Genomic DNA, 55,337 nt, shown 5'->3' on the forward strand with positions numbered 1-55,337 from the left:
TGCGTGATTCATGGTTAACCTCAACCGTTATATTTATCAGTCCCGGATATATCAGCCGCAAAGAATACCAGATCTGCCCGTTACTGCTCTACTTTCTTTTTTAGTTTCCCGCTATGCTGATAAACAGGGTGTATTCATTTTCCGCTGAAGAAGGCAAAATAATAAGATGAATATTATTGATATCAATGCCATAACCCGTGATTACCCGGTATTAAAAATGCCGGGCCCGGAAGACAGCCATAAAGGTACATTCGGTACGCTCGGGATCACCGGCGGCGCGGCCGGTATGACCGGCGCGGTTATTCTGGCCGGATGCGCCGCACTGAAAACCGGGTGCGGAAAAGTGATCCTGGGGTTTAATCAGCCGCAGTTGCCGGTACCGTTTGTTGAGAATGCACCGGAGCTGATGCTGCGTACTGCCCGCGCGCTCGCGGATGATCCGGCACTGACCGCACAGGTTACCGGCCCCGGACTGGGGCAGAATACAGAGAGCCGTGCCCTTGCGGAAGCGGCGTTTATGCAAACCGGTAAACCGCAGGTGCTGGATGCGGATGCACTGAATATTCTGGCCGCCACACCGGGCATCGCACTGGATGATAAATGTGTGATAACCCCGCATCCGCAGGAAGCCGCCCGTCTGCTGCATACCACCGTGGCGGATATTCAGGCGGATCGCCCTGCGGCGGCACTGGCGCTGGCCGTCCAGTATCACTGCTGGGCGGTGCTGAAAGGGCACCGCAGCCTGATTGCCTCACCGGACGGTGAATTATGGTGTAATCACAGCGGCAACCGCGGACTGGCCACTGCCGGTAGCGGGGATGTGTTATCCGGTATTATAGGCAGTTTGCTGGCGCAGCGGCTGCCGGTACAGGAAGCGGTTTGCGGTGGTGTCTGGCTGCACGGCGCGGCGGCAGATGAATGTGTGGCCGCCGGTATTGGTCCTGCCGGATTAACCGCTCATGAAATTATTGATTATGTGCGGTTAATCCGTAACCGTCTGATAACAGAAACCACAGGTAATAAGAGTTAACGGTATCAATCTCACAGATATTTTCCGCACTGTTTAATATAGTGACAACATCCCGCATGATTTATTCAAGGAGGCAGTATGTATAATACAATTTTGGTTCCTATCGATATTTCAGAAGAAGAACTGACCAGCAAGGCAGTCCGCCATGCGCTTTATCTGGCGAAAGAAACAGGGGCTGAGCTGCATATTGTCCATGTCCTGCCGATCTCATCCGCGATTATTAATGCATATGCGCTGGGTTATATGGAAATAAAAGATAAAGCGACCATTAAGGCGGAAGAAGACATCCATATGCTGATGGATTCTATTGATCTGCCGCCGGAGCGCCTTGCTTATACGATTACCTTCGGTTCCCCGCGTGATGAAATTATCCAGGCGGCGGAAGAGGTTAAAGCCGATATTATCGTTATCGGTTCCCGCCGTCCGAATATCTCCACCCATCTGCTGGGCTCGACCGCCGGTGGTGTTGTCCGTTATGCACCGGTCTCGGTGATGGTTGTCCGCTGAGTTTTGCACGTCTCTGATATTTTTCCGGTGACATACGGTGTCACCGGCTGTTTCCCGGCACGGTGCTTCCCGGTTTATTGCCTATACTTAAATCAAATACACAGTGAACTGACAATGAGGGATGGTATGTATAAAACGATATTAGTTCCTATTGATGTGACAGAAGATGTATTGACGAGTAATGCCCTGAAACACGCGATTTATCTGGCGAAGATGTCACAGGCGAAACTGATGTTGTTTCACTCTGTACCGGATATTTCAAAATTCTCAATAAGCTATAACTACCACTATGAGTTACTGAATTCATTTGCGGAAAAAGCTATTGCCCGCTCAAAAGACGAGTTAAAAGCGATTGCGGAGAAAGTGGATTTACCGGCGGAGCAGGTCAGTTATTTTGTGGATTACGGCACACCGAGAGACAAAGTGCTGGCAAAAGCAAAAGAGATCCATGCTGATTTGATTGTTGTCGGTTCGCGCCTGCCGGGTATCTCAACCCATCTGCTGGGGTCAACCGCCTCCGGGATTGTGGCACATGCACAGGTTTCCGTGCTGGTTGTCCGCTGAATATAACGATAAAAACGAAAAGGTCCGCGTTCGCGGACCTTTTTTATGAAAACAGAATTACTGTTTTGCCATCGATGCTTTGAATTCCTTCAGTGCATCAAGGCCCTGCTGACACGCCATGTCCTGAGTCTCTTCCGGTACAGATTTAATCTGTGTTTTTGCGGTTTCCAGCTGCTGTTTCATGGCCGTGATCTGTGCAGTTGCATCAGCATCACCTTTGGCTTCCTGCTCTGCCACTTTGACCATTTCGTCGATTTCAGTGAAATATTCATCACAGACTTTGCTGGCGTTGGCAGCAACAGAGAACAGGCATCCCAGTGTAATTAGTGTCAGCTTTTTCATTATAAACCTTATGTTGTAGGCAGGAACGGATATAAATAATTAATCAATATGCCCTGAAATATCATGGAATATATATAAGAATAAGATGAATATCAGAAGAACTACTTACTTTTCGCATAAGAATAACGCAATCCGGCACAGAGAGCAGGCAATGAACAATTTGTGCGGATGCAATTGAAACGCATTCTTATTTGTTGACAGGTTTTTGACGGCATCATAATGTACCAAAGAATACAAAAAATAAGGAGTCATTATGTCAGCCGTTAATGTTGTTCATATGGATACCAGTGCTTTCCCGGTGGTGATTATGCAGTCATTCCCGGAAAATAGGGCACAAACAGAACAGTGGGTGAATGAGCTGGATGCACTGCTGGATAAGCAGACACCCTTCGCATTAATTTATCCGCCGAAAGAAGGACCGGAAAAACCGGATACACAGGAAGATATGGATGCGCGTAAGTATGTCCGTCGCTGGCTGAAAACCGGAAAAGAAAAAATGACGGCATACTGCAGTATGATGATCCTGACCGTTAATCAGGAAACCGGGGATAAAGAACAGCTGGAGAAATTCGCGCCGATGGCCGCTGCGGTCTACGGTGTGCCGGTATTTGTTGCTGATGACATGGCAGCGGCGCGGGTAAAGGCGGCAGAGGTGACCGCCTGAAGGCAGCGGTTAATGGTAACCGCGGCTCATTGGGATGTTAATGAGTGGCGGAGGTAACAGGCGGTTATCTCCACGGATAACGGCAGCTGTTTTTCAATAAATTCCGCCGTGGGCTTGTCATGGCGCTGACTGAAAACCGGCAGATAAAGGTCGGCTTTCAGCATTTCCAGAAAACGGGCAGCCACGGCCAGTAATGTTTCCTCAGACGCAGTGATGCCGGGCAGTGCTTTCAGTCCGGTTGCCAGTTGTTGTGCGGCGCGCAGCGGACCGGCGCGGTAAAATTGTTCACTGATTTGCGGGAAGCGCTGTGATTCCGCCAGAATCAGCTGATATAAGCCGAGTGACTGCGGGTGAACGATGCTGTACAGGTAACGTCTGCCGCTGGTATATAACAGCGTTTCTGCATCGGGTGCGGCTTCCGGTTTTTCCTCTTCATTATCCTCAAAAATTCCGCTGATCAGATGGTCAATAACGGCCAGAAACAACGCTTCTTTTCCGCCGAAAGAGGTATACAGCGTGGATCGTGACCCGCCGGATTGTTCAATAATCCTATCCAGAGTTGTACCTTCGTAACCATGACAGATAAAAACATCCGCAGCGGCGGTAAGAATGGCATCACGGCGGCGCTGCCCTTTCGGGGTTAATGGTGACGGGGTGGGTGACATAACAGATAAAGGCTCCGGTGATAGTGACAAGTCCTGATTTAACCACGCTGCGCCGTATTGCTCAATAGGGTGTTTCCCTGACATACTGCAATTACGCATAGTCAGACTATTTATTATCAAACTATTGATCAAACCCAGTGAGTTGTTAATACAAAGAATTAGAATAGCGGGAAAGTCGGACCATCAACGGTTAACGGTAAAACTATGGGACAGGGGAAAGAGATTACACAGGATATGCAGCGGACTATCACCCGTCTGTGTATTGAGTGCGGGCTGCTGCTGTTACAGCACGGCGCGGAAAGCATGCTGGTGGAGGAGCTGGCGGGACGGACAGGAAAGGCGCTCGGGGCTGACCAGGTGGATTGTGCCATTTCAGCGAATGCCATTGTGCTCACCACGATTATTGACGGACACTGTCTGACATCCACCCGCAAAGTGATTGACCGCGGTATTAATATGCATATCGTCACAGAAGTGCAGCATGTGGTGATCCTCGCGGAGCACGGACATCTTGACTGCAAAGGGGTGCAGAAAAAATTCGCCCATATGAAACCGCTGCGCTATCCGCGCTGGGTGATGGTGCTGATGGTGGCGCTGTCCTGCGCCTGTTTCTGCAAACTGAATAACGGCGGCTGGGACGGGGCGGTGATTACCTTTGCCGCCAGCGGCTGTGCGATGTACGTCCGCCAGGTGCTGACCGCCCGGCATATGAACCCGCTGATTAATTTCTGTTTTACGGCGTTTGTTGCCACAATGGTGGCGGGAATGATGCTGAAAATTCCGCTGTTTTCGGCAACGTCCGGTATTGCCATGGCGGCGAGTGTGCTGCTGCTGGTGCCGGGGTTTCCGCTGATCAACGCAGTCGCGGACATGTTCAAAGGGCATGTTAACACCGGCCTGGCCCGCTGGGCGATGGCAAGCCTGCTCACCCTGGCAACCTGTATCGGTATCTTTACCGCGATCACACTCGGCAGCCTGAGGGACTGGATATGATGACGGCACTCTCTTTTCTGGCCGCACTGGCACAGGACATGCTGCTGGCAGCTATTCCGGCGGCCGGGTTTGCCATGGTATTTAACGTGCCGAAGCGGGCACTGAAATACTGTGCGCTGCTGGGGGCGATAGGTCACGGCAGCCGGTTTATGCTGATTGCCGCCGGTTTTGACATCGTTGCTTCCACATTCTGGGCATCGGTGCTGGTGGGGATCATCGGTATTCAGTGGTCCCGCTGGTGGCTGGCACACCCGAAAGTCTTTACCGTCGCCGCCATTATCCCGATGTTTCCCGGTATTAATGCCTATATGGCAATGCTGGCAGTGATTAAACTGTCACAGTCCGGTTTTACCCCGCAACTGCTGGAGATGCTGGTAAGCAATTTCCTGCGCGCGGCTTTTGTGGTCGGCGCATTGTCTATCGGGCTGTCTGTTCCCGGTTTGTGGCTGTACCGCAAACGTCCGCGCGTTTAACTGATACGGGTCAGGTTCAGGATAATATCCATGACCGGTTTATCGGTCACACTAATCTGAATCTGCACCCGGTTACTGCTCTCCTGCACACGGACATCAACCTCATCGTCATCATAGGCACAGGCCGTGCCGACTAGCTCATCTATCATTTCATCGACCAGCGGATGCATGATTATTCTCCGGATTTATGATTAATGTCAGCAGAGTATAAAGTTTCAGATTTAAATCATTCTGTAAAAAAACGCCCGGAAATTGTCTTATCCGGCGGATTGGCTGATGAATAAAAAATCTGAGGCGATAATTCCCGCATGGCGTGGCATAATTGCCCCCCTCTGGCATTCTGTTGGTTTATGATTTATATGCGCATTTTTCAATCATTTCGTTTTTCATTATTTTTATTTTGTATTATTTCGTCCGCTGCATTTGCAGCTGCACCGGAACGGTTCGACGAAGCAAAAATTGTTGCCCGTGAAAAAATCTATTACGACCAGAACCGAAACCCGCAAGGGGAAGGGACACTGTATTGCGGTTGTCAGTGGGAGTGGACCGGGAAATCCGGCGGCCGGATTGATCTGAACAGCTGCGGTTATCGTGTACGCTCTCAGGTGACCCGCGCAGAGCGGATTGAGTGGGAGCATATCGTCCCCGCCTGGGTGTTCGGACACCAGCGTCAGTGCTGGCAGAACGGCGGGCGCAAAAACTGTGTCGGTGAGGATCCGGTATTCCGTGTGATGGAAGCTGACCTCCACAATCTCGCGCCGTCTGTTGGTGAAGTCAATGGCGATCGCAGTAATTTCCGCTACGGGATCGCACGTGGTGCGGGTTCACAAAGCTACGGGCAGTGCACCAGCCGGGTGGATTTCAAACAGAGGGTTTTCGAGCCGCGGGATGAAGTCAAAGGGGAAGTGGCGCGGGTCTGGTTTTATATGCATGACCGCTATGATCTGGCGATGTCAGAGCAGCAGCAAAAATTACTGATGGTGTGGGACAGCGAATTTCCGCCGTCTGCCGCCGAGCGGGAACGGGATCGCCGTATCCGGGCGGTGACCGGGCAGTCAAATCCGTTTGTGACCGGTGAACGCCGCTGGGAGTCGGGGCATATCAACAGTGCTGACGGTATTTTTACCCGTCTGCCGTCCGCGCCGGTGACTCCGGTGAATGTGCCGCCGAAAGCAGAAAAAAAAGCAACGGATCAGCGTATCCGTGGTAACCGCAACAGTAAAATATACCACTTTCCGGATTGCCCGGGTTATAACCGGATCAGCAGTAAAAATGTTGAGATGTTCGCGGATGCTTCTTCTGCACAGGCCGCAGGCTACAGCATGGCGAAGAACTGCAAAGCGCGCTGATGTGCGGCGGATAACAGAAATGTGGCAAAAATGTTAAATATCCGCCGATTTTAATTGCTGAAAAGAAAGTATTGTCATTATACTGTCACAAAGTCAGTTTAGTGTTCGCTTTAGTTTGTCATCTGAGGATAACGAATGCGACATACAGACGAACGACAGTCCCGGCCGGTGATAAATCCCCTGAACAACAGGGCGGATTTATCACCGGCTTTTTTTTATCTGAATGTTCACTCATGGCTTGAAGGGAGCCGCCGGTTGCCAACTCACTGTTTCAGTTATTCCGTCGTCAGAAATCAACAGGATTAAGATTATGGGCAGACAAAAAGCGGTAGTCAGAGCACGCAAAGAGGCAAAACGCATGAGCCGGAAAGAGTCGCGCAGGGCACGTTTTAACGATGATAATGTGGCGGTGTTTATCCCGGCAGGCGGGGTGGAAACTATCGGCATGGCGCGGGAAAAACGCGACAACAGTGCTGTTTTACCGCGAAATGATGCACAGGATAAATACATCAGGTCGATAGCGCATAAACAGCTGATTATTGCCAACGGCGAGGCCGGATGCGGAAAAACCTTTATCAGTACCGCACTGGCGGCAGATGCGTTGATCAATAAGGAAATCGAGCGGATTATTGTCACCCGTCCGGTATTACAGGCGGAAGAGGATCTGGGCTTTCTGCCCGGGGATATCAGTGAAAAATTTGCGCCCTATTTCCGGCCGGTGTATGACGTTCTGGTGAAGCGTATGGGGGCTTCATTTTTACAGTATTGTCTGCGTCCGGAGATAGGTAAGGTGGAAATCGCGCCGTTTGCTTATATGCGCGGACGAACCTTTGAGAACGCGGTGGTGATCCTCGATGAGGCACAGAACGTGACTGTCACACAAATGAAAATGTTCCTGACCAGGATGGGGGAGAATGTGACCGTGATCGTCAACGGGGATGTCAGTCAGTGTGATTTACCGGGTAATGTCCCGTCAGGGCTGGCCGATGTACTGCGCCGTTTCCGGGATGACGATATGGTGTCGGTGGTGTCCTTCACACAGGATGACTGTGTGCGTTCATCACTTTGTCTGCGGGCATTGCAGGCTTATAACTGAGTATCGTGGCTGCGGCGGCAAACACCGCCGCAGCCGGTTTATTATCAGTCGTCAGCATCCATCACATCATGGCGCAGGCGGTGATAACCTTCCTCATCGTAACCGAAACGCCAGTACGGGATCGCATACATCTGGCTGTGTTCCCCGTTCAGCTCACGGCGCACATAGCGGCGCAGATCCCTGACCATTGCGTCCTCGCCGGCAATCCAGAATGTACATTCTGTCACATCGGCGACCGGCCAGCTTTTAAACAGCGCGGTGACCTCACCTGTTTTCTCTGTACCGCCGGTCACCCAGTGCAGGGTGATGCCCGCCGGTTTGTTCAGCATCTGCTGATCATCCGCGTGGTCGATGCGGATCACCACATTGCCCTGCGCCTCTGCGGGCATTTTTTCCAGCAGTGCGGCAACAGCGGGAAGTGCTGTTAAATCGGCAGCCATATAGTAGTGTTTCGCCACCGGCAGCAGCGGATCCGGCCCGCCGGGATTAGTAATACCGATATAATCACCCGGTTTGGCATTTTTGGCGAAATCCACCGCCGGACCGGCATCATCATGCATGGCGAATTCAATATCGATTTCTTTCCGTTCAGGGCGGATCGCACGCACAGTATAGGTACGGGCGATCGGACGCGGCTTATCTTCCGGCCAGACCGGTCCTTTATCGGACAGTACCGGCAGAGCAGGCGGATTCGGTGCATCTTTGGCAATAAACAGCTTCAGGTGACCACCTTCGCAATCTGCCGGATAGGTATCCAGCGACTCTGCCGTAAAGGTGATGCGGCGCAGATTGGGGGTAACGTCGGTAAAGGATTTCACCTGAATCAGATGCGGCGGTGCAGGGCGGTAGATATTTTTTTCCCGGCTCATGCGCAATTCTCCGTTCTATTGTTATCAGTTTAGTTATATCTATTTCGCGGAGTGTATCAGGAATTCAGAAGAATGGTAATCATTATCAATAAAATTATTTAAAAAAGCACACCGTATGGGGGTACGGTGTGCCGGGCAATGCAGCTGTTCAGACAGTGCATGATGTACTGATGAGGTACTTACTGATGAGACATGACGACTATCTTACTTTCATTCCCGCCGCCGTCATTAATAAGCGGAAAAGTGATGAGACGGCAAACAGTGCCAGCACACTGCCTGCCCAGATAGCGACCATCCAGGCGGCTTTTTTCCACCAGGGTGCCGCTGCGGCAGGATCAGTGGTAGCCCTGGTCATGGGTGATTTTTCCTCTGAAGACATAATAACTCCACCAGGTATATACCAGAATCACAGGTATGATGAATAAAGCACCGACCAGCATAAAGCTCAGGCTTTCACCGGGGGCGGCGGCCATCTCATAATCAATCACCGGCGGAATGATCATCGGCCAGATACTGATACCGAGCCCGGTGAAGCCCAGAAAAACCAGACCCAGTGCCGCAAAAAACGGCGTATAGTGCAGATGACGGCTGACACTGCGGAACAGCCCAGCGACACAGACAAGCACCAGCAGTGGCACCGGCAGGAAGAACAGAATGTTCGGGAAACTGAACCAGCGTGCCGCAATGGCGTCATGCGCCAGCGGTGTCCACAGGCTGATCACGGCCAGCACCGCCAGCATCACCAGGGTCAGTGGTTTCAGCACCTTATACATCTGCTGTTGCAAGTGACCTTCTGTTTTCATCACCAGCCAGCCGCAGCCGAGCAGGGCATAGGCGATCACCAGACCGAAACCGCAGAACAGCGGGAACGGCGCGAGCCAGTCAAAGGCACCGCCGGTAAAGGTGCGGTTTGCGACCGGAAAACCTTCAATTACGCTGCCAACGACCACACCCTGCACAAAGGTGGCGATAACAGAGCTGATCAGAAACGCGCGATCCCAGAAATAACGGTGATGTTCATCCGCTTTAAAGCGGAACTCAAAAGCCACGCCACGGAAGATTAACGCCACCAGCATCAGTGTCAGCGGAATGGCGAGCGCATCCAGAATCACAGCATAAGCGAGCGGGAAAGCGCCGAATAGCGCGGCACCGCCCAGCACCAGCCAGGTTTCGTTACCGTCCCAGACCGGCGCAACACTGTTCATCATCAGATCACGGTCAGCATTGCTTTTCACAAAGGGATAGAGGATGCCGATACCGAGGTCAAAGCCGTCCATTACGATATACATCAGCGTACTGAATATAATAATGACGAACCAAATCAGGGGTAAATCAATGCCCATGAGACACCTCCGGCGCGATACCTTTGCGGATCAGTTTCATCATATAGATGTAGCCGATGCCAAACACAGAACCATAAACAGCAAAGAAGATCAGCAGGCTGATACTCATATGTATCTCACCGTGTGCCGAAACGGCATCCGTTGTGCGCTGTAGTCCGTAAACCACCCACGGCTGACGGCCGATTTCAGTCACAAACCAGCCCGCGAGAATCGCGATAAGCCCGGACGGTGCCATCCATAACATAAAGCGCTGGAAAGGACGGGAATCATATAAACGCCCCCGGTAGCGCAGCCACAGACTCAGCGCGGCGGCAAGGAGCATCAGCATGCCGAGGCCGGCCATCACGCGGAATGACCAGAACACGGCGAACACATTGTCCGGCCTGTCTTCCGGCGGGAATTCAGTCAGTGCAGGCACCTGTTTATCAAGGCTGTGTGTCAGGATCAGACTGGCCAGCCCGGGAATTTCCACGGCATAGCGGGTTTTTTCCTGTGCATTATCCGGAATACCAAACAGGATCAGCGGTGTGGCCTCACCGGGTTTGTTCTCCCAGTGACCTTCCATTGCCGCAACCTTAACCGGCTGATGTTTCAGCGTGTTCAGCCCGTGTGCATCACCAATCAGTGCCTGGAGCGGTGCGAGTACCACAATCAGCCACAAAGACATGGAAAACATCTTTTTCATGGCACCGGATTTGTTGCCGCGCAGCAGGTGCCAGGCGGCAGAAGCAGCGATAAAAAAGGCGGATGCCAGAAATGCCGCGGTTGTCATGTGCAGCAGGCGGTACGGGAAGGACGGATTGAAAATCACCGCGAACCAGTCCACCGGCACCACAACACCGTTGATCACCTCATGTCCCTGCGGGGTCTGCATCCAGCTGTTGGACGCCAGGATCCAGAAAGTGGACATCAGTGTACCGAGCGCAACCATGCAGGTGGCGAAATAGTGCAGCTTTTCACCGACACGGTTCCAGCCGAACAGCATCACGCCGAGGAAACCGGCTTCCAGGAAGAAAGCAGTCAGTACTTCATAAGTGAGCAGCGGACCGGTGATTGATCCCGCAAACTCAGAAAAGAAACTCCAGTTGGTGCCGAACTGATAGGCCATCACCAGACCGGAAACCACCCCCATACCGAAATTCACGGCAAAGATGGCTGACCAGAAATGAAAGAGCTTTTTGTAATCCTCATTGCGGGTTTTCAGCCACATCCCCTCAAGCACCGCCAGAAATGACGCCAGACCGATGGTGATCGCAGGAAAAATGATATGAAACGACACAGTGAAGGCGAACTGAATTCGCGCAAGCTCAAGGGCACTTAACCCAAACATAGTGACCTCTCGTTATTATAACTATGCAAATAATAATTACGCAGATGAAATGTGTGGCACAGTACACCATGAGTTGCTAAAGTATAATAGTGACAATTAATAACGAAATGACTATAACAGTTTTGCGGAGAGCACTCCATGACACGCTACGAACAGTTAGCAGAGCAGATAAAACAGCAGATCGAAGATGATATCTGGCAGGTTGGCGACCGGCTGCCGTCATTGCGGGAAAGTGCAAAACAGTCGGGGCTGAGCCTGATGACTGTCGTACAGTCATACCAGTTACTGGAGAGTCAGGGTTGGGTGGTAGCCCGTCCGCAGTCCGGTTACTTTGTTGCCAAACGCGCTCCGGCGTTTGCCCCGGCCAAAGGCGGCCTGGGGATGCACCTGAGTGAAAATGTGGAGATCAACGCCTCGCTGTTTGATGTACTCCAGGCCTGCAAAGACTCGGCTATTATTCCGTTCGGGTCGGCATTCCCCGATCCTTCGCTGCTGGTGCAGCCGAAGCTCTCCAAAGCGCTGGGCGCAGTGGCCCGGCGTATCGCACCACAGAGTGCCGTGGTCAATATGCCGCCGGGGAATGAAAAACTGCGGCGTAATATCTCCCGCCGCTATGCCGCACAGGGTATCCATGTTTCGCCGGATGATATCGTCATCACCGCCGGAGCCATGGAATCCCTGTCGCTGAGCCTGCAGGCGGTCACGGAACCGGGGGACTGGGTGGTGATTGAGTCCCCGGCATTTTACGGTGCATTACAGGCGATTGAGCGTCTGCGCCTGAAAGCGGTGGCGATCAAAACTGATCCGCAAACCGGGATCGACCTTGATGCGCTGGAAGAGGTGGCCGGACGTTATGATATCAAAGCCTGCTGGCTGATGACGCACTTCCAGAACCCGCTCGGCGGTACCATGCCGCCGGAAAATAAGCGGCGGCTGGTGGAGATCCTGACACAGCATGAAATCGCCCTGATTGAAGATGATGTCTACAGTGAGCTCTGGTTTGGCAGCAATGCTCCGCAACCGGCGAAAAGCCTGGACAAGGATAACAATTTCTTCCACTGCTCCTCCTTTTCCAAATGTCTGGCGCCGGGCTTCCGGGTCGGTTGGGTGGCGGCAGGAAAACATGCCCGCAAAGTCCAGCAGTTACAGATGATGAGTACCGTATCCGCCAGTATGCCGACACAACAGGCGATTGCGGAATACCTCGGTCAGGGGGGTTATGATGCACATCTGAAAAAACTGCGCCAGCAGCTGGAGCAGCGCCAGCACCGGATGCTGTATGCCATCAGCGAATATTTCCCGTCAGACGTGAAGGTAAACTGCCCGCAGGGCGGCTATTTCCTCTGGCTGGAATTTGAACCACCGTTTGATGCGGTCAAACTGTATCGCATGGCACTCAATGAACAGATCAGCATTGCACCCGGCTCCATGTTTTCCACCAGCGATCAGTTTAATCATGCCTTCCGCCTGAACTGCTCATTTGAATGGAATGACCGGCTGGATAACGCCATGAAAGTGCTGGGGCAGTTGTGTCATGTGCTGAAGAAAACACAGGGGTGATTTGAACATCTGGTATACATTGCCATAGCTCAGGATCCGGGCTATTATCTGAACATAATTGTGTACATGTACAGGTTATGGTGATGAAAAATGTATCCTATACCATGATGAGAACGGAGCTTTCCGCTATCCTGGATAGCCTCAGAAATGGTGAGAATGTGACAATTACCCAGCGCGGAAAGCCGGATGTAGTGATTTCCGGTACTGTTTTGTCATCATGCAGAGCAGAGGAACCGGCGGCTGAGTATGTTGCCGGTAAACCGGAGATGCTGTTTCCGGCGGATATGATAAATCAGCGCCGGCAAACGGAGGAAGCGGTAACGGCTGTTCTGCCTTCTCCGGATTTTATCGAAACGGTGCGTAAAGCATCGGCTCAGCTTGAAGCTGCGGTGAATTCAGATGCAGTGAAAGAGATGCTGCGTATTACCGGGCAGCTTTCGGATATTGCCGGTAAAAATCTGACCGATTTCCAGAAAGCACTGGCAAGAACGAAAACCAAACACGCTGACATCATCAGAGCGCTGGAAGACAAATAATGACTATCCGATTTCTGACAGTTGATGAAGTGGTTGAAATACAACGTTCAACGCTGCCCAACAGCGGTAAACCGGATATCAGCAAACTGGAAGGGGCATTATCCCGTATTGAGGCATTGCGGGATTATGAAGAGTGTGAGGATATTTTTAAGTTCTCAGCCATGTACCTGATTTCCATTGCCAAAGCGCATGCTTTTAATGATGCAAACAAAAGAACAGCTTTCCAGGCAGCCAGTGTATTTCTGATACTGAATGGTGTTGAACTTAATGTCTCTATGGAGCTGGTCAAGCTGACCATACTGGCAGCCACCGGAGAAGCGGAACGGGATACCGCGGCGTTTGTTCTCAAGGTCTTGTCCGATTATCACAACGATCTGCTTGAAGAGACAACCGGCGGATATTAGAAACGGGCACTTCTCAGTGCCCGTTTTGCCGGAAAAAGGAAGCAGATTAACTGAACGCCAGGCTCATTGCCGCAGTAGCCAGTAATCCCCCGGCAACACCTTCACCGAGACGGCGGCGTTTGTCGTTGTATTCCCCTTTGCTCATCTGACCGAAAATCAGTGCCACACCGCTGTAAACAATGGCGCAGCTGGCGATATACACCCCGGATAACAGCAGGGACTGCATCGCGACACTTTCACTGCCGGAAATAAAGTTCGGCAGGATAGCAAAGTAGACCAGCAAGCCTTTCGGATTCAGAAAACTGGTAAAAAAGCCTTTGGTAATAACCGATTTTGCTGCCGGCTGCATCGGCGGCATTTCGCTCTTGTGCATGGCGGACATCACCATACGGACAGCCAGGTAAGCAATATAGGCCACGCCGAACCAGCGCATGCCGTTAAACAGAACCGGGGATGCCACCACCACAGCTGCCAGCCCGAATGCCGCCAGAATGGAATGCATACCGTAACCCAGCAGCACACCCATGTTGGCTTTCAGTGCCGCGCGGGAACCGCTGGCGAGACCTTGTGATGAAACGAATAAAATATCGGGTCCGGGAGCAAATACAATGGGTAACACGGTTGCGCCAAACACCATCAATGTATTTATGACCATACGACACCCCAAGTTAAAAAATAGATGAATAATTCACAATTTGTTGAATATTAAGAATTTAATTCAGAATTGTGACGTCCTGATTTGTTATGCAAATTATACGGGGCTTCGCGGGAAATTAGGTTGTTAAATTGACCCGAAAAAACTATTCTTAGCAATATTATTGCGCTGAAACTGTCAGGTGGTGATTTTAATGTCAATTGAACTGGATAAGATGGATCGGCGGATCCTGGACCAGCTGCAACGTAACGGCAGAATGCAGAATGTGGAGCTGGCCCGCGAAGTGGGGCTCTCGCCGTCACCCTGCCTGAGACGGGTACGGCGGCTGGAGGAAACTGGCGTTATCAGGCGCTATGCGGCGATTCTGGACGGCAGCAAGATAGGCGCGGGGCTGATGCTCTATGCCCGTATCTGGTTTAAGGGGCAGGACGCACAGACTATCAATGATTTTGTCGCCGCCATTAATGAAATGCCGGAGATTGTTGAGTGTCACCTGATGGCCGGTGAATGTGACGCCATGATCCGCATTGTGACCAAAGACCTGACCTCATACCGGCGCTTCCATGCCGATCACCTGACACAAATACCCAGTATTCAAAGCGTTAAGACGGAAGTACCGATGGAAACCCTGAAGGTGACACACGCGTTACCCCTGTAAACTGTGAGGGTTATCACGAAACGCAACAGAATTGTGCGGTCAGGCAGGTTATAAGCAACAGGATTGCGCAGCGATTTTGTGATGAGAGTCAAATCAGAGGCAAAGAAAAAGGCGCGTTAAAAAACGCGCCTCTGCGGATAAAACCAGCATATTATACTTCTGACATCAGTTGCCGGTAACGTTGATCATCATGATACAGCTGATGGAATACGCGGTATTTGGCATCATAAAACTGTTTGATACTCTCCGTTTGCGGGGTCACGGTTTTGCTGATCCGGCTCATGGCCTGCATCGCTTCCGGAATCGAGGCATAGAAGCCCGCCGCTACCGAGCCGAGCATGGCAGAACCGAGCAGAACCGCTTCGCTCTCTTCCGGCAGCAGCATGGCGCAGCCGGTGGCGTTGGCGTGTTCCTGAATAAAGATCGGGTTTTTGGTGCCGCCGCCGCAACCCATGATGGTATCAATGGCATATCCGGCTTTATTCATTTCTTCAATGATATGTCGGGTGCCCAGCGCAATCGCCTGAATGGTCGCCAGATAAATCAGCGCGAGATCATCAAGGGTCTGGGTCATACGCAGACCGGTCACCACACCGCGCAGATTCGGGTTCGCCCGCGGCGAGCGGTTGCCGTGGAAATACGGCAGCACATGGATATGCCGTGTCAGCAGGGCGATATCCTGTTTTGAACCCGCCAGCGACAGAAGACGGTCGTTGAGGAGCTGATACACCGTCTGTTGGTTCTGTTCAGCCAGCTTTTTCGCGTCATTGTACTGCGGGTGTGACGTGATCATATGGTCGATCAGCGCGCCGGTTGCGGATTGTCCGCCTTCATTGAGCCAGTAACCCGGAATCATGGCGCTGTAATAGGCACCCCAGATCCCGTCGATAAACCGGGCATTTTTGGATACCGCCATATGACAGGATGAGGTACCGCCGATCAGCGCCAGCCGGGTGTTGAAGTCCGGTTGTGCGCCGGTAGCATCCGCAGCACCCAGCACGCCGATCCCGCCGGCATGGGCATCAATAATCGAGGTGGCAACCGGCGTGCCCGGGATCAGCCCCAGATCTGCCGCTGCATTCGGTGTCAGGCCGTTACCGACCGGTTCACCCATCGGACGGATTTCACGGCCGATAATCTGCGCATCGTTTTCCAGCAAATCGTCCAGGCCAATCTGGCGGAAGAAGTGGGTGTCCCAGCGATCTTCATGGCCGAGATAGGTCCATTTACACACGGTGGAGCAGAGTGACCGGCTGTTGGTATAGGTTGCTTTCCAGGTCAGAAAATCCGGCAGATCAAAGAAATAGCCCGCTTTCGCCCAGGTGGTCGGCATGTTCTGCTTCAGCCATAACAGTTTCGGCGTTTCCATCTCCGGCGAGATGCGGTTACCGACATACGCCAGCACCGGATGTTTGGTGTCATTGATCCGCTGCGCCTGGCTGATAGCCCGGTGATCCATCCACATAATAATGTTCTGCTCGCTGCGGCCGGTCGGGCTGACCGTCAGCGGCTGACCCTGTTTATCCAGCACCACCAGGGAGCAGGTGGCGTCAAAACCGAGACCTTTGACCTGAATCGGGTCGATACGTGCCTGTGCCACGGCATCTTTTACCGCGAGACACACACTGCGCCAGATATCATCAGAGGATTGTTCCACATAATCCGCCTGTGGTTTGAACTGACGGATATCCCGCTTTGCTTCGCCTTTCTTGCGTCCGGCTGCATCAAAAACCCCGGCCCGGGCGCTGCCGCTCCCGACATCCACACCAATAAAATAGACACTCATAATCCGCTCCCTTATGACCGGGCTTTCTGCAATGCAATAAATAAGATAAGAATACCGCCCCACAGCGCCATGATGAGGTAACTGCTGACACCCAGCAGGTTAAGGCCGCTTTCCAGCATCTGTAAGACAAACAGGGCCAGCACAATACCGATAATGCGCCCGAAACCACCGTCCGGGTTCACACCGCCGAGCACGGAAGCCAGAATGGCGATCAGCAGATAAGATTCTCCGTATCCCGCTTTGGCGGAGTTAAACTTAGCCATCATAATAATCGCAGCCACCCAGCACAGGACGGACGAAATCACATACACCGCCATAATCGTTTTCTGCGTGTTCAGGCCGGAAAAGCGCGTTGCTTTCTCATTAGAACCCATCAGATAAACGGTACGCCCAAGCGGTGTATATTCCAGTAATCCCCACAGCAGGAACGCAAACAGCAGGAACAGGATCAGCGGCATCGGGATGCCGAGAAGGGTGCCGTTACCCAGCCACAGTAATGACGGCGGGAAGCCGGAGATTACCGTACCGCCGGAAATCAGTACATTCAGGCCGTTGATTAAGGTCATCATCCCGAGGGTGGCGAGGATCGGAGACACACCGACAAAGGCAATCAGAAAACCATTAATCAGCCCGATAATTACGGCGGTGACCAGCCCGGCCAGCAGGGCAGGCAGTAACATTGCGCCATCGCCCGGGCTCATCGCCATCACGCTTGCCATCACCAGCCCGCAGGCGTTGGTGGTCGCGATAATGGACAGGTTGATTCCGCCGGTCAGCATACAGACAGACATCGCCAGTGCCAGCATACCGAGCAGCGGCATCTGGGAGGTCATGGACTGGAAGTTGGAGACAGAGAAAAACGCGCCTGCATTAAACATCCCCTGTAACAGCAGGATAGCAGCCATGATCACCAGCAGGTAAATAATATTGCGGTCACTCCGCAGATTCAGCATTGACATCATGACAGATGACCTCCCGCAGCGGCACGGCGTTTTTCGTTATACGCGGTGAAACTGATACTGATAACAATGATAAGCCCGGTCAGCACGGTGTGCCAGTAAGACGGTACACCGGCCAGAGTCAGGCCGTTTTTGACAATCGCCAGCAGCGCAACCCCGAGGATAACCCCGGTAAGAGAGCCTTTGCCGCCGGTCATACTGACACCGCCTAATACCACGGCGGCCAGCACCGTCAGTTCAAAGCCCATCAGGGCATTCGGTGCAACGGACTGGGTGATTTGTGTCTGTACCACAGAAGCAATCCCCGCCAGTGCGCCCATATAGCCGTATACAAACAGCATCACGCCGAGAATACTGATACCGACACGCTTTGCGGCATCCGCATTACCGCCGACCGCATAAATCTGACGGCCGACACGGGTTTTGCTCATCAGAAAACCGGTGAAAATAACCACCGCAATCAGAGTCAGAATCGGCAGAGACAAACCGTAGTCATAACCGTCACTGCCGGTAAATGACATCACCTCGACACCATCCATAAACCACTCCGGGAAACCGTACAGCCATTCGCCGTTGGTGAAATAGATCAGCAGGCCGAAAAAGACGTTCAGAGTGGAAATGGTGATAATAATAGACGGCACTTTCAGGCGGTAGATCAGCAGGGCGTTGATCAGCCCCAGCAGCAGACCCACCACCGCCGCGATAGCAAAGGCGATAAAGAAGTTACCACCCTGTGACAGCACATACGTTGCCATCACATACTGTGCGGTGGCCGCTGTGGCCGGGAAGGAGATGTCAATCCCGCCGGAGACCAGCACCACAAACAGACCACAGGCCATAATCGCCAGGATAGCGGTGCTGGTGGTCATATCAAACACATTGCCCAATGTCATAAAATCTTCATTGGTGATGCTGAGAAACACACTGAGCAGCACAATTAATACCGCCAGCCAGAACTCATGATGTGCAAACAGATGACGACATGACTTAAGCATTAACCGCCTCCGTAATTGCCTGCTCTGTTGTGGTTAACGGATTGAACTCATGGGTAAAACGACCTTCTTTCATCACAATGACCCGGTGACTGTTATAGAATACTTCAGGAATTTCATCACTGATCATCAGAATCGCCATGCCTTCGGCAGCCAGCATTCTGATGATCTGATAAATACTCTCTTTATTGGCGACATCCACACCGACCGTCGGGGAATCGAGGATCAGAATATCCGGTTTCGCCGCTATCCATTTGGCAATCGCAATACGCTGGGCGTTTCCGCCGGACAGGCTGGTGACCGGCAGCGCCGGATCGGACACTTTTATCTGCAGTGCCTCAATCAGTCCGCTGACCAGTTCATGTGCCCGGGTGTGATCGAGCAGTCCGCCTTTGCGGGTCAGACGCGGCAGCACCACCGAGGTGGTGTTGTCGTGAATAGACTGCGCCATCACCAGTCCCGTACTCATGCGGTCTTCCGACACATAGCCGATGCCGTGATTAATCGCATCCCGGTTGGAGTGCAGCTGAACCGGTGAACCGTTGATCAGCAGTGTGCCGCTGTCAGGTTTCGTCATGCCGAACAGTGACAGACACAACTCTGTGCGTCCGGAACCGAGCAGCCCGGTAATGCTGACCACTTCACCGGCATGCAGCTTCAGGTCAATATCATAAAATTGATGTTGCTTTGTCAGTTTCTCTGCGCTGAGACGTAAGAGTCCCCCGGTGTTGTACGCAGAAAGTGGTGTGAACTCGAAACGCTGACCCGTCATAAGATAGGCCAGCTCATCACTGTTCATCTTATCTGCGTCATACGTTCCGATCAGTTTTCCGTCACGGATCACGGAGATCCGGTCGGAAATTTCCATCACTTCATCGAGCTTATGGCTGACAAACACCACAGTGACGCCGTTGGCTTTCAGATCAGCGACCACGCGGATCAGCTGATTGACTTCACTGCGCGTCAGTGAGGCTGTCGGTTCATCCATAATCACCAGCCGGGCATCATTTGCCATCGCGCGGCAGATAGCGACCAGCTGACATTCAGCAATGGAAAGTTGTTCAACACGTTTATGCAGGGGCAGGGACAAGCCAATACGGCTGATAATTTCCTGCGCCTGTTTCATCTGGCGGCGGCGGTTAGCCAGCCCTTTGTACCACCTGACATGTTCCTGAATAACAATGTTTTCAGCAACAGTCAGATTAGGAAAGAGCGAGAGATCCTGGTAAATCACCTGGATACCCTGCTCAATAGATTGCTGCGGGGTTAACTTACTGTAGCTTTGCCCGTTAATAATAATTTCTGCGCCCTTTTCCGGCGGATGAACACCGGAGATCACCTTGAATAAGGTACTTTTGCCGCAGCCATTCTTGCCGGCGAGACAATGAACCTCACCCCGGTTAAACGTCAGATTTATATTATCGAGTGCAATGACGGAGCCGAAGTGTTTGGAAACCTGTTTTAAGGTAATCAGTGCGTCTTTTGACATATACCAGCCCATGACAGGGCAGCACGGAAGCTGCCCTTTTTAACAAAAAATAAAGAAGGATCAGAAACCGAGTGAGGTGGCGTTATTGCTGTCAACTTCCAGGATTTTATTGAATTTAATCACCTGTTTCTGAGTATCGATTTCGGCTTTACCCAGATCTTTGACTTCCACACCGTCAGTCACTTTCTTGCCGTCCAGCATATCTTTGGAGACAGACACCAGTGCGTAACCTGCATCAGCCGGGTTCCACAGGAAACCTTTCTTGATTTCACCGCCTTTCAGATACGGTGCCGCCTGAGCCGGCATCAGAATACCCGCGGTGCTGATTTTGTTTTTCGCACGTTTTTTCTTGATTGCCTCACCGGCACCGATCAGGCCCAGTGAACCGTAAGAGACAATCCCTTTCATTTCAGGATGGGCTTTCATCAGGTCATTGGTTGCCGCGAAAGAGGCATCGATGCTTTCGGCAACCGGCATACGGCTGGTCACTTCGAACATTTCCGGATAGGTTTTCTTCTGATATTCAACGGCCAGGTTCGCCCAGTTATTGTGCAGAGGTACCGTCAGGGAACCGACATAAATCACATAGCCGCCTTTGCCACCCATGTTTTTCGCCAGTTCATCCATGGTCGCTTTGGCATAGGCATCGTTATCGATAGTTTCGATATCCCAGTCAGCGTTATGACCGTCCGGTGCTTCGTGAGTCAGCACAACGATGCCCTGTTCGCGGGCTTTCTTAAAGACCGGCTCAAGAACAGTCACATCATTCGGTACCACGGTGATGGCATCCACTTTTTTGGCAATCAGGTCTTCAATGATTTTTACCTGCTGAGCCGGATCCGGCGTGGAAGGCCCGACCTGATACGCATTCACGCCCAGATCTTTTGCCGCCTGCTGAACCCCTTTATCCATCTGGTTAAACCACGGAATCCCGGAGACTTTGACAACGTTGACGATTTCGTATTCTTTTGCCATGACGCTGGCAGAGAAAAGCGCAACAGATAATGCAGCGACTTTAAAAAATGATTTCTTCATCGGTAATAACCCTTTTTATATGGATACAGAGAGTGTTGCAGGGAGACCAAATAGAAGCCTGACTATAGGAGCAGGGATGATAAAAAGGGGAGGGAGAACTGAAAAATGTGATCTGTGCCCATTATTGATATTATCATGTTAATTATTTGATGTATTAATGTCTAATTTGATATTTCATGTAATTAAATTACATGAAATCATATCAATGAAACATAAAATTAACAAAATAAACCATAAATAAAAACAATTTGTGCGTTTTATTATTGCTACCCGGAAGGTATTTTCATTGACATTTGTAAAAACACTTATAACTTATGATAAAATCGCGCTGAACCGATTGTTTGCAATGTAACAATGCATCTTGTTTCATTTTTATGTGATTTATCCCACAAAATAAAATTCACAGGTGATATTGATTCTGAAATAAAACAACACAAATAACAGCTGTGAATTTCTTATTATTTGATTTTACTGTGATTTTCGTCTGAGGTTATTGAAACGTATCACAGAATAAAACTGAACTCTTGTGGTTTCACAATCGTGCGGTAATCCTCTGCATTCAGCACAATGGTTTCTGTCAGCGTTCCGGCGTTGAAGGCGATATCGGAGTAGCGTTCAAACAGAACCGGGTCAATCACCAGTTCCAGCTCCGGGTTAAAGGTAAAGGGTGCCAGCGCCCCCGGGGACACAGTCTGTCAGTGCTTTCACCTGTTCGGCGGTGGCAAAAGAGATTTTTTTACCACCGAAAAAACCGGCCAGTTTTTCGCCATCAATTTTTTCATCTCCGGGTAATACTGCCAGCACATTTTTCTTCACGCCGTTTCCCTTCACCTTTAAAACTACGGCTTTGGAACATTGCCCTAATTCAACGCCGCGCACCTGAGCCACTTCATCAGAGGTAAACCCGAGCGCATCGTGGCTCATGATTTCATAACGGGCGTGGTGATTATCCAGAAGGGTGGTGATTTTACGGAGGATACTATCGGACGAAGACATGTGGTTTTCCCTGTTATTGATTGTGATTACCGATCACGTTAATCAAAAACACAGGGAAAACCAATGCCTTTGCACTCAAAATGTGACAGGGCTACGGCCAGTTTCGCCAGAAACTGACGGATAACAGTACAAGCAGCGTATAAATTTCCAGACGGCCTAATAGCATAGCGAAACAGAGCAGGTATTTTGCCGCCGGTGAGATCTCCCCGAAGCCCGGCGCTGTTAACCCGAATCCCAGCCCCATATTATTAATACAGGCGGCCACACTGGCAAATGAGGTCATCAAATCGTACCCCATCAGGTTCAGGCACCAGATAAAAAAGCAGGTACAAATAACATAAAGGAAGAAAAAACTCAGGACGGAATTAATCAGCCGGTGCTGCACAACCGTATCACCGACTTTAATCAGGGTTTGAGCTTTCGGGTGGATCAGGGAATAGACTTCCCGCCAGCTCTGTTTGGAGAGAATTAAAAACCGGATCGCTTTTATTCCGCCGCAGGTGGAGCCGACACAACCACCGAAAAAACTGGCAAACAGAAGCAGAACAATAATATGGGATGGCCACTGCGCATAATCACCGGTGGCAAGTCCGTTATCTGTCAGCATGGAGCTGGTGAGGAAAAAAGCATGGACAAAGGATTCTTCTGCGGACGAATACATATTTGCCCGCCACACTTCAAAAAAGACCAGCGCGATAATAAAGGCGGCCACAGCAAAATAAAACCGTAATTCCGTGTTACTGAATAAGGGTTTCAGACTGCGTTTTGCCAGCGCCACAAAATAGAGGGTAAAGTTGACGGCGGATAATAATGAAAAAGCCCCCGCCACTAACTCAATCGCGGCGCTGTTAAAATAGCCGATACTCTCACTGTAAGTGGAAAACCCGCCGAGCGACACCGTTGAAAGTCCGTGACATAAGGCATCAAACCAGGCCATACCCGCCAGTTTAAAGGCAACGGTGCAGCAAAATCCCAGTAATAAATAGGTGAACCATAAATTACGGGCCGAGCTGGCTAAGCGAGGTGTTAATTTTTCATCCTTAAACGGGCCGGGCATTTCGGACTGATATAAACGCATCCCTCCGATACCCAGTAACGGGAATATCGCCACTGCCAGAACAATAACACCGAGGCCGCCGATAAAATTGAGCTGGGCACGGTAATATAAAACCGAGCGGGGTAAATCGGTGACATTGTGAAATACCGATGCACCGGTGGTGGTAATACCGGAAACACCTTCAAATAAGGCATCCTCAAAGGCCATATTCAGATGATCATCCAGCCAGAACGGCATGGCGCTGATAACAGAAAATAACAGCCAGAATACTGCAATCACCAGAAAGCCGTCCCGCGTCTGTAATTGCAGGCCGGTGGTTTTACTGCGGTACCAGCACACTAATCCGGCCGGAAAGAAAATCAGAAAACTACCGGCAAACGCGAAAAAACTCTGCTCCTGCGCAATCAGCGCAACCAGCATCGGTAATAATAATGTCAGGCTGTAAATCACTATCAGAAAACTGCTCAGATGGATAATGACTCGGGAACGGGTTGATATCACAGAGCGACCACCGGTTTTTCCAAAATAAATAGCAGATAATACTTGGTTCCTGATAGTGAACTGATTGCCGCTGATTGTAAATTGTTTTCAGCTGAACAGCGCAGCAGGATCAAAAAAGGCTGCAACCGGCAGCAGCCTTCTGTCAGTATAACGATACAAAAAAGCCATATTACATCGTTTCGTCAGCCCATACCCGCTGATAATCCGAACCGTTCACCCGCCAGATTTCACGGATATTCTCACCGGTATAATTGAGATAATCATGTTCAGCAGAAAACTGTACCACCAGTGCCGTTTCACACTCCGTGGTTATCTTTCTTGGTGCATCGATAACAGATGACGTCACGGAATCTTCCTGTAAACGGATTTTCAGTTTTTTTAATCCGTGCTGCACATGGAACAGAAACAAATAATTATGAAACATTCTCAGCTCCGGATTTTTTATTGGCAAGCCGGGGATAAATAATACCGCAGGCGCAGGTTATCTGGATGGGTATTAAATCTGATGACTTTACTGACAGTACAAAAACACAGGTATCATTCCCGGACAATAATAATATTCAGACCCGTACAGGGATAAGAGCGCTTATTAATGGCCGCTGTACATCGGAACAGGGCGAAAATACAGAAATTCAGCCATTTATTGAAACAAACTGGATCCATAATACGGAATCTTATGGTGTGAAGCTTGATGATGTAAGAAATTATGCGAACAGTGGTGAAAATAATATCGGTGAAATAAAAATCGGTGTTGAAAGCAAACTTAATAATAACTCGGCAGTATGGATAAATGCAGCTCAGCAATTCAAAAAGAATGGCTACAGTGATACTCAGGGAATGTTAGGTATCAAATATGCATTTTGATCTGCTCTTGCGGAGCTGATTTCCGGGAACAGATATCATATTAAATGTTATGGCAGCGCAATAATATTGCACTGCCATTTTTTTTAAGCAGATAGCGGGGAGGTATTCAGGTAATATCAGGTGAAACCTCATCTTTTTCAAACGAAAAAATGTATGGAATTGAGTAATTCTCCTATTCTGCAGCGCGATACTTATGTGTATCATAATTTCATTGCTTATTTAAATGGTATAAGTACATAAGTGGAGAGTGTATGGACATTTTTTACGAAAAAAAGAAAGATGATTATTACTTAACAATGGCAGGTATATTTGTTGATGGCATAAATAAATCGTCTATCAGAGCATCTTCTTTTTATTTAAAATCAAGCAGTGTTATCCATTCATTTATTAGTGAAATAAATGACTTTTGTTCAGAGAGATATCAGATATGCAAAAGTGAACGAACAACAACAAATGAAAAGCACAAAGCATTAGCTGAACTCAGGGAAGAGGATGTTATTCTTAATAATGAATTAATTTCCCTGCAATTAAATAATTTCAGTAAGTATCTCTATCTGGAAGTATCTAAATTAAACGGTGTTGTTACATATGTAATAAAAGGTCTTGCTTTCGTCGGGGGTGTCGGACAGGTTGCTATGGGGTTGCCATTAATATTTGCCCCCGGAATTAATGGTATGGGAGGGGCCGTTTTTGGTGTGGCACTCGTTGCTCATGGTGCAAATAATATATATGAGAGCATTCGTTTTTTTACCGGTACTGAAAATTCAGTTGGTTACGTAAGGGATTTCTATCGGGGAACATCTAAGGTCTTTGGGGGTGATGATCTGTTAGGTGATAAGATCTATGCTATTGTTGATATCGGATTATCATTGCATGGATTATTCAGTAAATTTTCAGAACCAAATGCAAACTCATTGATTTCAATAAGTAAATTTGGTCCATTAAAGATTAAAAATTATGACTCTCCTCACACAGGAAGAATATTTAAAGCCGTGAATGCTGATTTTAAAATGGGAATACAAAGAGCATCTAAATTAGCATTATCTATAGAAATAGCCAATGATTTCCTTAGCTTTAGAACTATTTATTAGTTTTCATTTTTAGATAAATACGGGCAAATTTTAAATATTCTCTTGTTGTTTTAAATAAAAGGCTAAATAAACCAAATAATATGTATGGTAGGATCATGAAAAAAAGATCATTTGTTGGCTTGGATATAAAGGAAAGTGGTATTGTTATTGTCACTACAAATATAAATAGCAGGGTGTAGAAAAAAGATTTTTTTGCCGTTTCTGTTATTTTTTTATCAAAATCGACATTTGCAGAAGCACATAATTTTCTGAACTGATGTATTTCACTACGCTTATAACCAACTTCAAGCAGTAACCTGTTCATTGAACGCATAAAGTCCTCTTTGATGCTTTTCCCGTGGGCGTATTACATTGTAATTGTAGTATTTTCTCCATGGTCATACTATGACATTTATCTGAAAACAGGGTCAGATGGCATTGGTTGGTTTCAGGGTCAGGAAGCTCAGGTAGTAGCGGACCACACCCATCTCTTCTTTGTTCAGGTTCAGCGTGCGCAGCATCTGTGCGTTTTCCGACAAAAAACTATTGCTGATAGCCGCGTTCTAGACTGGCATTTTTAATTTATAACTAAGATAATCATCATCTGCCGGTTCACAAAAACTGTTTTCACCAATATCCTGAATATACTCATTCAGATGATAGTTAAAGCACTGGTGAGTTCCATCCGTATAATCACTATCACTATTAAGTAAATCAGACAATTGGAAAGCAGCAGATAAAAGAGTATTTATCGTTTACTTGTGTTTCGTCTGAGTATGTCATGAGAAATGTCCTGTTATTTACACTAACCTGAGCTTTAGTTATATAATGACTATAGCGGTTAAACAACATGGAAGGTAAAGGCGATGTCAAATTTTGAAATCAGACTGAATAACCGGTCATATCTGACCCGACAGGAATTTGAATTAACCCCGGGTTATTCGGTGACATTAAAAATATCTGGTTTACACAATAAAGAGCATTTAATGTTTAAAGCGAGTAATAACCGGATTAGCTTAGCACAGAATGCAGATAATAAAAAAAGTGAACAAACATTAAAGATCACTGCAGTCAGCGAAGGAAGCAGTGAGATCACATCAGTGACGAAAGGTATTGGTCAATGTGCGGTTAAGGAAATGACCGGTAAAATGTCAGATTGTTTCCCCCGGTTAACCTTTCTGGTTTTACCAAAAATCGCTATTCCGTCTGATTTGACACTCAGACAAAAAGTACTGGTTCAGGTACTTCTTTCTGAGACATCGACACCGCAAAAAAAACTATTTAATTCCAAAGAAGCAAAAGAAGCGATGACATTAATGCATGATGCACTGTATAACCGGATTGCATCACCAAAGGCACGCTATCTCGATGTTCCTCAGGATGGCAGTGATAAGTTGCTGGGGGTTATATTTAAAGGCAGAGTGATTGAAGGGTTTAAAAATAACACGATAGATCCTAAGATCCTCAGCAGGATAAGTGTGCTTATTGAAAAAGCTAACGATGGTAATCCTGATATGAAAAAGTACAGAATGCTGATACAGGATGCTATTGAAATAGCAAAAAAAGATAGTGTTATTTCTGACTATACGGTGATTGGCTGGAGGACAACGGGTAGCAGCCTGGGGGGCGGCGGCATAGAGAAATATAAAGATTTACAAGGTCAGACCTTTACAAAACTGACTGCCGAATTTCTCAGACAATAAAGAGAGACTATGATGAAAGCTGGTATTATTACAGTGCTATCCCTGATTTTTATTTCTTTTTCCGGCACTGCATCATCCGGCAACCGGGAACTGTCCGGCGACTGGGGGATATATGACAGTAAGCCTGAATCCGTATTTAAGCCACTTGATGATAAACGCTATAAGGCGCATTTTGAGGATGCTGCTAAATATTTTATTGCCATCTATAATATGAATAATGAGGTTAATGATTTTTGTCTTGTCGGCTACAAATGGCGTGATAAAAATCGTGAAAACAATGTCAATGTTATCTGGAAAAACCATTATTTAATCAACTGGGAAATGCCGTACCGGCCGGCGGATAATGCTGACTATGTCCGCTCATTGATATTATCAAAACCCGCTATAAATCTGAAAGATGATGTGGTTCCGTACAGTGAAATTGGTTTCCGCACAGCCCTCTGGCCGGAAGAGGGAATTAAGCAGATAACGGATGATTGTCTGAAAAACGGCAATCAGGTACAGATTCAACCATTTCAGCCGGATCCGAAATGGAATATCGAAAATAAACCAGAATGAAGGTACAGAGAAGGATTCTTTAAAAAATAGCCCATATATTAATATGGGCTATTGCAGATATGCAGATGTAACTATCAGTCGTTACACATTAAACAGGAAATTCAGCACGTCGCCGTCTTTCACAATGTAATCTTTACCTTCTGCACGCATTTTACCGGCTTCTTTTGCACCTTGTTCGCCTTTGTACTGGATGAAATCCTCAAATGCGATGGTCTGGGCGCGGATAAAGCCTTTTTCAAAGTCGGTATGGATCTTACCGGCTGCCTGCGGGGCGGTTGCGCCGACAGGGATGGTCCATGCACGGACTTCTTTCACACCGGCGGTGAAATAGGTCTGCAGGTTGAGCAGGGCGTAACCGGCGCGGATCACGCGGTTCAGACCCGGTTCTTCGATACCGAGGTCAGCCATAAACTCTTCGCGGTCACCATCTTCCAGCTCAGCGATATCGGATTCAATGGCTGCACATACCGGTACAACCACAGAACCTTCTTTTTCTGCGATTTCACGCACCTGATCCAGATACGGGTTGTTTTCAAAGCCATCTTCGTTGACGTTGGCAATGTACATGGTTGGTTTCAGGGTCAGGAAGCTCAGGTAGCGAATCGCGCCCATTTCTTCTTTGTTCAGGTTCAGCGTGCGCAGCATCTGTGCGTTTTCCAGCAGCGGCAGGCATTTTTCCAGAACTTCCAGCTCCAGTTTCGCGTCTTTGTCGCCGCCTTTGGCGCGCTTCTGCACACGGTGGATAGCACGTTCACAGGTGTCGAGGTCAGCCAGCGCCAGTTCGGTATTGATGGTATCAATATCTTCAGCCGGGTTAACACGACCGGAAACGTGAACAATGTTATCATCGTCAAAGCAGCGGACAACGTGGCCGATAGCTTCTGTTTCGCGGATGTTGGTCAGGAACTGGTTACCCAGACCTTCACCTTTGGATGCGCCTTTCACCAGACCGGCGATATCGACGAATTCCATGGTGGTCGGCAGAATACGCTGTGGTTTTACGATTTCCGCCAGTGCATCTAGGCGGGCATCCGGCATCGGCACCACGCCGGTGTTCGGCTCAATTGTACAGAACGGAAAGTTCGCCGCTTCAATACCTGCTTTGGTCAGCGCGTTAAACAGCGTTGATTTCCCGACGTTCGGCAGACCGACGATACCACATTTGAAACCCATAAATTCTTCACCTTAAAAATGACAGCAGACCAAAACGGCCTGCAAGCACGTTAAATAATTGCCGCCGATTATACACGGTTACGGATAAACAGACGATACCTGCGGCTCACTGACCGGCTTTAAATGTATGCAGACGCGAAATGGCTTTTGCCATGCCGTCTTTCATCAGCACATCGGTGCAGCGCACGGCTTCATCGATAGTCTCATCAATCAGTTGCTGTTCGGAGGCAGGGGGCTTGCCCAGCACAAAGCCGACCACTTTACTCTTATCACCCGGATGACCGATGCCGATACGCAGACGATGAAAGTTCGGATTGTTACCCAATTTGCTCTGGATATCTTTCAGGCCGTTGTGACCGCCGTTGCCGCCGCCGAGTTTCATTTTTGCTATGCCGGGCAGAAGATCCAGTTCATCATGCGCCACCAGAATTTCATCGGGGGCAATCTGGTAAAAACCGGCGAGGGCGCTGACCGCTTTACCGCTCAGGTTCATAAAGGTGGTCGGCACCAGCAGGCGGACATCATTGCCCTGAATATTCAGACGCGCGGTATAACCGTAAAACTTACTTTCTGATTTTAATGACTGATTATAACGGCGGGCCAGTTCATCCACATACCAGGCACCGGCATTGTGGCGGGTTTGGGCGTATTCTGCACCGGGGTTGGCCAGCCCCACAATTAATTTTATCTGACTCACACTTGTATCACTTGTTGTTCAGGCAGGTTTGACTGCAAAGAGGGCTATTCTACCCGTCACCCGCGCGGAGTACAAAAGAAACGTCCTTCCCGGACGGATGTGACTATTTGTGCAATAATTTAGTGATGAATTATTAAGTTTCACTTTTTGGCACAATAAGCCAAATAAAATGTTTTATTTTTGGTCTATGTGATCTCATACGCAACATATACGTATCAATTCGGGCTATACTCTGTGTCAAGAAGGAATTCCTGCTTTCGTGCTTTGAGTTGTTTGCAGACAAAAGAGTGGCGGAGGTCCCTATGAAACGTAAATTATCCTTATTGCTCGGTAACCTGCTGATGGTTGTCGGTATGTTGTTGATGGTCGGCAGTATGGCCTTTACTGTCAGTGTCCTTATTTTCGCACTTCCTTTACCGGATATCTATTCCGAAGCCTCTTTGATGGGGATCTTTATCGGTGCGCTGGTATGGCTGGGCGGAGCCGGTCTGAGCGGGCGTCGTGAATCTATCGCGGATAAATATTACTGGCTGCGTCATTTCCACAGCCGCTATCGCCGCCGGATGCCGTAACACGAGTGTCATAAAATAACCGGGAACGGTTATTACCTGCTGCGGTTAAATGCCTGCCAACAAAAAACCCGTTGTCTTCACAACGGGTTTAAGCACGCAATGTGTACACTGATTATGAAATCAGTGTTCGAACATCGCGGAGATAGACTCTTCATTACTGATACGGCGGATGGCTTCTGCCAGCATTCCGGATAACGTCAGAGAGCGGACGTTATTCAGTGCTTTGATTTCCGCTGATAACGGAATGGTGTCGCAGACAATCACTTCATCAATCACAGAATCACGGATATTGTTGACCGCGTTGCCGGAGAAGATAGGGTGAGTGGCGTATGCAAACACACGTTTCGCACCACGTTCTTTCAGTGCTTCCGCCGCTTTGCACAGCGTGCCCCCGGTATCGATCATATCGTCAACCAGTACACAGTCACGACCGGCAACATCACCGATGATATGCATCACCTGAGAAACGTTCGCGCGCGGGCGGCGTTTGTCGATGATAGCCATATCTGTGTCGTTCAGCAGTTTGGCGATCGCACGGGCACGGACCACACCGCCGATATCCGGAGAAACCACAATCGGGTTGTCCAGATCTTTCTGCAGCATATCTTCCAGCAGGATTGGGCTGCCGAAGACGTTATCAACCGGAACATCGAAGAAGCCCTGAATCTGCTCAGCGTGAAGATCCACTGTCAGCACACGGTCAACACCCACACTTGACAGGAAGTCAGCGACCACTTTCGCGGTGATTGGCACACGCGTGGAGCGGACGCGGCGATCCTGACGGGCATAGCCGAAATACGGGATAACAGCAGTGATACGACCCGCAGAAGCACGGCGCAGCGCATCAACCATAACAACCAGTTCCATCAGGTTATCGTTGGTCGGCGCACAGGTGGACTGGATGATGAAAACATCACCACCACGCACGTTTTCATTGATTTGAACACTGACTTCACCGTCGCTGAAACGACCGATCGCAGCGTCTCCGAGGTTAGTGTACAGGCGGTTGGCAACACGTTGTGCTAGTTCCGGGATGGCGTTACCAGCAAAAAGCTTCATATCAGGCACGAGAAAAACCTCAGGCATGCGTCCAGAGAGATTGAATTGTGAACCTGAAAGCGTCCGGGGACGAAATCAGGGGCAATTACAGTAGACCAGCGCGGAACTGATGAAGCGGCGAAATGTTGACACCACGTGCCACAAAGCCCTTCACCCACGCCGGCGCGTTAATTAACACCTGTCGGGCGGCTGCCTGGTTTTCGAACTCTCCGAACACACATGCACCCGTACCGGTCAGGCGTGACGGGGTATATTGTAGCAGCCAGGAAAGAAGATCATCAACCTCACGAAAACGTTTTCTTGCAACCGGTTCACAGTCATTTGCGTACGGAGCCTGTAATAATGCGGGCAGAGAGCGGATCGGGGTATCACGAATTAATTGCGGATCTGTGAAGATAAGCGGTGTCGGAACCGAAATTCCGGGGTGTGCAACCAGATACCAGCGTTCCGGCGGAGACGCCGGGTGCAGAATTTCGCCTATTCCTTCAGCAATTGCCGCGTGGCCCCGGACAAAGACCGGGACATCCGCACCGAGGGTCACACCCAGCTCTGCAAGCGTATCGTCTGGCAACTGTAACTGCCAGTGATAGTTAAGGGCGATAAGTACTGTGGCGGCATTGGAGGAACCGCCGCCGATACCGCCGCCCATCGGCAGAATTTTTTCAACGGCAATATCCGCACCGGGTAAATCCGCTGTCAGCTGATGCTCGCGGGCATAGCTCTGTAACAGGCGGGCGGCGCGGATCACCAGATTTTGCTCATCCGGTACGCCGTCAAGCGGGGTCAGCAGACGAATTTCACTGTCAGTGCGCGGTGTAATTGTGACACTGTCACCATAATCCAGAAACTGAAACAGGGTTTGCAGTGTGTGATAGCCGTCCGCGCGGCGGCCTGTGATATATAAAAACAGGTTCAGCTTGGCGGGAGACGGCCAGGTCAGTGATGTCAGTTGAGTGTCCATGAATCCATTTTCAGCTTGATGCGGTTATCGCCCTGTTCGATATCCAGGCGGTTCGGCAGTTGCGGAGAGACTTTTTCATCATAGGACTGATAAGTGACTTTCCATTTTTCCATGCCCTGAGCCCAGCTCAGTGCTTTCAGGTGATACTGATTGCTGATGGCATAGGACTGCGCATCCCCCGGCAGGCCGACAATCCACTGACGCAGGTTTTCCATCGGGATAGTCATACCGGTCAGTTGGTAAATCATACTGTCCGGATCATCACTGTAATATTTCTGACCTTTATTATCGGTAAGCTGGGTTTGTCCGTCTTTGACAATCAGTTCCAGCTCGGTGCTGCCGACCGGGTTGGTGAGCAGCAGTTTGTAGCTGTCCGGGGAGTACTGCTGCCAGAAGAAACGGGCATAGGTTTTCTGGGTAGTGCCGATGTAGGCAAACGAGCCGCGCGTCTGATAACGCTGTAACTGATTTATTTGTTCTGTCTGTGCTTTCCAGCCGGCAGAGGTGGCGGAAACATCGCCTTTCTCTGTATTGTCAGGCAGGGTACAGGCGGCAAGTATCAGGCTGCACAGGGGCAGAAGCCGGATAAAGCGCGGTAATTGAATAGAGGCCACGTTGTAATTTCCTTTAACAACTGATAAAAGCAATAACAGTATTGTGCCTGTTTCAGTGGCTGTTTCCTACCTCTCTTACGCTGATTTACGCAATTATCCGCCCGGCTGACATGGCCTGTTGCGCACCGTATTACGTGCTTATTATCACGGTTTCCCGTTTAACGCTTTAATTGCGCGGGATCGGCTGCTAAAATGCATGCAGTTATCCTTAGTAAGGGTGTTGATTTCCGGTATACTTAACCGGTATTTTACACACTTACCCCGGTCTGTATTGCAGGATATGACTTTATTAGCTCTCGGCATTAACCATAAAACCGCACCTGTTGCCTTACGTGAGAAAGTGACTTTCTCTCCGGACAGTATGGAAGCGGCATTATCCAATCTGCTCGAACAACCGTCCGTGAGCGGCGGCGTTGTGCTGTCTACCTGCAACCGGACAGAAATCTATCTCAGTGTGGATGAACAAAACGATCAGCGCGATCAGCTGATCAACTGGTTGTGCCGCTATCACAACATCAACCCGCAGGAACTAATGTCCAGTCTTTACTGGCATCAGGATAATGAGGCGGTCAGTCATCTGATGCGGGTGGCCAGCGGGCTGGATTCCCTGGTGCTCGGCGAACCGCAGATCCTGGGACAGGTCAAGAAAGCCTTTGCACAGTCACAGACACACCGTTCACTCTCCCGTGAACTGGAACGTCTGTTCCAGAAATCCTTTTCGGTTGCCAAACGGGTACGTACTGAAACCGATATCGGTGCTAATGCGGTATCGGTGGCGTTTGCCGCCTGCACCCTGGCGCGCCAGATTTTCGAATCCTTATCCAGACTGAATATCCTGCTGGTCGGGGCGGGGGAAACCATCGAACTGGTGGCCCGTCACCTGAACGAGCACGGCGTAAAACACATGATGATCGCCAACCGTACCCGTGAACGGGCCCGCGTGCTGGCGCAGGAAGTCAATGCAGAGGTGATCACACTGCCGGAAATCGACAGCCGGCTGGCGGAAGCGGATATTGTTATCAGCTCCACGGCCAGCCCGTTGCCGATTATCGGTAAAGGTATGGTGGAACGCGCCCTGAAAGCGCGCCGTAACCGCCCGATGCTGCTGGTGGATATTGCGGTTCCCCGTGATATCGAAGCCGATGTGGAAAAACTCAGTAACGTCTATCTCTACACTGTGGATGATCTTGAGGCGATTATTGAGCACAACCTGGCGCAGCGCCAGGTGGCGGCACAACAGGCGGAATCCATTGTGGTGCAGGAAAGCGGGCACTTTATGGAATGGCTGCGCGCCCAGAGTGCGGTCAATACGATCCGCGAATACCGCGAACAGGCCGAAGAGATCCGCGCCGCCATGGCTGCAAAAGCCGTGGCACTGATTCAGCAGGGGCATGACCCGGAAGAGGTTATCAACCAGATGTCTCAGCAGCTGACCAACCGCCTGATCCACGCACCAACCAAATCACTTCAGCAGGCCGCCGGTGACGGTGATACCGGCCGCCTGACGCTGTTACGCGACAGCCTCGGGCTGGAGCATCATTAACTTCCTCTATATATTTTTAAGGTAGCAGACTACGAATGAAGCCTTCTATTGTCGCAAAACTGGAAGCATTGAAAGAACGTTATGAAGAAATTCAGGCGCACCTTGCGGACGCCGATGTTATCGCTGATCAGAATAAATTCCGTGCCTTGTCGAAAGAATATGCGCAGCTGACTGACGTTGCGAAATGTTTTGAAGCCTGGCAGACCATTCAGGATGATATCGACACCGCGCAAATGCTTCTTGATGATCCTGAAATGAAGGAAATGGCACAGGAAGAGCTGAAAGACGCAAAACTGCGGAATGAAACCTTAGAACAGGAATTACAGGTCTTATTACTGCCGAAAGATCCGGATGATGAACGCAACTGCTTCCTGGAAGTCCGTGCGGGTACCGGCGGTGATGAAGCGGCGCTGTTTGCCGGTGATCTGTTCCGTATGTACAGCCGTTATGCGGAATCACGCCGCTGGCGGATTGAGATCATGAACAGTAACGACGGCGAGCACGGCGGATATAAAGAGATTATTTTCAGAGTCACCGGTGAAAATGCCTACGGTAACCTGAAATTTGAATCCGGCGGTCACCGCGTGCAGCGTGTGCCGGAAACCGAATCCCAGGGCCGTATTCACACCTCCGCCTGTACTGTCGCGGTGCTGGCGGAAGTACCGGAAGCGGAACTGCCGGATATCAACCCGGCGGATCTGCGCATTGATACCTTCCGTTCATCCGGGGCCGGTGGTCAGCACGTTAACACCACGGATTCCGCTATCCGTATCACCCATATCCCGACCGGAATTGTGGTGGAGTGTCAGGACGAGCGTTCGCAGCACAAAAACAAAGCCAAAGCACTCTCGGTACTGGCAGCAAGAATCAAAGCAGCGGAAGAGTCCCGCCGTCATGAGGCGGAAGCCTCTGAGCGCCGCAATCTGCTGGGTTCCGGTGACCGTTCGGATCGAATCCGCACCTATAACTTCCCGCAGGGACGGGTGACGGATCACCGTATCAACCTGACACTGTACCGTCTGGATGAGGTCATGGAAGGTAAGCTGGATGCACTGATTCAGCCGCTGGTAAACGAATATCAGGCAGATCAGCTCGCCGCGCTGTCTGAGCAGGACTGATGACGTTTCGTCACTGGCTGACAGAGGCTGTCAGCCGTTTAAGGCACAGCGACAGCCCGAAACGGGATGCGGAAATTCTGCTGACGTTTGTCACCGGTCGTCCCCGCAGTTACATTATTGCGTTTGATGAAACCCCGCTCAGCAGTGATGAACAGCAGCGTCTTGATGCTCTGCTTGTCCGCCGGGAGCAGGGGGAGCCGGTGGCGTATATCACCGGTGTGCGTGAGTTCTGGTCACTGCCGCTGGAAGTGTCTCCCGCCACGCTTATTCCGCGTCCGGATACCGAATGTCTGGTGGAGGCGGCGCTGGAATTGTTACCGGCCGCATCCTGCGATATTCTGGATCTCGGTACCGGTACCGGTGCGATTGCGCTGGCACTGGCCTCTGAACGACCGGACTGTCACGTAACCGGCGCGGATATTCAGCCGGATGCGGTGGTGCTGGCGCAGCGCAATGCCGCCCGTCTGGGGCTGACGAATACAACCTTTAAAGAAAGTCGCTGGTTTGCTTCACTGCCGATTCATCAATTTGCTATGATAGTGAGTAACCCGCCATACATTGATGAGAATGATGAGCATCTGGGGCAGGGGGATGTCCGTTTCGAGCCGCGCAGTGCGCTGGTCGCCCCGCAGAACGGCCTGGCCGACCTGGCGGAAATCGCTGCGCAGTCCGCACATTATCTGACACCCGGCGGGTGGCTGATTGTGGAACATGGCTGGCGGCAGGGAAACGCTGTCCGCGAACTGTTCCGGGAAAACGGATTTTACCGGGTGGAGACCCGCCGCGATTATGGCGGAAATGATCGGGTTACTTTAGGTCAACGGGAAGAGAAATGAAAAGCATTGCCGATTTTGAATTCAATGGTGCGCCGTTACTGAGCGGCATCATGTTAGTGTTAAAAACTGTCCGCCCGGATTTTGACCGGGAAAAGGCAGAGATACACATCAATGAGCTTATCCGTCAGACCCGTAAACGCCTCCCGCCGTATTCCGACGAACATACCTGTTTACAGACCCTGATCACGCTTTTTTACCACAAATGGCAGTTCGGTGGTGCCAGCGGTGTTTATTCGCTGTCTGATACCCTGTGGCTGGATACGGTGCTGCGCACTCAGCGCGGCTCGCCGGTATCACTCGGCATCCTGTTCCTGCATATTGCACAGGCTATCGGTTTGCCGGTTGTGCCGGTGGTTTTCCCGACCCAGCTGATTCTGCGGGCAGATCTCGATGACGAAACCCTGTTTATCAACCCGATTAACGGCGATCTGCTGGATCAGCACACGCTGGATGTCTGGATTAAAGGCACGGTCAGTCCGGCGCATCACCTGACCGGGGACGATCTCGAGGAAGCCGAAAACAGCCATGTGGTGCGCAAATACCTCGACAGTATTAAAGTCGCGCTGATGGAAGAGAAAAAAATGGAGCTGGCACTGAAAGTCAGCGAAACCATTTTATTATTTGATCCGGATGACCCGTATGAAATCCGTGATCGCGGGCTGATTTATGCCCAGCTGGACTGCAGCCATATTGCGGTTTCTGATCTGAACTATTTTATTGAGCAATGTCCGCAGGATCCGGTATCGGAAATGATAAAAATGCAGATCCACACTTACGAACAGCAGCATATCGTTCTGCACTGATAAACGGATATCGTTTTACATATTTTCATAAACGCAATTTAATTGCCTCTGCCAAAAGGTTATACCATGCAACAGAAAGTCGTATCTATCGGGGATATTCGTGTCGGCAACGCGCTGCCGTTTGTTCTGTTCGGCGGCATGAACGTTCTTGAATCCCGCGATCTGGCGATGAAAATCTGCGAACATTACGTGACTGTCACGCAGAAGCTGAATATTCCTTACGTCTTCAAAGCCTCTTTTGACAAGGCAAACCGTTCTTCCATCAATTCCTACCGTGGTCCGGGCCTTGAAGAAGGGATGAAGATTTTTGAAGAGCTGAAAAAAACCTTCGGCGTGAAAATTATCACTGACGTCCACGAATCCTGGCAGGCACAGCCGGTGGCGGACGTGGTGGATGTGATCCAGTTACCGGCATTCCTGGCGCGTCAGACTGATCTGGTGGAAGCGATGGCGAAAACCGGCGCGGTCATTAACATCAAAAAACCGCAGTTTATCAGCCCGGGGCAGGTGGGTAATATTGCGGAAAAATTCCGTGAAGGCGGCAATGACCAGATTATTTTATGTGATCGCGGTGCAAACTTCGGTTATGACAATCTGGTTGTGGATATGCTGGGCTTTAAAGTGATGGAAAAAGCGTCCGGCGGTTGCCCGGTGATTTTCGATGTCACACACTCCCTGCAATGCCGCGACCCGTTTGGTGCCGCATCCGGCGGCCGCCGTGGTCAGGTGGCTGAACTGGCCCGCGCCGGGATGGCAGTCGGTCTGGCCGGTCTGTTCCTGGAAGCGCATCCGGACCCGGATAATGCCCGTTGTGATGGTCCTTCCGCGCTGCCGCTGGCAAAACTGGAGCCGTTCCTGCAGCAGGTTAAAGCGATTGACGATCTGGTGAAAAGCTTCCCTGAGCTGGATACCGAATAATTTCCGATGCAGCTTCACACTGTTGTTAACATGTTCGGCGCTGATCTTCAGCGCCGTTATGGCGAAAAAATTCATAAAATCACCCTCCACGGCGGCTTCAGCTGCCCTAACCGTGACGGCACCCTCGGGCGCGGCGGTTGTACCTTCTGTAATGTGGCTTCTTTTGCGGATGAAAATGCACAGTATGATTCCATTGAGGAGCAACTGAGTCAGCAATCCGGCAAAATCACCCGCGCCAAACGTTATCTTGCCTATTTCCAGGCCTATACCAGCACCTACGCGGAAGTGGAACTGCTGCGTGAAATGTATGAATCCGCACTGGCACAGGCCGATGTGGTGGGGTTGTGTGTCGGTACGCGGCCGGATTGTGTGCCGGAGGCGGTATTGGATCTGCTGCAGAGTTATCAGCAGCAGGGCTATGAGGTATGGCTGGAGCTGGGATTACAGACCGCCCATGATAAAACCCTGAAACGCATCAACCGGGGTCATGATTTCGCCTGTTATCAGGCCACCACCCGGGCTGCCCGTGAGCGCGGGCTGAAAGTGTGTTGCCACCTGATCACCGGCCTGCCGGGAGAAACCGCAGCCGATAATCTCATCACACTTGAGCGTGTGCTGGACACCGGCGTTGAAGGTATCAAACTGCATCCGCTGCATATTGTGGAAGGCAGCACCATGGCAAAAGCCTGGCGGGCGGGGCGCCTGCCCACCATTTCCCTCGAAGAGTATGTCACCACCGCCGGAGAGATGATCCGCCACACACCGCCGGATGTCATTTATCACCGCATCTGCGCCAGCGCACGGCGTCCGACGTTACTGGCACCGGACTGGTGCAGCAACCGCTGGCTCGGCATGAATGGCCTGTGGCAGTATCTGCTGGCAAACGGCGGTCAGGGCAGCGCAATCTGATCGGTGCCGGGGAAGCAGGGTTGTTTTTTGCAATTAATCGCCGGCAACTTCATTTACGGTCATTCACCAGACATTATTACCGGAACAATTTTTGTCATGACTATTGGCAATTATTGGTTATGTTCGGAAATAATCAGGTTTCTATAATTCAAAGGAATTTGAATGGCCGATATCATCTATTTGACACTGAAAGGTAACCGGCAGGGGCTTATTTCTGCAGGATGCTCCAATTATGATTCAATCGGAAATAAATATCAGGATAAGCATAAAGATCAGATTCTGGTTTATTCCACAACGTATGATCTTTTCCGCCAACAGAATGTCGCACATGCACCGTTTTTGCTGGTGAAAGCGGATGATAAATCCTCTCCGCTTTTGCTTTCATCCATATCAGATAATGAGATTCTGGATTGTGTCTTTGATTATTATCGTATTAGTCAGCAAGGTATGTTGATTAACTATAAAAGAATAAGATTAACCAAAGCCTCTGTTATCCGGATTGTTAATCAATCGCCTGATTCACTAATCCACAATGATTTACAACCTGCCGAAACGATTTCACTGAAATACGAAAGTATTACGTACCAGCATATCAGTGCCGGAACGTCCGGTTACAGTATCAGAAATGAATCTGTCAGATAAAAAGGCAAAGCGTAATGGCAAAAGTTAATGATGTGTATAGTAACCGGTTTAATATCCGGATTGTATCATCACCCGACCAGTCAGTGCTCATGTCTGTGCCTGACCCGGTAAAAATCTTTGTAATGGTTAATTATAACTGGGGAATAGGACATATCGGGCTGGTTATTGGTGAAGGAGAAAAGGCAATATTGCATGATCCGTCCGGCGGGTATTCGGAATGTCCGTCACGTGAATGTTATAAAGACAGAAATGCAATGCGTTACCCGCGCAGTTCCGGGGAGTTTTTTCACTATCCGGAATTTGACTGGGATGATTATCTTTCTTTTCAGTTGTGGGACGGGCCGGATGTGATGGTGATTGAGTTTGTTATCCCCAGTGAGCAGGCGGCCAGAATAACGGAGATGATTTATAATCATGGAATGGCAGACACTTGGATGTGTGCTCAAACGGTGCTGATTATTTTACGCGAAAGTGGAGGTATTTTTAGTAATATCAAAAATGATATTATATTTCAGGAAGATCCGTGGGGATTCAGAGAAAAGTTACTTGATATTCACTTTCCTAAGAGAGGAGGGATAATTAGTGGCGCATATTAATAACACGATTATTCTTTATTTGTCACTCTTCATTAGTATTGTTTTTTATTATCTGGAAATGGTGCATGAATATTTTTTTTAAAATATATCCACATGCGCTGAATAAAGTGCATGTTTTTGAATGTAATGCATGGATTTCATTTGTGTTTTTATTTTATTTTATTCTATCGATTGGAGTGTCAATTTTCCGGGGAGGAACTGTAGTTAACAGAACGGTTCGTTTTTATGTGTATATCATTATTCCATATATAATTTCTCTTATTGCGTGGTATTTAACTAATTATCAGACAAGAAAAATACATTACCGGTTTCCTGAGGATGGAATAGTACCTGTTACTGATTTTCTTATCATATCATACCTGATGCACGGTATATTCTTTGTCCCGCTGGTGGCGTATACCTGTGACTTTCTGTTGAGCTTTCTGTTCTGCCGGAACAAAAAAACACCACCGGGGTAAGTCTTATCACAACCAGCGCCGTGTCTGCTGACAATAGGCCGTCCATTCCTGTTTAAATGTTGCGGCAAGGCATTTTTCTTCCTGCGGGATGCTGAACAGATCGGTGATCAGCCAGAAAATCAGGCCGCCGGTGATGAGATGCGTGGCTTCGCCGAGCGGGTTCGGGGTGGTGTTATGGCGGCGGAAATACACCAGTGACGCACCAATCCAGCCGAGACTTTCCAGCCCGATCAAGATGGCTAAAATACCGCTCCAGCCGCTGAACTGGATCACCAGTGCATCTTTGGCATACAGCCAGACAGCCGCAATGCCATTGATAATCAGCCAGTTAAGGAAGGAAAGACGGAACACAGCCATGATTTTTCTCCGGTGACAGATAAAGCAACGGCGGACATTACGCCCGCCGCTCTGTTCATTATAGCCTGATTACAGAGGTTATCGTGCCTCCGATGTCACACCATCCATCAGTCCCAGTTCAATCAGTGCCTTACTGACTGACGGGTAAAAGCTGATTTTATTCTCAACCGGCACAATCCGTGCCCGTGCCAGGGTTTTCAGTGGCTGGAACGGAATATCGGTGACCACGATGTGTGTATCCACACCGGCTTCGTCGATAAAACGGCGGAAGGCTTTTAATCCGCCCGCATCGAGTACCGGTACCGCATCCCACTGCATCACAATGGTGTGATATCCCGCGCTTTTGACTTTCAGATCATCAAAAATCCGCTCAGCAGCGGCAAAGAACAGCGGACCGTTAACACGCACCACCAGCAGCCCTTTGTCGTGATCCGTAAAGGAAGACTCACTCAGGCGCGTCATATTGGCGATACGGCGCATAAACAGCAGCGAAGCCAGCACAATCCCGACACTGATGGCTATCACCATATCAAACAGCACCGTCAGGCTCAGACACAGCAGCAGCACGATAATATCGTCTTTTGGTGCGCGGCGGATAAGTTCAATGACTTTAGCTGCTTCACTCATATTCCACGCTACCATCAGCAGCAGAGCAGACATTGCCGCCAGCGGCAGATACGAGAGCAGCGGTGCCAGAATCAGCAGGGTCAGCAGCACCAGCAGAGAGTGAATAATCGCAGAGACCGGTGATGTGGCCCCGGCACGCACGTTAGCCGCCGAACGGGCGATAGCCGCAGTGGCGGTAATGCCGCCGAAGAACGGCGCGGTGATATTACCCAGCCCCTGACCCAGCAATTCGCCGTTGGAATTATGTTTTTTGCCGGTCATCCCGTCGAGCACGACGGCACAGAGCAGGGATTCAATCGCGCCGAGCATTGCCATTGAAAACGCCGCCGGCATCAGAGCGGTAATGGTGGCCCAGCTGAACTCAAACTCTTTGCCGTCCGGGGTCGGTAAATTCCACGGCAGGATAAACTGCGGCAGAATCGGCGGGATCCCCGCGCCTTGTGTGCCATCCGCCAGGGTATAACTGAAGCGGGAGCCGATGGTGGCTGCGTCCATACCGAACAGCGACAGCACCAGCATCACCAGCATCCCGGCAATCACAGCGGGAAGGTGTCCCGGCAGGCGTAGTTTCAGTTTCGGCCAGTAGATCAGTACCAGCAGCGTGGTCACGCCAATCAGGGTATCGGAGAGATTAATGGTCGGCATCGCTCTGACAAGGGCGATCACCTTATCCACATAGTTTTCCGGCACATGCGCCATGGTCAGACCGAAGAAGTCTTTCACCTGCATGGTGGCGATAGTTATCGCAATCCCCGAGGTGAAGCCGAGCACCACAGAAATCGGAATATATTCAATGAGTTTACCGAAACGCGCCAGACCCATTGCCAGCAGGATAATCCCGGACATCAGGGTGGCTATCAGTAATCCGCCCAGCCCGAACTGCTGGGAAACGGGGTAGAGGATCACCACAAATGCGGCGGTCGGCCCGGAGACACTGAAACGGGAGCCACCGGTTACCGCAATCACAATACCGGCGATAGCCGCCGTATACAGGCCATATTGCGGGGCCACACCACTGCCGATAGCCAGTGCCATGGCCAGCGGGATAGCGATAATCCCGACGGTGATACCGGCGATGGTATCTTTTATCAGACGGGAAACGGAGTAAGGCTGTTTCCAGCACGAGTCAATTAATGCAGAAAAAAGAGATAATCCTTTAAATGTTGAAATTTTCATTTCCGGACAACTGTCACCTCTGAGTCATATGAAAAAAATAGGGAGACGCCAAAGCACATTAGTCTACGCAAAACAGGGAGAGATTTAGCTGAGATACATCAAATGACACTGTATACAATAGCGGATATTGAAATAAAATCAAAAATATGAAGCAGTTAAGGGTTAATAAAACAGGATATTCTGCCGCCTGACCGGATAGCAGCATAAAAAAAGAAAGGACAGAAATGAAAAAAGCCTGCTGATTGCTCAGCAGGCTCTTCTCTTAAGATGGCGGTGAGAGAGGGATTCGAACCCTCGATGCACTTTCGCGCATACACACTTTCCAGGCGTGCTCCTTCAGCCACTCGGACATCTCACCGGGGTACTGTTCGTTACGTTGATATCTCGCTGCAACGGGGCGCTACTATAGGGGAAGCGACGTAACCCGTCAATACACGGCACGAAAAAAAATGTGTTTTTTCGCTTGTTTAACCAAAAAAACAGCATATTGGCGATTAACATAGCAAATCCGCTGAAAACAGCGTACCGGCCGCCTGAAAAATGACCGCTGATTTTTTTCCGGCGGGAAATCATCTGCCGGAAAAATATGCAGGTCAGTTAACAATAACAACATTTTAACGATACGAAAATCTCTCCGGGGCTTGAATTCTTTGTGTAATCCTATCAGGCTGGTAAAAAAACAGAGGAGCGCCGCATGAATATTATTTTCTACCATCCTTTTTTTGATTCTGAGCTGTGGATCAACGGCATGAAAAAACACCTGCCGCAGGCGGATATCCGCAAATGGGTTCCGGGTGATAATCAGCCGGCGGATTATGCCCTGGTGTGGTTACCGCCGCGTGAGTGTCTGGCCGGGCGGACCACCATGAAGGCGGTCTTTGCTCTGGGGGCCGGGGTGGATGCCATCCTGAAGCAGGAGCAGGCAAACCCGGGCACACTGCCTGCCGGGGTGCCGGTGATCCGCCTTGAAGATACCGGGATGGGGGCGCAGATGCAGGAATACGCCGTTGCCAAGGCGCTGTGGTACTTCCGCAAAATGGATATCTATAAACGCCAGCAGGAACAGCGTATCTGGAAAGCGCAACCGGCATTTACGTTTGACGAGTTTGAAATCGGCGTGCTCGGAACCGGTATTCTCGGGCGTTCCGTGGCGGAAAGGCTGGCGGAGTTCGGGTTTAAAGTCCATGGCTGGAGCCGGACACCAAAACAGATCCCGGGCGTGACCAGTTTCCACGGTAATGACCAGCTGGATGAATTCTTAAGCCACAGCCGCCTGTTGATCAACCTGCTGCCTGACACACCGCAGACCAGAGGGATCCTCAACCAGTCGCTGTTCAGTAAGCTGCCGCAAAGTGCTTATCTGATCAACCTGGCGCGCGGTTCGCATCTGGTGGATAACGATTTACTGGAAGCTATTGATGACGGGCAGATCGCCGGGGCCAGCCTGGATGTGTTCGCCACCGAACCGCTGCCGGAAATGCACCCGTTCTGGACCCACCCGCGGGTGGATGTCACGCCGCACATTGCCGCATTTACCATTCCGTCAGAGGCAATGAAAGCCATTGTTGCCAATATTGAGCGGATTGAGCGGGGCGAAGCACCACAGGGCGTGGTGAATATGGAACTGGGGTATTAATTCTTTACAGCAATAAGGACAATCCGGACAATAGCGGCAACTCAGTTAATAAGGATTTGAAGTATGAATGAATTTTCACTGGTCTGCCGCCTGCTCGGAACGCTGTTTAACCGTGCTCCTGCTGATCCCGTGCTGGCACCGGTTCTGACGATGATTAAGCAGGGGCAGCTGAAAGCCCACTGGCCGCTGGAGCAGGATGCACTGCTGACACGGCTGGCTGAACATTGTGACAGTACGGAACTGGCTGCAGACTATCAGCAGCTGTTTGCTGACGGGGCGGTGGCTCAGCACCGGTCGGACTATACCGGTGAGCCGGAAAATGAAGTCCGTCAGTTTCTCAGTGAGCGCGGAATGCCGCTGACTGATGCGGTAACAGACAGTTTCGGGTCTCTGCTGCTGGCGGCATCCTGGCTGGAAGATCAGGCTCAGGAAGATGAAGTCAGTGCGCAGACGGCGCTGTTTGCGGACTATCTGCTGCCGTGGAGTGATGCATTTCTCGGGAAAGTCGAATCTCATGCACAGCACGGCTTTTACCGCACCCTGGCTATTCTGACCCGTGAAGCGCTGTCAGCGCTGTATGAAGAGCTGGCAGAAGATGCAGAAGAAGACGAAAATGATGATTAGTATGTGACGCTGTCACATATTGTGTTTCAGGCCCGGTCAGATGACCGGGCTTTTTGTCTCCGGCTCAGAACAGCCCGAGGAACCAGCCTGCCGCCAGGGTGATAAAGCTGAACAGCCAGATCCAGAAGAAGGAGTAGCGCAGATGCCGTCCCATATCCACCCCGGCAATGCCCACTGCCAGCCAGACCGCCGGTGAAAACGGGCTGACAAAGGTACCGGCGTTATTACCGATAGCCATGGCATACACCACATCTGCAGGCGGAATACCGGCGGATGCCACCACGTCACGGACAATCGGCAGCAGGGCAAAGTAATAAGCATCGGTACTGGTAAAGATATCCAGCGGTACACCAATCATCCCGATAATAATGTGGAACTGTTCCGCCATCCGTCCCGGAATAATCAGCAGCAGATCTTTTGCGACCGACTCCAGCATACCGCCTTTATCCATAATCCCCAGGAATACCCCGGCGGAAAGGATAATCGCAGCCATAGATAACGCCTGCGGGGCGTGATGATTAATCACCGCTACCTGATCTTTCGGTTTCGGGTAATTGATGATAAGAGCGGCGGAAAGGGCCAGCATAAAGATATACGGTGCCGCGAGCCAGCCTAGTGCCAGGCTGAGGATCGCCAGCAGGATCAGCGAGATATTAATCAGAAAGCGCTGTGGTTTTTCCGTACCGTGTTCGTTATCCGCCTCATCATACAAGTCAAGAAGCGAATCCTGTTGATACGGCGTGGTGCCGTATTGTGCCGCACGGGCGATACGGCGTTTTTCCCGCAGGCCAAACAGCGCAGCAACCAGTACGGATGCTATAATGCCGGTAATTTGCACCGGGATCAGCGGCTGCCACAGTTCAGATGCGGGGATCCCTGTCACGGCAGATGCACGGCCAAGCGGTCCGCCCCATGGCACCATATTCATCACCCCCATACTCATGCACATCAGCAGCAGCATCAGATACGGGCTCATGCCCAGTCGCCGGTAGATTGGCAGAAACGCCGGGATGATAATCAGAAACGTTGCCGCTCCGGAACCGTCGAGATGCACCACGGCTGCCACCAGAGCGGTGACCATCGCCACAATCACCACATTTCCCCGTGTCAGGCCGATCATCAGACGGATAAACGGATTGAAGATATGCAGATCTTTCATAATGCTGAAAAACAGAATGGCGAACAGGAACATCACCGCGACACTGGCGACTTTTTTGATACCGTAATCAAAAAATGCCGTGATTTCAGGCAGGGAGTAGCCTGCCAGCAACGCGCCGAGCAGGGGAATAACAGACATGGCAATTATAGGGCTGGTTTTTCCTGTCATCAGCAGAACGACAATAGAAATGATGATCAGCAGCCCGATCAGTGTCAGCATCAGATGATCCTTATCCGGAAAGTGGTTATTTTCTGATGTTACTGAAAGGGATGATAATGGTGTTAAAAATGTTTATGAATTGTGAAATATGTCATCAAAAAGGGAGCAGGCAGAGTCAGAAAAAAGCGGTCAATCACAAATTAATTTTATCTGCACCAGAAGAAAAAACAGTATTTCGTCTCATTTCCCCGGGAATGTGCTGCGGATATGTCGGAATGGGATAACCAGGTATATTTTCGTATGCCTTGAATTTTCGTCATATTCTTTTACAAAACGGGAAGGTGATACCGTTTCCTGCGGAATAGTGAAGAAACGGCATCATAATTTAGATAGTTAATAATTTACTGGCACAATTAAAAAATTTAATCGAAATTAGTCGGTTAACGGAATGACTATCCGGCCCGGACGGATTTCAATACCCTTGGCAAATTTCTTCGCTGCTGCCTCGGCGGTATTATCGCCATTCAGCACATATACCGGGGTGATATTGAAAAAGGTGCTCAGTGTGTGGTTGAGATAAGGGATAAGTGCGGAAATCAGGGTGTCCCATTTGTCCGGGTCCAGCGTATAATTGGTGATTTCAATATCCCGCATATAGATTGACCCGGTGGCGGCGTCAAAATACGGCGCGGCACTGAGCGTCATTGAAATGGTAAAATCCCGGGATCCGAACAGCGAAACCAGCTTCAGCGAGCCGATAGCTGTTAGTTTTACTTTGCCCGGTTCTTCACGTCCGATTTCGGTGAGCAGTTTTTCCAGGGTAAAATCCGCATCTGCCACACCATCCATACCAATCTGTTTGTTCAGACGGATATTCTCTGCCACCGCACTGTTAATGGTCTCTTCACTGACACTGATTTCGGTTAATTTATCACAGCCTGTTAAAACCGTTGCTGCGACCAGTGCCGCGGTAAAAAAGAATAATCTCATCGGTATCTCCTGTTGTATACCACCCGATACTAACCTGTGCTGCGGCAAATCCAAAATATCCGGATCAATTTAATACGGCAGGGCTTATCTTCTTCGGGTTAAACTGGCGGTAAAGTGCTATCAGTGTCATCAGCCCGATTGTACCGAGTAAAAACCAGGGAAGTTCAGGTAATTGCATTTCTTTACCCAAATCATACAGCCAGCCGCCGCCGGTATAACCGATGGCGCCGCCGAATGCCAGCCCGAGACGGCTGAATCCCATGTAACTGCCGCGTGCGCGCGGATCCGCCAGTGACGCACTGAGGGTTTCCCGTGCCGGTTCGGCAATTACCGAACCTAAATAGAACAAACAGATAATCGCGAATAATACATGCAGTGAATGCGTCAGGGTGACCGGGAACATACTCAGGCTCATCAGGAATAACCCGGCCATCAGGCGGGTTTCCAGCCGGAAGTGTTTTTCACTCCAGCGTGCCAGCGGATAGAGCAGAGTCAGTGATAACGCCGCTTCGATGGCATACATCCATTTCACCGCCGCCGGTGTGCCCGCCAGTTCGTTGACGATAATCGGAAACATCAGCATCACCTGCACGGAGAGGATAAAGTAACCGGTCAGTGTCAGTACATAGCGGGAGAACCGTTTGTCGCGCAGTACGCGGGTCAGCCCTTCTTTTATCGGGGTACGGGTGGTGGAAATGCGGTAAGCGGGCAGCAGCCACGCATTGCACAAGGCGGTAATAATAAAGATTGCCGCGCCCACCCAGCAGACCAGATGAAAATCATAAATCAGCAGCCAGCTGCCGAGCAGTGCCCCGAGTACCGCCCCGGCGCTGTCCTGCATCAGCAGCAGGGAATAGAAACGGCCGCGTTCATACGGGCGGGTCAGTTTGATCACCAGCGCGGTGCGCGGCGGATCAAACAGGGTGCCGCCGACAGCCGAGAGAATACAGGAAAGCCAGAGGATCCACGGTTCATCCGCCATTGCCATCAGGGCAAAACCGCCTGCGCGGAGAAACATGCCGATGACGATCATCGGTTTGGCGCCGAAGCGGTCAGCAATCGCACCGCCGAATATCCCCAGCCCCTGCTGGACAAGCTGGCGCAGCCCCAGGGCAAACCCGACCACAATCCCCGCCCAGCCGAGTTGCTCAACAAAGCGGATGGAGATCAGCGGGAAGACCACAAAGAAGCCGAGAACAACCAGCAGGTTATCCACCAGCAACCAGTACTTACCCAGCGTCCGGGCTTGTCTGACAAGTGACATTCAGCACCACATTAAATATTGAAAGGAATAGAAAAAAGGGAGATGATTACACCTTCTATTCTCTGCTTATTCAGTGTCTGATAACAGAGAATTCAGGATGATATTTTTTTATCGACGGAACGTGGTTAAGCACACTCTGACTACGGCCTTCTGAGAGAGGAATTATGTTGTTCGGCTACCGCGCGAATACGCCGCAGCTGCGTTTTAACACGGACAGAATGGTGGTCCGGCTGGCGCATGAGCGGGACGCGTACCGCATCAGTGAATATTACTGTGAAAATGAAGCATTTCTGAAACCCTGGGAGCCTCTCCGCGACCGCAGTCACTATCATCCTTCCGGCTGGTCATCCCGCTTACAGCTGATGACGGATATGCACCGGCAGGGTACCGCGTTCCATTTTCTGCTGCTGGATCCGGCTGAAAATGAGGTGATGGGGGTGGCGAACTACAGTAATGTCATCCGCGGCGTGTTTTACGCCTGTTTTCTCGGCTATTCGCTGGGTGAAAAATGGCAGGGGCAGCATTATATGCAGGAAGCCCTGGAGCCGACACTGCGCTATATGCAGCGTCAGCAGGGCATGCACCGCATTATGGCAAACTATATGCCGCATAATCAGCGCAGCGGACAACTCCTCACCCGGCTCGGGTTTGAAAAAGAGGGTTACGCAAAAGAGTATCTGATGATTAACGGCCGGTGGCGTGACCATGTTCTGACCGCACTGACCACCCCGGACTGGGTTAAGCCACGATAACAGCGGGTTTTTCTGTTCCGCCCGCATTATCGTGATACTATTTCCGCCTTTGTTATCTGACCAGCACATTCAGCATGAATTTATTGAAATCTCTCGCCGCCGTCAGCTCAATGACGATGTTCTCGCGTGTACTCGGTTTTATCCGTGATGCCATCATCGCCCGGATTTTCGGGGCATCGATGGCGGCCGATGCCTTCTTTGTCGCCTTTAAACTGCCGAACCTGCTGCGGCGTATTTTTGCCGAAGGGGCATTCTCCCAGGCCTTTGTACCGATTTTATCGGAATACAAAACCCAGCAGGGCGAGGAAGCCACCCGCACCTTTATCGCCTATGTCTCCGGGATGCTGACATTGATTCTGGCGGTGGTCACCGTACTCGGGATGCTGGCTGCACCGTGGATTATCTATGTCACCGCACCGGGTTTTACCGATGACCCGGATAAATTCACGCTGACCGCCAATCTGCTGAAAGTCACCTTTCCGTATATTTTTCTGATCTCTATCGTCTCACTGGCGGGGGGGATCCTCAATACCTGGAACCGTTTCTCCGTCCCGGCGTTTGCACCGACACTACTGAATGTCAGTATGATCGGCTTTGCACTGTTTGCCGCACCGTATTTTAATCCGCCGATTATGGCGCTGGCGTGGGCCGTACTGGCGGGCGGGGTATTACAGATTGCCTATCAGCTGCCGCACCTGAAAAAAATCGGCATGCTGGTGCTGCCGAGAGTTTCTTTCCGTAACAGCGGTGTCTGGCGGGTGATGAAACTGATGGGCCCGGCGATCCTCGGGGTTTCGGTCAGCCAGATTTCACTGATTATCAACACGATTTTTGCCTCATTCCTGGTGTCCGGCTCGGTTTCCTGGATGTATTACGCTGACCGCCTGATGGAACTGCCGTCCGGTGTGCTCGGGGTGGCGCTGGGGACGATCCTGCTGCCGTCACTGGCAAAAAGTTTCTCCAAAGGGGATACCACCGAATACCGCAAACTGATGGACTGGGGATTGCGTCTCTGCTTTCTGTTGGCTTTGCCGTGTGCGGTAGCGCTCGCGATTCTGGCGGAAGCGCTGACAGTCAGCCTGTTCCAGTACAAAAATTTCACCGCCTTTGATGCCCTGATGACACAGCAGGCGCTGATTGCCTACTGCGTTGGTCTGATGGGAATGATTGTGATTAAAGTACTGGCACCGGGATTCTATTCCCGCCAGAACATCAAAACACCGGTTAAAATCGCGATTGCTACCCTGATCCTGACACAACTGATGAACCTGGCCTTTATCGGGCCGTTTAAACATGCCGGTCTGGCACTGTCGATTGGTATCGCGGCCTGTTTCAACGCCTCGCTGCTCTACTGGCAACTGCGCAAACAGAATATCTTCACACCGCTGCCGGGCTGGGGAAAATTCTTCCTCAAACTGGTGGTCGCAATGCTGTTTATGGCGGCAGTACTGGTGGGTATGATGTACCTGATGCCGGAATGGTCACAGGGTAATATGCTGATGCGCATGCTGCGCCTGATGGGGGTGGTAATTGCCGGTGCCGGTGCCTATTTTGCCGCACTGTATGCACTTGGTTTCCGCCTGCGGGACTTTGCACAGCGCAGTTTATAAGTCGTTTTCATATAATACTGACGGGGCTGATAACAGTCCCGTCAGAGTAATGCGGTTAATAATTCGCTGTTATCTGTCTCATTATCACCGGTAAAACCATATACGGATTTATCCGCAGCAGTGATTATTTCCATATTCCCTGCCATTTTCACATCAGAAAAACAGATCTTATTCTCTGCCATAATCCCTCCTGTTATTCACCGGGAGAGCATAGCATTGGTTATTTCATATCAGGGATATCAAACTGCCACCGGAAAGAATGTCAGGCAGGGCAGCGGATAACAGTGCTATTATGACAACAATTCTGACTGTTACTGCGGACACCGGAGCATGTTTATGCTGCACCAACACACTGTTTCTGATGCTGAACTGAACCTGGATAATGGCGGGTATACGTCAATTGATGCATTTATCACGCCGCCGTATACCCGGCAGGTTATCAGTGCTTATAATAATCATCTCTGTTATATCTGGATCTGCGTGCGAATCAGCTGAGTACACTGCCGGACAGCCTGGCAGCATTAACACAGCTGCGCAAACTGGATCTGCGCTGGAATAATTTCTCCGTCATTCCGCCGGTGGCAGAAAAATTACAGGCAGCTGGGTGCCGGGTCTTGTTGTAACAGAGTCAGAAGGCAATAAAAAAGGAACCGGATGGTTCCTTTTTTGCAGAAATAATCGCCGGTAACGGCGGGATTACATTTTCTCGACAGTACCGATACCCAGGGTATCCAGACCGGCTTTCAGGGTTTTCTGTGTCAGCAGTGCCAGTTTCAGGCGGCTCTGACGCAGTTCTTCGCTTTCCGCTGCCAGAATCGGGCAATGCTCGTAGAAACCGGAGAACAGACCTGCCAGGTCGTACAGGTAGCTGCACATCATATGCGGCAGACCTTCACGGGCCACAGCAGTAATGGTCTCTTCAAACTGTAACAGACGGGCGGCTAACTGGCGCTCGCGGTCGTCGGTCAGGATAATAGGTTGTGTCAGGCTGTCCGCATCAATATCCGCGCGTTTGAAGACGGATGCCACACGGGTGTAGGCATACTGCATATACGGGGCGGTGTTACCTTCAAAGGCCAGCATGTTGTCCCAGTCGAAGATATAGTCGGTGGTACGGCTTTTTGACAGATCCGCGTATTTCACCGCACCGATACCGACCACTTCCGCAAGCTGTTTCAGCTCATCTTCCGGCATGTCGCTGTTTTTCTCACGGATCAGTTTCTCCGCGCGTTCAACCGCTTCATCCAGCAGATCGGACAGGCGGATAGTGCCGCCTGCGCGGGTTTTGAACGGTTTGCCGTCTTTGCCGAGCATCATACCGAACATGTGATGTTCCAGTGTCATGCTCTCCGGGATATAACCGGCTTTACGGACAATCGTCCACGCCTGCATCAGATGCTGATGCTGACGGGAGTCAATGTAATAGAGAACGCGGTCAGCGTGCAGTACGTCATGGCGGTATTTCGCACAGGCAATATCGGTGGTGGTGTAGAGATATCCGCCATCTTTCTTGCGGATAATAACCCCCATCGGTTCGCCTTCTTTATTCTTGAATTCATCAAGATAAACGACGATTGCGCCTTCGCTTTCTTCGGCAATACCGCGGTTCATCAGGTCGCTGACAATGCCCGGCAGCATGTCGTTGTACAGACTTTCACCCATGACATCATCTTCGGTCAGGGTGACGTTCAGACGGTTATAGGTTTCCTGATTCTGCTGCATGGTGATATCCACCAGCTTGCGCCACATGGTACGGCAGTATTCATCACCGCCCTGTAATTTGACCACATAACCGCGCGCACGCTCAGCAAACACTTCATCTTCATCGTAATGCTTTTTCGCTTCGCGGTAGAAGGCTTCCAGGTCGGCCAGTGCCATATCCCCGGCATCTTCATTCTGCATTTTTTCGAGATACGCGATAAGCATGCCGAACTGTGTACCCCAGTCACCAACGTGGTTACAGCGGATCACGTGATGACCCAGATATTCCTGGGTACGTGCTGCCGCATCACCGATGATGGTGGAACGCAGGTGGCCTACGTGCATCTGTTTGGCCACGTTCGGGGCGGAGTAGTCGATGGCAATGGTCATCGGCTCAACCGGGGTCAGGCCCAGCTTGTCGTCAGCCAGCGCGGTTTCCAGCTGAGCGGTCAGCCAGGCCGGAGACAGGAAAATATTGATAAAACCGGGACCGGCGATTTCCGTTTTTTCCGCAATTCCGTCAAGATCCAGCAGTTCAATCACTTTCTCAGCGAGCTGTCGGGGCGGCATACCCATTTTTTTCGCGGCAGCCATCACACCATTGGCCTGGTAATCACCAAACTGCGCTTTGGCGGACTGCTTAACGATAGCATCACAATCAAGTGGTGCCCCTGCGCTGATAAGAGCCTGTTGGATCTTATCTGAAAGAATTGCCTGAATATTCACCGATTTACCTTAATTTAAAGAACAAAATGACACCCCGGAAACAGCGGCGGAGGAGCGGGCTCGTCCGGGCGGGATGTTGACGTGAAATTTGGCTGGTTTTATACCACAAAAACAGGGGCTCATGCTACTATCTGCGCCTTTGCGGATGAATTCTCACAGGGGATCATAATGAAAAACAGCACACAGACAGCATCCCTTACCGGTCTGATGGCAGAGCTGCCGGTGTTTGCCGGAAAAATACAGCAGTTTGCGGCGGATTTGCAGCTCGATCTCACGCAGTATCAGGCGGATCACATCTCACTGCGGGCTCACGATACGGCACTGGCGGAACAGTGGCTGGCCGGATTCCGCGAATGCGGTACCGTGTTATCGGAGAATCAGATTAACGGCCGCCCGATTTATCTGTTTTTACTGCATGAACCGCTGGCACTCCTGCACTGGCAGATCCCGGTGCTGGAACTGCCGTTCCCGAAAGGCAAACAGTATGCACACCAGGGCTGGGAACATATCGAACTGGTGCTGCCGGGCGATCCGCTGACCCTGACTGAACGGGCTGCCGCACTGCTGCCGTCACCGTTACCGGACGGGGTGGCCACAAAAGCCAGCCATCCGCGCGGCGGACAGGAGCGGTTGCCGAACCCGACACTGGCGGTCAGCCGGGAAAATATCACCATTAAGTTTCATCCGTTTACCTTGCAGGAAATTGTCGAAAGTGAGCGGTAACCAGCAATTCTGACATTTCCCTGTGCGAACAGGCCGGATATTTCGCATCTTGTGATATTTAACAATTCATTAATCTAAATTACATGTAATAGTGTATATCAGGATGACTGAATCGTTTACAAGAGATATTTACCTGCGAAATTAAGTGATGAGGCTAATCAATGGCGAAACTGGAAATTTGTTGTTACAGCGTGGAATGTGCCCTCACTGCGGAAAAAGCCGGCGCTGACCGGATTGAACTGTGTGCCGCGCCGTCAGAGGGCGGGCTGACCCCGAGCTGGGGTATGCTGAAACAAACTATCGACCGGCTGCGGATCCCGGTTCACCCGATCCTCCGTCCGCGCAGCGGCGACTTTTGCTATACAGCCTCGGAATTTGCGGTCATGAAGAATGATATCGCCAAAATCCGCGACCTGGGGTTTCCCGGGGTGGTCACCGGTATTCTGGATGAAGACGGGCATGTTGATCTGCCCAGGATGAAGATGCTGTGCAAACTGTCAGGCGATATGGCGGTCACTTTCCACAGAGCCTTTGATATGTGTGCCAGCCCGATGCTGGCATTACAGCAGCTGACTGACCTGGGGGTGAGCCGTATTCTGACATCCGGGCAGCAGCTGAGTGCGGAACTGGGGCTGCCGCTGCTGAAAGAGTTACAGGAAGCCAGCAGGGGGCCGGTGATTATGGCTGGTGCCGGTGTGCGGCTGGCGAATATTCAGAAGTTTCTGGATATCGGCCTTCAGGAAGTACACAGCTCAGCATCCAAAACCAAGCCATCCACCATGCGTTACCGCAAAGTCGGGGTCGCGATGAGCAGTGACAGTGAAGCCGATGAGTTTTCCCATACCTGTGTGGACGGGGAAACGGTTGAGGCTATGAAAGGCGTTCT

The 55,337-nt window shown here is 50.5% G+C and carries 64 protein-coding genes and 1 tRNA gene (1 of these 65 running past the window's edge); 34 read left to right on the forward strand and 31 right to left on the reverse strand.

The genetic code is table 11. The features are described 5' to 3' along the window. Positions 1 to 166 precede the first annotated feature (166 nt). The 3 genes from N7387_RS12410 (at position 167) to N7387_RS12420 (ending at position 2,101) form a co-directional block, all read left to right on the forward strand. On the forward strand, positions 167 to 1,030 hold the full coding sequence (locus N7387_RS12410) for an NAD(P)H-hydrate dehydratase (RefSeq protein WP_279799295.1): 864 nt from the start codon (positions 167 to 169) through the stop codon (positions 1,028 to 1,030). A 78-nt stretch (positions 1,031 to 1,108) separates the two neighbouring features. After that, complete coding sequence (locus N7387_RS12415) at positions 1,109 to 1,537, forward strand: universal stress protein (protein WP_279799298.1); 429 nt, start codon at positions 1,109 to 1,111, stop codon at positions 1,535 to 1,537. Positions 1,538 to 1,663: 126 nt separating this feature from the next. Beyond that, a complete protein-coding gene (locus N7387_RS12420) occupies positions 1,664 to 2,101 on the forward strand; it encodes a universal stress protein (RefSeq protein WP_262883011.1) in 438 nt (145 codons plus the stop codon). 57 nt (positions 2,102 to 2,158) lie between these two features. On the opposite strand, the gene N7387_RS12425 is transcribed toward N7387_RS12420, so the two are convergent. Then, positions 2,159 to 2,443, reverse strand: coding sequence for a DUF5339 domain-containing protein (locus N7387_RS12425; RefSeq protein WP_279799302.1), 285 nt, complete (start codon positions 2,441 to 2,443; stop codon positions 2,159 to 2,161). Positions 2,444 to 2,696: 253 nt separating this feature from the next. Between N7387_RS12425 and N7387_RS12430 the strand changes: the two genes are divergently transcribed. Next, entirely contained in the window at positions 2,697 to 3,107 is a 411-nt protein-coding gene (locus tag N7387_RS12430) for a hypothetical protein (RefSeq protein WP_262883010.1), read from the forward strand. 26 nt (positions 3,108 to 3,133) lie between these two features. Here N7387_RS12430 and N7387_RS12435 read toward each other — a convergent pair whose 3' ends face one another. After that, positions 3,134 to 3,772 (reverse strand): TetR/AcrR family transcriptional regulator, encoded by a 639-nt coding sequence (locus N7387_RS12435; RefSeq protein ID WP_025154140.1) that lies wholly within the window; start codon positions 3,770 to 3,772, stop codon positions 3,134 to 3,136. A 204-nt stretch (positions 3,773 to 3,976) separates the two neighbouring features. Here N7387_RS12435 and N7387_RS12440 point away from each other — a divergent pair, with 204 nt between their 5' ends. Both N7387_RS12440 and N7387_RS12445 read left to right on the forward strand, forming a co-directional pair. Next, positions 3,977 to 4,765 (forward strand): threonine/serine exporter ThrE family protein, encoded by a 789-nt coding sequence (locus tag N7387_RS12440; RefSeq protein ID WP_279799306.1) that lies wholly within the window; start codon positions 3,977 to 3,979, stop codon positions 4,763 to 4,765. Next, on the forward strand, positions 4,765 to 5,238 hold the full coding sequence (locus N7387_RS12445) for a threonine/serine exporter (protein ID WP_279799433.1): 474 nt from the start codon (positions 4,765 to 4,767) through the stop codon (positions 5,236 to 5,238). The genes N7387_RS12440 and N7387_RS12445 overlap by 1 nt, the downstream gene beginning before the upstream one ends. On the opposite strand, the gene N7387_RS12450 is transcribed toward N7387_RS12445, so the two are convergent. Then, the gene (locus N7387_RS12450; RefSeq protein ID WP_262861224.1) at positions 5,235 to 5,408 is read right to left on the reverse strand and encodes a hypothetical protein; all 174 of its coding nucleotides are present in this window, start codon (positions 5,406 to 5,408) and stop codon (positions 5,235 to 5,237) included. The genes N7387_RS12445 and N7387_RS12450 overlap by 4 nt on opposite strands. A gap of 180 nt (positions 5,409 to 5,588) precedes the next feature. Here N7387_RS12450 and N7387_RS12455 point away from each other — a divergent pair, with 180 nt between their 5' ends. Both N7387_RS12455 and phoH read left to right on the forward strand, forming a co-directional pair. Continuing rightward, positions 5,589 to 6,587, forward strand: a complete 999-nt coding sequence (locus N7387_RS12455; protein ID WP_279799308.1) for an endonuclease — start codon at positions 5,589 to 5,591, stop codon at positions 6,585 to 6,587. A gap of 310 nt (positions 6,588 to 6,897) precedes the next feature. Next, entirely contained in the window at positions 6,898 to 7,683 is a 786-nt protein-coding gene (gene phoH, locus N7387_RS12460; RefSeq protein ID WP_279799310.1) for a phosphate starvation-inducible protein PhoH, read from the forward strand. 44 nt (positions 7,684 to 7,727) lie between these two features. Here phoH and N7387_RS12465 read toward each other — a convergent pair whose 3' ends face one another. The 4 genes from N7387_RS12465 to N7387_RS12480 all read right to left on the reverse strand — a co-directional run bounded on the left by N7387_RS12465 (position 7,728) and on the right by N7387_RS12480 (position 11,225). Beyond that, a complete protein-coding gene (locus N7387_RS12465; protein ID WP_279799312.1) occupies positions 7,728 to 8,552 on the reverse strand; it encodes a siderophore-interacting protein in 825 nt (274 codons plus the stop codon). Between the two features lie 199 nt (positions 8,553 to 8,751). Continuing rightward, positions 8,752 to 8,907: a DUF2474 domain-containing protein gene (locus tag N7387_RS12470; RefSeq protein WP_108657184.1), complete on the reverse strand. Its 156-nt coding sequence runs from the start codon at positions 8,905 to 8,907 to the stop codon at positions 8,752 to 8,754. Beyond that, entirely contained in the window at positions 8,888 to 9,895 is a 1,008-nt protein-coding gene (cydB, locus tag N7387_RS12475) for a cytochrome d ubiquinol oxidase subunit II (RefSeq protein ID WP_279799314.1), read from the reverse strand. Before cydB ends, N7387_RS12470 begins: the two co-directional genes overlap by 20 nt. Continuing rightward, positions 9,885 to 11,225: a cytochrome ubiquinol oxidase subunit I gene (locus tag N7387_RS12480; protein ID WP_279799319.1), complete on the reverse strand. Its 1,341-nt coding sequence runs from the start codon at positions 11,223 to 11,225 to the stop codon at positions 9,885 to 9,887. Before N7387_RS12480 ends, cydB begins: the two co-directional genes overlap by 11 nt. A 138-nt stretch (positions 11,226 to 11,363) precedes the next feature. Between N7387_RS12480 and N7387_RS12485 the strand changes: the two genes are divergently transcribed. From N7387_RS12485 to N7387_RS12495, 3 genes are all read left to right on the forward strand, one after another. Further along, entirely contained in the window at positions 11,364 to 12,785 is a 1,422-nt protein-coding gene (locus tag N7387_RS12485; protein WP_279799322.1) for a PLP-dependent aminotransferase family protein, read from the forward strand. An 83-nt stretch (positions 12,786 to 12,868) separates the two neighbouring features. Further along, positions 12,869 to 13,321 (forward strand): type II toxin-antitoxin system prevent-host-death family antitoxin, encoded by a 453-nt coding sequence (locus N7387_RS12490; RefSeq protein ID WP_279799323.1) that lies wholly within the window; start codon positions 12,869 to 12,871, stop codon positions 13,319 to 13,321. Further along, complete coding sequence (locus tag N7387_RS12495; RefSeq protein WP_262861215.1) at positions 13,321 to 13,725, forward strand: type II toxin-antitoxin system death-on-curing family toxin; 405 nt, start codon at positions 13,321 to 13,323, stop codon at positions 13,723 to 13,725. Before N7387_RS12490 ends, N7387_RS12495 begins: the two co-directional genes overlap by 1 nt. Before the next feature lie 46 nt (positions 13,726 to 13,771). Here N7387_RS12495 and N7387_RS12500 read toward each other — a convergent pair whose 3' ends face one another. Next, on the reverse strand, positions 13,772 to 14,380 hold the full coding sequence (locus tag N7387_RS12500) for a LysE family translocator (protein WP_262882893.1): 609 nt from the start codon (positions 14,378 to 14,380) through the stop codon (positions 13,772 to 13,774). Positions 14,381 to 14,573: 193 nt separating this feature from the next. On the opposite strand from N7387_RS12500, the gene N7387_RS12505 reads away from it, so the two are divergent. Next, on the forward strand, positions 14,574 to 15,038 hold the full coding sequence (locus tag N7387_RS12505) for an Lrp/AsnC family transcriptional regulator (RefSeq protein ID WP_004237343.1): 465 nt from the start codon (positions 14,574 to 14,576) through the stop codon (positions 15,036 to 15,038). 151 nt (positions 15,039 to 15,189) lie between these two features. Here N7387_RS12505 and N7387_RS12510 read toward each other — a convergent pair whose 3' ends face one another. The 9 genes from N7387_RS12510 to N7387_RS12545 form a co-directional block, all read right to left on the reverse strand. Continuing rightward, positions 15,190 to 16,824, reverse strand: coding sequence for an FGGY-family carbohydrate kinase (locus N7387_RS12510; RefSeq protein ID WP_262861214.1), 1,635 nt, complete (start codon positions 16,822 to 16,824; stop codon positions 15,190 to 15,192). Positions 16,825 to 16,835: 11 nt separating this feature from the next. Further along, a complete protein-coding gene (locus N7387_RS12515) occupies positions 16,836 to 17,783 on the reverse strand; it encodes an ABC transporter permease (RefSeq protein WP_197708807.1) in 948 nt (315 codons plus the stop codon). Further along, positions 17,783 to 18,778, reverse strand: a complete 996-nt coding sequence (locus N7387_RS12520) for an ABC transporter permease (protein ID WP_262882895.1) — start codon at positions 18,776 to 18,778, stop codon at positions 17,783 to 17,785. Before N7387_RS12520 ends, N7387_RS12515 begins: the two co-directional genes overlap by 1 nt. Further along, the gene (locus N7387_RS12525; RefSeq protein WP_279799333.1) at positions 18,771 to 20,264 is read right to left on the reverse strand and encodes a sugar ABC transporter ATP-binding protein; all 1,494 of its coding nucleotides are present in this window, start codon (positions 20,262 to 20,264) and stop codon (positions 18,771 to 18,773) included. Before N7387_RS12525 ends, N7387_RS12520 begins: the two co-directional genes overlap by 8 nt. A gap of 60 nt (positions 20,265 to 20,324) precedes the next feature. After that, on the reverse strand, positions 20,325 to 21,299 hold the full coding sequence (locus tag N7387_RS12530; protein WP_024472943.1) for a substrate-binding domain-containing protein: 975 nt from the start codon (positions 21,297 to 21,299) through the stop codon (positions 20,325 to 20,327). Between the two features lie 503 nt (positions 21,300 to 21,802). Beyond that, on the reverse strand, positions 21,803 to 21,988 hold the full coding sequence (locus N7387_RS21400) for a hypothetical protein (RefSeq protein WP_347815232.1): 186 nt from the start codon (positions 21,986 to 21,988) through the stop codon (positions 21,803 to 21,805). Further along, a complete protein-coding gene (locus N7387_RS12535; RefSeq protein WP_347815233.1) occupies positions 21,954 to 22,295 on the reverse strand; it encodes a YbaK/EbsC family protein in 342 nt (113 codons plus the stop codon). Before N7387_RS12535 ends, N7387_RS21400 begins: the two co-directional genes overlap by 35 nt. Before the next feature lie 91 nt (positions 22,296 to 22,386). Then, positions 22,387 to 23,853 carry a TrkH family potassium uptake protein gene (locus tag N7387_RS12540; protein ID WP_279799336.1) on the reverse strand — a complete coding sequence of 489 codons (1,467 nt, stop codon included), beginning with the start codon at positions 23,851 to 23,853 and terminating at the stop codon, positions 22,387 to 22,389. A 169-nt stretch (positions 23,854 to 24,022) separates the two neighbouring features. Further along, the gene (locus tag N7387_RS12545) at positions 24,023 to 24,277 is read right to left on the reverse strand and encodes a hypothetical protein (RefSeq protein WP_279799338.1); all 255 of its coding nucleotides are present in this window, start codon (positions 24,275 to 24,277) and stop codon (positions 24,023 to 24,025) included. 41 nt (positions 24,278 to 24,318) lie between these two features. Between N7387_RS12545 and N7387_RS12550 the strand changes: the two genes are divergently transcribed. Next, a complete protein-coding gene (locus tag N7387_RS12550; protein ID WP_279799438.1) occupies positions 24,319 to 24,717 on the forward strand; it encodes an autotransporter outer membrane beta-barrel domain-containing protein in 399 nt (132 codons plus the stop codon). A 251-nt stretch (positions 24,718 to 24,968) separates the two neighbouring features. Continuing rightward, positions 24,969 to 25,808 (forward strand): DUF4225 domain-containing protein, encoded by an 840-nt coding sequence (locus N7387_RS12555; protein ID WP_279799339.1) that lies wholly within the window; start codon positions 24,969 to 24,971, stop codon positions 25,806 to 25,808. Here the strand turns inward: N7387_RS12555 and N7387_RS12560 are convergent. Then, positions 25,798 to 26,121, reverse strand: coding sequence for a hypothetical protein (locus N7387_RS12560; protein WP_279799340.1), 324 nt, complete (start codon positions 26,119 to 26,121; stop codon positions 25,798 to 25,800). The two genes, N7387_RS12555 and N7387_RS12560, sit on opposite strands and share 11 nt — an antisense overlap. 532 nt (positions 26,122 to 26,653) lie before the next feature. On the opposite strand from N7387_RS12560, the gene N7387_RS12565 reads away from it, so the two are divergent. Next, the gene (locus N7387_RS12565) at positions 26,654 to 27,490 is read left to right on the forward strand and encodes a hypothetical protein (protein ID WP_279799341.1); all 837 of its coding nucleotides are present in this window, start codon (positions 26,654 to 26,656) and stop codon (positions 27,488 to 27,490) included. Between the two features lie 9 nt (positions 27,491 to 27,499). Beyond that, entirely contained in the window at positions 27,500 to 28,048 is a 549-nt protein-coding gene (locus N7387_RS12570; RefSeq protein WP_279799343.1) for a hypothetical protein, read from the forward strand. Positions 28,049 to 28,129: 81 nt separating this feature from the next. Here the strand turns inward: N7387_RS12570 and ychF are convergent, their stop codons facing one another. After that, positions 28,130 to 29,221 carry a redox-regulated ATPase YchF gene (ychF, locus tag N7387_RS12575; RefSeq protein ID WP_004237332.1) on the reverse strand — a complete coding sequence of 364 codons (1,092 nt, stop codon included), beginning with the start codon at positions 29,219 to 29,221 and terminating at the stop codon, positions 28,130 to 28,132. Between the two features lie 106 nt (positions 29,222 to 29,327). Then, entirely contained in the window at positions 29,328 to 29,918 is a 591-nt protein-coding gene (gene pth / locus N7387_RS12580; protein WP_262859903.1) for an aminoacyl-tRNA hydrolase, read from the reverse strand. A gap of 302 nt (positions 29,919 to 30,220) precedes the next feature. Between pth and N7387_RS12585 the strand changes: the two genes are divergently transcribed. Next, the gene (locus N7387_RS12585) at positions 30,221 to 30,490 is read left to right on the forward strand and encodes a stress-induced protein YchH (RefSeq protein ID WP_046892240.1); all 270 of its coding nucleotides are present in this window, start codon (positions 30,221 to 30,223) and stop codon (positions 30,488 to 30,490) included. A gap of 120 nt (positions 30,491 to 30,610) precedes the next feature. Here the strand turns inward: N7387_RS12585 and prs are convergent, their stop codons facing one another. The 3 genes from prs to lolB all read right to left on the reverse strand — a co-directional run bounded on the left by prs (position 30,611) and on the right by lolB (position 33,124). Then, complete coding sequence (gene prs, locus N7387_RS12590) at positions 30,611 to 31,558, reverse strand: ribose-phosphate diphosphokinase (RefSeq protein WP_262859902.1); 948 nt, start codon at positions 31,556 to 31,558, stop codon at positions 30,611 to 30,613. A 76-nt stretch (positions 31,559 to 31,634) separates the two neighbouring features. Further along, positions 31,635 to 32,510, reverse strand: coding sequence for a 4-(cytidine 5'-diphospho)-2-C-methyl-D-erythritol kinase (gene ispE / locus N7387_RS12595; RefSeq protein WP_279799352.1), 876 nt, complete (start codon positions 32,508 to 32,510; stop codon positions 31,635 to 31,637). Continuing rightward, complete coding sequence (gene lolB, locus N7387_RS12600; protein WP_025154162.1) at positions 32,495 to 33,124, reverse strand: lipoprotein insertase outer membrane protein LolB; 630 nt, start codon at positions 33,122 to 33,124, stop codon at positions 32,495 to 32,497. Before lolB ends, ispE begins: the two co-directional genes overlap by 16 nt. A 280-nt stretch (positions 33,125 to 33,404) precedes the next feature. Between lolB and hemA the strand changes: the two genes are divergently transcribed. The 8 genes from hemA (at position 33,405) to N7387_RS12640 (ending at position 40,489) form a co-directional block, all read left to right on the forward strand. Continuing rightward, positions 33,405 to 34,667, forward strand: coding sequence for a glutamyl-tRNA reductase (gene hemA, locus N7387_RS12605; protein ID WP_262859899.1), 1,263 nt, complete (start codon positions 33,405 to 33,407; stop codon positions 34,665 to 34,667). Between the two features lie 35 nt (positions 34,668 to 34,702). After that, the gene (gene prfA, locus N7387_RS12610) at positions 34,703 to 35,785 is read left to right on the forward strand and encodes a peptide chain release factor 1 (protein ID WP_004237324.1); all 1,083 of its coding nucleotides are present in this window, start codon (positions 34,703 to 34,705) and stop codon (positions 35,783 to 35,785) included. Continuing rightward, positions 35,785 to 36,621: a peptide chain release factor N(5)-glutamine methyltransferase gene (gene prmC, locus N7387_RS12615; RefSeq protein WP_279799356.1), complete on the forward strand. Its 837-nt coding sequence runs from the start codon at positions 35,785 to 35,787 to the stop codon at positions 36,619 to 36,621. The genes prfA and prmC overlap by 1 nt, the downstream gene beginning before the upstream one ends. Beyond that, a complete protein-coding gene (gene sirB1, locus N7387_RS12620) occupies positions 36,618 to 37,424 on the forward strand; it encodes an invasion regulator SirB1 (protein WP_279799358.1) in 807 nt (268 codons plus the stop codon). The genes prmC and sirB1 overlap by 4 nt, the downstream gene beginning before the upstream one ends. Positions 37,425 to 37,490: 66 nt before the next feature. Then, positions 37,491 to 38,342 carry a 3-deoxy-8-phosphooctulonate synthase gene (kdsA, locus tag N7387_RS12625; protein ID WP_004237321.1) on the forward strand — a complete coding sequence of 284 codons (852 nt, stop codon included), beginning with the start codon at positions 37,491 to 37,493 and terminating at the stop codon, positions 38,340 to 38,342. Positions 38,343 to 38,348: 6 nt separating this feature from the next. Then, a complete protein-coding gene (locus N7387_RS12630) occupies positions 38,349 to 39,251 on the forward strand; it encodes a TIGR01212 family radical SAM protein (RefSeq protein ID WP_262882908.1) in 903 nt (300 codons plus the stop codon). 162 nt (positions 39,252 to 39,413) lie between these two features. Further along, the gene (gene tssD, locus N7387_RS12635) at positions 39,414 to 39,893 is read left to right on the forward strand and encodes a type VI secretion system tube protein TssD (RefSeq protein ID WP_279799360.1); all 480 of its coding nucleotides are present in this window, start codon (positions 39,414 to 39,416) and stop codon (positions 39,891 to 39,893) included. Positions 39,894 to 39,907: 14 nt separating this feature from the next. Then, positions 39,908 to 40,489, forward strand: coding sequence for a hypothetical protein (locus N7387_RS12640; protein WP_279799362.1), 582 nt, complete (start codon positions 39,908 to 39,910; stop codon positions 40,487 to 40,489). Positions 40,490 to 40,953: 464 nt separating this feature from the next. On the opposite strand, the gene N7387_RS12645 is transcribed toward N7387_RS12640, so the two are convergent. The 3 genes from N7387_RS12645 to N7387_RS12655 form a co-directional block, all read right to left on the reverse strand. After that, positions 40,954 to 41,304, reverse strand: a complete 351-nt coding sequence (locus tag N7387_RS12645; RefSeq protein ID WP_279799364.1) for an isoprenylcysteine carboxylmethyltransferase family protein — start codon at positions 41,302 to 41,304, stop codon at positions 40,954 to 40,956. 78 nt (positions 41,305 to 41,382) lie between these two features. Then, positions 41,383 to 43,107 (reverse strand): C4-dicarboxylic acid transporter DauA, encoded by a 1,725-nt coding sequence (gene dauA, locus N7387_RS12650; protein WP_279799366.1) that lies wholly within the window; start codon positions 43,105 to 43,107, stop codon positions 41,383 to 41,385. Between the two features lie 268 nt (positions 43,108 to 43,375). After that, positions 43,376 to 43,465 (reverse strand) — tRNA-Ser (locus N7387_RS12655). Between the two features lie 336 nt (positions 43,466 to 43,801). On the opposite strand from N7387_RS12655, the gene ghrA reads away from it, so the two are divergent. Next, positions 43,802 to 44,743, forward strand: a complete 942-nt coding sequence (gene ghrA / locus N7387_RS12660) for a glyoxylate/hydroxypyruvate reductase GhrA (RefSeq protein ID WP_279799368.1) — start codon at positions 43,802 to 43,804, stop codon at positions 44,741 to 44,743. Between the two features lie 63 nt (positions 44,744 to 44,806). Next, positions 44,807 to 45,367 carry a molecular chaperone gene (locus N7387_RS12665; protein WP_279799370.1) on the forward strand — a complete coding sequence of 187 codons (561 nt, stop codon included), beginning with the start codon at positions 44,807 to 44,809 and terminating at the stop codon, positions 45,365 to 45,367. A gap of 64 nt (positions 45,368 to 45,431) precedes the next feature. Here the strand turns inward: N7387_RS12665 and N7387_RS12670 are convergent, their stop codons facing one another. Next, a complete protein-coding gene (locus N7387_RS12670) occupies positions 45,432 to 46,745 on the reverse strand; it encodes a citrate:proton symporter (protein ID WP_279799372.1) in 1,314 nt (437 codons plus the stop codon). On the opposite strand from N7387_RS12670, the gene N7387_RS12675 reads away from it, so the two are divergent. Next, positions 46,736 to 46,969, forward strand: a complete 234-nt coding sequence (locus N7387_RS12675; RefSeq protein WP_279799374.1) for a hypothetical protein — start codon at positions 46,736 to 46,738, stop codon at positions 46,967 to 46,969. The genes N7387_RS12670 and N7387_RS12675 overlap by 10 nt on opposite strands. Before the next feature lie 148 nt (positions 46,970 to 47,117). Here N7387_RS12675 and N7387_RS12680 read toward each other — a convergent pair whose 3' ends face one another. Both N7387_RS12680 and mdtH read right to left on the reverse strand, forming a co-directional pair. Next, entirely contained in the window at positions 47,118 to 47,675 is a 558-nt protein-coding gene (locus N7387_RS12680) for a lipoprotein (protein ID WP_279799376.1), read from the reverse strand. A 64-nt stretch (positions 47,676 to 47,739) separates the two neighbouring features. Then, complete coding sequence (gene mdtH / locus N7387_RS12685) at positions 47,740 to 48,939, reverse strand: multidrug efflux MFS transporter MdtH (RefSeq protein WP_279799378.1); 1,200 nt, start codon at positions 48,937 to 48,939, stop codon at positions 47,740 to 47,742. A gap of 167 nt (positions 48,940 to 49,106) precedes the next feature. Between mdtH and rimJ the strand changes: the two genes are divergently transcribed. Together rimJ and murJ are read left to right on the forward strand one after the other, a co-directional pair. Continuing rightward, positions 49,107 to 49,691: a ribosomal protein S5-alanine N-acetyltransferase gene (gene rimJ / locus N7387_RS12690; RefSeq protein WP_279799440.1), complete on the forward strand. Its 585-nt coding sequence runs from the start codon at positions 49,107 to 49,109 to the stop codon at positions 49,689 to 49,691. Positions 49,692 to 49,765: 74 nt separating this feature from the next. After that, entirely contained in the window at positions 49,766 to 51,301 is a 1,536-nt protein-coding gene (gene murJ, locus N7387_RS12695) for a murein biosynthesis integral membrane protein MurJ (RefSeq protein ID WP_279799380.1), read from the forward strand. A 41-nt stretch (positions 51,302 to 51,342) separates the two neighbouring features. Here the strand turns inward: murJ and N7387_RS12700 are convergent, their stop codons facing one another. Beyond that, positions 51,343 to 51,483, reverse strand: a complete 141-nt coding sequence (locus N7387_RS12700; protein ID WP_262859884.1) for a hypothetical protein — start codon at positions 51,481 to 51,483, stop codon at positions 51,343 to 51,345. A 154-nt stretch (positions 51,484 to 51,637) separates the two neighbouring features. Between N7387_RS12700 and N7387_RS12705 the strand changes: the two genes are divergently transcribed. Together N7387_RS12705 and N7387_RS12710 are read left to right on the forward strand one after the other, a co-directional pair. Next, on the forward strand, positions 51,638 to 51,796 hold the full coding sequence (locus N7387_RS12705; RefSeq protein ID WP_279799382.1) for a hypothetical protein: 159 nt from the start codon (positions 51,638 to 51,640) through the stop codon (positions 51,794 to 51,796). 5 nt (positions 51,797 to 51,801) lie between these two features. Continuing rightward, a complete protein-coding gene (locus N7387_RS12710; protein WP_262882933.1) occupies positions 51,802 to 51,924 on the forward strand; it encodes a hypothetical protein in 123 nt (40 codons plus the stop codon). A 73-nt stretch (positions 51,925 to 51,997) separates the two neighbouring features. Here N7387_RS12710 and argS read toward each other — a convergent pair whose 3' ends face one another. Then, positions 51,998 to 53,728 (reverse strand): arginine--tRNA ligase, encoded by a 1,731-nt coding sequence (gene argS / locus N7387_RS12715; RefSeq protein ID WP_279799384.1) that lies wholly within the window; start codon positions 53,726 to 53,728, stop codon positions 51,998 to 52,000. A 168-nt stretch (positions 53,729 to 53,896) separates the two neighbouring features. Here argS and N7387_RS12720 point away from each other — a divergent pair, with 168 nt between their 5' ends. After that, positions 53,897 to 54,451 (forward strand): VOC family protein, encoded by a 555-nt coding sequence (locus N7387_RS12720; protein WP_279799386.1) that lies wholly within the window; start codon positions 53,897 to 53,899, stop codon positions 54,449 to 54,451. A 161-nt stretch (positions 54,452 to 54,612) separates the two neighbouring features. Next, a protein-coding gene (cutC, locus tag N7387_RS12725) for a copper homeostasis protein CutC (protein ID WP_262859881.1) crosses the window boundary here: on the forward strand, positions 54,613 to 55,337 show its 5' portion. Its footprint extends 28 nt past the window's final position; 725 of the gene's 753 nt are visible here — the first part of the coding sequence; the start codon lies at positions 54,613 to 54,615; its stop codon lies beyond the right edge, outside the window.

The sequence above is a fragment of the Morganella sp. GD04133 genome, from assembly GCF_029835375.1.
GTDB classification, from domain to species: Bacteria; Pseudomonadota; Gammaproteobacteria; order Enterobacterales; family Enterobacteriaceae; genus Morganella; species Morganella morganii_B.

What these genes read in the sequence shown, in the direction of transcription:
- N7387_RS12440 (WP_279799306.1), top strand. Translation starts at nt 3,977, where the DNA reads ATGGGACAGGGGAAAGAGATTACACAGGATATGCAGCGGACTATCACC.
- murJ (WP_279799380.1), top strand. Translation starts at nt 49,766, where the DNA reads ATGAATTTATTGAAATCTCTCGCCGCCGTCAGCTCAATGACGATGTTC.
- N7387_RS12480 (WP_279799319.1), bottom strand. Translation starts at nt 11,225, where the DNA reads ATGTTTGGGTTAAGTGCCCTTGAGCTTGCGCGAATTCAGTTCGCCTTC.
- prmC (WP_279799356.1), top strand. Translation starts at nt 35,785, where the DNA reads ATGACGTTTCGTCACTGGCTGACAGAGGCTGTCAGCCGTTTAAGGCAC.
- N7387_RS12670 (WP_279799372.1), bottom strand. Translation starts at nt 46,745, where the DNA reads ATGCTGACACTGATCGGGCTGCTGATCATCATTTCTATTGTCGTTCTG.
- N7387_RS12570 (WP_279799343.1), top strand. Translation starts at nt 27,500, where the DNA reads ATGATGAAAGCTGGTATTATTACAGTGCTATCCCTGATTTTTATTTCT.
- phoH (WP_279799310.1), top strand. Translation starts at nt 6,898, where the DNA reads ATGGGCAGACAAAAAGCGGTAGTCAGAGCACGCAAAGAGGCAAAACGC.
- N7387_RS12420 (WP_262883011.1), top strand. Translation starts at nt 1,664, where the DNA reads ATGTATAAAACGATATTAGTTCCTATTGATGTGACAGAAGATGTATTG.
- N7387_RS12450 (WP_262861224.1), bottom strand. Translation starts at nt 5,408, where the DNA reads ATGCATCCGCTGGTCGATGAAATGATAGATGAGCTAGTCGGCACGGCC.
- N7387_RS12415 (WP_279799298.1), top strand. Translation starts at nt 1,109, where the DNA reads ATGTATAATACAATTTTGGTTCCTATCGATATTTCAGAAGAAGAACTG.
- N7387_RS12500 (WP_262882893.1), bottom strand. Translation starts at nt 14,380, where the DNA reads ATGGTCATAAATACATTGATGGTGTTTGGCGCAACCGTGTTACCCATT.
- N7387_RS12560 (WP_279799340.1), bottom strand. Translation starts at nt 26,121, where the DNA reads ATGCGTTCAATGAACAGGTTACTGCTTGAAGTTGGTTATAAGCGTAGT.
- N7387_RS12565 (WP_279799341.1), top strand. Translation starts at nt 26,654, where the DNA reads ATGTCAAATTTTGAAATCAGACTGAATAACCGGTCATATCTGACCCGA.
- N7387_RS12425 (WP_279799302.1), bottom strand. Translation starts at nt 2,443, where the DNA reads ATGAAAAAGCTGACACTAATTACACTGGGATGCCTGTTCTCTGTTGCT.
- N7387_RS12455 (WP_279799308.1), top strand. Translation starts at nt 5,589, where the DNA reads ATGATTTATATGCGCATTTTTCAATCATTTCGTTTTTCATTATTTTTA.
- N7387_RS12515 (WP_197708807.1), bottom strand. Translation starts at nt 17,783, where the DNA reads ATGTCAATGCTGAATCTGCGGAGTGACCGCAATATTATTTACCTGCTG.
- N7387_RS12720 (WP_279799386.1), top strand. Translation starts at nt 53,897, where the DNA reads ATGAAAAACAGCACACAGACAGCATCCCTTACCGGTCTGATGGCAGAG.
- sirB1 (WP_279799358.1), top strand. Translation starts at nt 36,618, where the DNA reads ATGAAAAGCATTGCCGATTTTGAATTCAATGGTGCGCCGTTACTGAGC.
- N7387_RS12435 (WP_025154140.1), bottom strand. Translation starts at nt 3,772, where the DNA reads ATGTCACCCACCCCGTCACCATTAACCCCGAAAGGGCAGCGCCGCCGT.
- N7387_RS12705 (WP_279799382.1), top strand. Translation starts at nt 51,638, where the DNA reads ATGCTGCACCAACACACTGTTTCTGATGCTGAACTGAACCTGGATAAT.
- N7387_RS12665 (WP_279799370.1), top strand. Translation starts at nt 44,807, where the DNA reads ATGAATGAATTTTCACTGGTCTGCCGCCTGCTCGGAACGCTGTTTAAC.
- N7387_RS12535 (WP_347815233.1), bottom strand. Translation starts at nt 22,295, where the DNA reads ATGTCTTCGTCCGATAGTATCCTCCGTAAAATCACCACCCTTCTGGAT.
- tssD (WP_279799360.1), top strand. Translation starts at nt 39,414, where the DNA reads ATGGCCGATATCATCTATTTGACACTGAAAGGTAACCGGCAGGGGCTT.
- ispE (WP_279799352.1), bottom strand. Translation starts at nt 32,510, where the DNA reads ATGGACACTCAACTGACATCACTGACCTGGCCGTCTCCCGCCAAGCTG.
- cydB (WP_279799314.1), bottom strand. Translation starts at nt 9,895, where the DNA reads ATGGGCATTGATTTACCCCTGATTTGGTTCGTCATTATTATATTCAGT.
- mdtH (WP_279799378.1), bottom strand. Translation starts at nt 48,939, where the DNA reads ATGTCACTTGTCAGACAAGCCCGGACGCTGGGTAAGTACTGGTTGCTG.
- prfA (WP_004237324.1), top strand. Translation starts at nt 34,703, where the DNA reads ATGAAGCCTTCTATTGTCGCAAAACTGGAAGCATTGAAAGAACGTTAT.
- N7387_RS12430 (WP_262883010.1), top strand. Translation starts at nt 2,697, where the DNA reads ATGTCAGCCGTTAATGTTGTTCATATGGATACCAGTGCTTTCCCGGTG.
- hemA (WP_262859899.1), top strand. Translation starts at nt 33,405, where the DNA reads ATGACTTTATTAGCTCTCGGCATTAACCATAAAACCGCACCTGTTGCC.
- N7387_RS12525 (WP_279799333.1), bottom strand. Translation starts at nt 20,264, where the DNA reads ATGTCAAAAGACGCACTGATTACCTTAAAACAGGTTTCCAAACACTTC.
- N7387_RS12510 (WP_262861214.1), bottom strand. Translation starts at nt 16,824, where the DNA reads ATGAGTGTCTATTTTATTGGTGTGGATGTCGGGAGCGGCAGCGCCCGG.
- ghrA (WP_279799368.1), top strand. Translation starts at nt 43,802, where the DNA reads ATGAATATTATTTTCTACCATCCTTTTTTTGATTCTGAGCTGTGGATC.
- ychF (WP_004237332.1), bottom strand. Translation starts at nt 29,221, where the DNA reads ATGGGTTTCAAATGTGGTATCGTCGGTCTGCCGAACGTCGGGAAATCA.
- N7387_RS12645 (WP_279799364.1), bottom strand. Translation starts at nt 41,304, where the DNA reads ATGGCTGTGTTCCGTCTTTCCTTCCTTAACTGGCTGATTATCAATGGC.
- N7387_RS12545 (WP_279799338.1), bottom strand. Translation starts at nt 24,277, where the DNA reads ATGTTTCATAATTATTTGTTTCTGTTCCATGTGCAGCACGGATTAAAA.
- N7387_RS12530 (WP_024472943.1), bottom strand. Translation starts at nt 21,299, where the DNA reads ATGAAGAAATCATTTTTTAAAGTCGCTGCATTATCTGTTGCGCTTTTC.
- N7387_RS12410 (WP_279799295.1), top strand. Translation starts at nt 167, where the DNA reads ATGAATATTATTGATATCAATGCCATAACCCGTGATTACCCGGTATTA.
- N7387_RS12555 (WP_279799339.1), top strand. Translation starts at nt 24,969, where the DNA reads ATGGACATTTTTTACGAAAAAAAGAAAGATGATTATTACTTAACAATG.
- N7387_RS12465 (WP_279799312.1), bottom strand. Translation starts at nt 8,552, where the DNA reads ATGAGCCGGGAAAAAAATATCTACCGCCCTGCACCGCCGCATCTGATT.
- kdsA (WP_004237321.1), top strand. Translation starts at nt 37,491, where the DNA reads ATGCAACAGAAAGTCGTATCTATCGGGGATATTCGTGTCGGCAACGCG.
- dauA (WP_279799366.1), bottom strand. Translation starts at nt 43,107, where the DNA reads ATGAAAATTTCAACATTTAAAGGATTATCTCTTTTTTCTGCATTAATT.
- N7387_RS12445 (WP_279799433.1), top strand. Translation starts at nt 4,765, where the DNA reads ATGACGGCACTCTCTTTTCTGGCCGCACTGGCACAGGACATGCTGCTG.
- N7387_RS12680 (WP_279799376.1), bottom strand. Translation starts at nt 47,675, where the DNA reads ATGAGATTATTCTTTTTTACCGCGGCACTGGTCGCAGCAACGGTTTTA.
- N7387_RS12520 (WP_262882895.1), bottom strand. Translation starts at nt 18,778, where the DNA reads ATGCTTAAGTCATGTCGTCATCTGTTTGCACATCATGAGTTCTGGCTG.
- N7387_RS12490 (WP_279799323.1), top strand. Translation starts at nt 12,869, where the DNA reads ATGAAAAATGTATCCTATACCATGATGAGAACGGAGCTTTCCGCTATC.
- N7387_RS12495 (WP_262861215.1), top strand. Translation starts at nt 13,321, where the DNA reads ATGACTATCCGATTTCTGACAGTTGATGAAGTGGTTGAAATACAACGT.
- N7387_RS12485 (WP_279799322.1), top strand. Translation starts at nt 11,364, where the DNA reads ATGACACGCTACGAACAGTTAGCAGAGCAGATAAAACAGCAGATCGAA.
- N7387_RS12700 (WP_262859884.1), bottom strand. Translation starts at nt 51,483, where the DNA reads ATGGCAGAGAATAAGATCTGTTTTTCTGATGTGAAAATGGCAGGGAAT.
- N7387_RS12505 (WP_004237343.1), top strand. Translation starts at nt 14,574, where the DNA reads ATGTCAATTGAACTGGATAAGATGGATCGGCGGATCCTGGACCAGCTG.
- N7387_RS12630 (WP_262882908.1), top strand. Translation starts at nt 38,349, where the DNA reads ATGCAGCTTCACACTGTTGTTAACATGTTCGGCGCTGATCTTCAGCGC.
- N7387_RS12585 (WP_046892240.1), top strand. Translation starts at nt 30,221, where the DNA reads ATGAAACGTAAATTATCCTTATTGCTCGGTAACCTGCTGATGGTTGTC.
- N7387_RS12470 (WP_108657184.1), bottom strand. Translation starts at nt 8,907, where the DNA reads ATGACCAGGGCTACCACTGATCCTGCCGCAGCGGCACCCTGGTGGAAA.
- N7387_RS12640 (WP_279799362.1), top strand. Translation starts at nt 39,908, where the DNA reads ATGGCAAAAGTTAATGATGTGTATAGTAACCGGTTTAATATCCGGATT.